The sequence below is a fragment of the Ruegeria lacuscaerulensis genome, from assembly GCF_013031245.1.
Taxonomy (GTDB): domain Bacteria; phylum Pseudomonadota; class Alphaproteobacteria; order Rhodobacterales; family Rhodobacteraceae; genus Ruegeria; species Ruegeria lacuscaerulensis_C.
In genome coordinates, this window is sequence record NZ_WPZL01000028.1 from 1 (window position 1) to 47,577 (window position 47,577).

Sequence of the window (47,577 nt, forward strand, 5' to 3'; positions counted from 1 at the left end):
ATGTCAGGAAAGCACCCACTCTCGCAGGTTTCGAGCGGCCCATTCCTGACATAGACTAACTACTGATTTTACTGCGGAGTTACCCCTCAGACCGGCCGTTCGTTGTGTGTGCGAGATATAACGACTTAAGGTTTGGCCCCCCTTCTGAATTACTCTAGCAAACACATGAAGTTAAGATATGATACTCATCAATGCCGCCCACAAAATGCGTCTGTTTGAAGTGCACAACCCATTTCATGCGTTTGTTGAGTTAGGTATACAAGAGGCGCGTTGACCAACACACTTGAGAGGTGAACCATGTCCTTCCCCGCTCGTTTCCTAATGTCGCGCCGCCAGTTTCTTGCAACAACGGCCACCAGCGCAGCGGCGATCACCCTGCACCCGTTTTCTGCCTCAGCTGCCAACAACCAGGCACATTTGCGGATCATGGAAACCACTGACATCCATGTTCACGTATTTCCCTATGACTACTATGCAGACAAGCCGCGAGACACGGTGGGTCTGTCCCGCACGGCGTCAATTATCAATGAAATCCGCTCCGAGGCGACCAACTCGCTTCTGGTCGATAATGGCGACTTTCTACAGGGTAATCCGATGGGCGACTACATCGCCTATGAACGCGGTATGAAAGAGGGCGACAGCCACCCGGTTATTACCGCTTTTAACACGGTTGGCTTTGATGCCGCCACGCTGGGCAACCATGAGTTCAATTACGGCTTGGATTTCCTCGAAAAATCTCTTGCCGGCGCCGACTTCCCGGTGGTTCTGGCCAATGTCGCCAAGGAAAAAGGCGCCGCTCCGCGAGACGACAAAACGCTGGTTAGCCCCTACGCCATTCTCGATCGCGAAATCGAATTGGGCGACGGAACCAAGCATCCCATTAAAATCGGGGTGATTGGGTTCACCCCACCGCAAATCATGAACTGGGACCGCAAACATCTGGAGGGCAATGTTGAGGCTCGCGACATCATCGAAACGGCACAGGCCTATGTCCCCGAGATGAAAGAGCAAGGCTGCAACCTGATCATCGCCCTGTCGCATTCAGGAATTGGCGAGGCTGATCACGCCGATGGCATGGAAAACGCCTCTGTCGTACTGGCGGGCGTTGACAATATCGACGCTCTGGTCACCGGCCACAATCATCTGGTCTTCCCCTCACCCACTTTTGCCGACCGCCCTGGGATCGATGTGGATAAAGGCACGCTGATGGGCAAACCCGCCGTCATGGGCGGTTTCTGGGGGTCGCATCTTGGCCTGCTGGACCTGCTGCTGGAGCGGGACGGGAACGAATGGCGCGTGGTCACGACCACTTCCGAGGCGCGACCGATATCGCAGCGCAACGAGGACCGCTCTATCACCGCATTGGTGGGCGATGACCAAAAGGTTCTGGGTTCGGTGGCCAAGGACCATGACGAAACATTGACCTATGTCCGTCGCGCAGTCGGTAAGACTTCAGCCCCGTTGCATAGCTATTTCGCGCTGGTCGCGGATGACCCTTCTGTACAGATCGTGTCGATCGCACAGAAATGGTATGTCGAGGAAATGCTGAAAGGCACCGAGCACGAAGGTTTGCCCATCCTGTCAGCGGCTGCTCCGTTCAAGGCCGGCGGGCGTGGGGGCCCTGAGTATTATACTGATGTTCCAGTGGGCGATGTCGCAATCAAGAACGTCGCCGATCTGTACCTCTATCCGAATACGGTCCGTGCGGTCCGTGTGAATGGCGCGCAGGTAAGAGGTTGGCTTGAGCGGTCGGCAGGCATATTCAATCAGATTGAAGCAGGTTCAAAGGACGCTATCCTGCTGAACCCGTCTTTCCCATCCTATAATTTTGATGTGATGGATGGCGTGACCTATCAAATCGACCTGTCACAACCGTCGCGCTATGGACCAAAGGGCGAAGAGGAAAACCCCGATGCGGCCCGGATTGTTAATCTTGCATTCAACGGCGCACCGGTTACGGACGATATGGAATTCATCATCGCCACCAACAACTACCGTGCATCCGGCGGCGGCTCGTTCCCCGGTGCGATGGGCGATACCGTTATTTTCGAAGCGCCAGACACAAACCGTGATGTCATCGTACGTTACATTGTCGAACAGGGCACGATCGACCCCAAAGCGGACGCCAACTGGTCATTTGCCCCGTTGGACGACACGACCGTACTATTCGAAACTGGTCCCAAAGCTCGTGACTATATGAATGACGTCAAGGGCGTCTCTATAGAGGGCGCTGGAAATGGCAAGGATGGTTTCGCAGCTTTCCGTATTAAGCTTTGATCCAACGGCCCTGTTGCTTCGACTAACCTTCCCGTTACATAACGAAGTCGGTGGCGGGAGAGCTCTAAGTGCAGTCGGCCCAGAGCCGACATTCGTCGATCAACCACGCGCCGCGCCGCAGCTTCACCAGACCGGCCATTCGTTGCGAGCGCAAATTCGAGAGCCGTTCCAACTCACACTGTGCGAACAAACCCGCCCTCGCTTCCTTTCAATCAAAGCCCGCTTTCAGCGTATTGCTGCTGTTTCGAAGAGCAGCAAGGGCAGCAAGCCGGAACTTCGAAGCGGGTGCATTGCCAATTGGCATACGCTCCACTCGTTGAGGACTGATGTCAGGTATGCTGCTTGCGAGCAGCCATTTTGTGATTAACTGCTCAAGTAATTTCCGCGCAGTCCAAGTTGATCTGATGGGTCGTCGCAAAGCGATCATTGCACTAAGCGTAAGGGGTGGAATGTGGTGTCTCCCGAGGCCGGATAGTCCATTCTTGATAAATTCCCGAAGGGGTGTATCGTTTTGATATCCAACAAGTTGCGCGGAACCTAAATCACGGCGCTTCAAGGGACGCACCGCTGCGGTGCAAGGGAGGAACTATGCAAAAATCAATTCTCGGCGCTCTCGCCGTATCCACAGTGCTGTCGCCAGTTGCGGCCATTGCGCAAACCGAGGTGCAATTCTGGCACGCATTCACTGGCCGCCTGGGTGAACTGGTCGCGGCGCAAGTTGAAGAGTTCAATGCAAGCCAAAGTGACTATGTCGTCGTGCAAAGCCACAAGGGCAATTACTCTGAAACACTCAACTCTGGGATCGCGGCGTTTCGCGCAGGAGAGCAGCCGCACATCCTAATGGTGTTTGAAGTCGGAACCGCGACGATGATGTCCGCTAAGGGTGCGACAAGGCCAGTTTTTGAAGTGATGGCCGGAAGCGGTGCTGCATTTGATCCGAACGCCTATATTGGCGCTGTCAAAGGGTATTACACAACCACCGAGGGCGAAATGCTGTCGCTGCCGTTTAATTCCTCCACACCTGTCTTGTGGGTGAACCGGGACGCATTTGAAGCCGCCGGGGTCGACCCGGACACCGATCTGTCGACATGGCAGAAAGTGGGTGAAACGCTCGATGCCCTCAAGGCTGGCGGATCCCAATGCCCCTTAGTAACAGCGTGGCAAAGCTGGATTCACCTTGAGAACTTCTCGGCCTATCATGACGTGCCATTTGCAAGTCAGGACAACGGCTTTGCCGGGCTTGATACAGAGTTGATGCTAAACGGCGAGGCGCAGGTCGCACATCTGACCGCCATGGGCGAATGGGCGAAGGACGGTAAATTCATCTATACGGGGCGTCGAAATGAAGGTGGCGCAAATTTCCGCTCTGGCGAATGTGCTTTGTTCACCGAAAGCTCGGCTGGCTATGCAGGGATCAAGGCAGAAGCCGAGTTTGATTTCGACGTCCGGCCACTGCCCTATTGGGAGGGCGTCGGAAACGGCCCGCAGAATACCATCATCGGTGGTGCATCGCTTTGGGTAATGGAAGGTCATGAAGATGCCGAATACGCAGGTGTTGGCGAATTCCTGAGTTTCCTGTCTTCCAGTGACGTGCAGGCCAAATGGCATCAGGACACCGGTTACCTGCCCATTACCGCAGAAGCTGGTGAAGCAACTCGAGCTGCCGGTTTTTATGAAGACAACCCCGGTACCGACATAGCTGTTATTCAGATGACCGCGAATGAGCCGACTGCGAACTCCAAGGGTCTGCGTCTGGGTTCTTTCGACCAGATTCGTGGGATTATCGACGAGGAACTGGAGGCGATATGGGCGGGTGACAAAACCGCTCAGGAAGCGATGGACAGCGCAAAAGAGCGCGGCGATGCGCTTTTGCGCCGGTTCGAATCCGCCAACAATTAAGGCAATGAAAAAGGTGGGCCAGACGGCCTGCCTTTTTTGCCCAGAGGTCTGATGGAAAAACGGGTAAAGTTCCGCGGTTGGTTGTTGCCGATTCTGCTGATTGCGCCGCAAGTCGTGATCTCGGCGGTATTCTTTTTCTATCCCGCCGGACAGGCGATTTGGCAATCGCTGTTCATCCCTGACCCCTTTGGTCTGTCGATGCAATATGTGGGCCTTGGAAATTTTGAATTCCTTCTCTCCGACAAATTCTACCGCGCGTCGTTTGCGACCACTGCGGTTTTCTCAATCCTTGTCACGCTGTGCTCAATGATCCCCGCACTGTTTCTTGCCGTAGTCGCGGATCGTTTGATCAAGGGGTCTGGCGTTTACCGCACCTTATTGATCTGGCCCTATGCCGTGGCCCCTGCCGTTGCAGGCGTGCTCTGGCTGTTCATGTTCAACACCCGCGTCGGCGTGGTGTCTTGGTATTTGGGGCAATTGGGGTATGACTGGAACCACGTTTTGAACGGGACAGAGGCTATGGGACTTGTTGTCGTTGCATCCGCCTGGGGGCGGATCAGCTATAACTTCCTTTTTTTCTTCGCTGCCCTGCAGGCGGTTCCAAAATCGGTGATTGAGGCAGCAGCCATTGATGGCGCGCATTTCTGGCGGCGGTTCTGGACAATTGTGTTACCACTCTTGTCACCCACGACCTTTTTCCTGCTTGTAGTCAATATAGTCTATTCATTCTTCGAAACCTTCGGCGTGATCCACACGATCACAGGAGGGGGGCCGCAGCAGGCAACAACAATTCTCGTCTACAAAGTTTACTCGGACGGATTCGTCAGCCAGGATCTCGGGTCTTCTTCCGCGCAATCGGTCATCTTGCTGATTGTGGTAGGGCTGCTGACCATCCTGCAATTCAAGTTCATTGAGAAACGGGTGCATTACTGATGGCACGCGAAACTCACGGCATGGTCGAAAAGCGAGGCACGGGGCTGTGGCTGACCCATGTGTTCATGATTCTTGGCGTGCTGGTGATCTTCTTTCCGATCTGGTTGGCCTTCGTGGCCTCAACTGTGACCCAGTCGGACATCATCCGCCCGCCCATGCCGGTATGGCCAGGTGATCAGCTTTGGATCAACTATAAGAATGCGCTGTTCTCGGGCATCAATGTGCCGGTCGGAACAATGCTATTCAACAGTCTTGTCATGGCGATCGGGATCGCAGTGGGCAAAATCATCATTTCCCTTCTGTCGGCATTTGCCATTGTCTATTTCAAGTTTCCCGGTCGGAGCATCTTTTTCTGGCTGATCTTCCTGACACTGATGCTGCCGGTCGAGGTGCGTATCGTACCCACCTACGAGGTGGTGGCCGGCTTTGGCATGCTGAACTCATACTCCGGCTTAATCTTTCCCTTGATCGCCTCCGCCACGGCGACGTTTTTGTTCCGGCAGTTCTTTCTGACAATCCCGGATGAACTGGCAGAGGCGGCCCGCGTTGACGGCGCCCGCCCTATGCAGTTCTTTTGGGATATCGTTGTCCCGATGAGCCGCACAAACATTGCCGCTCTATTTGTGATCCTCTTTATCTACGGCTGGAACCAATACCTCTGGCCGCTATTGATCACGACGGACCCGGAAATGAACACAATCGTGATGGGTATCAAACAGATGTTCCCAAGTGGGGATGACTTTGCCCACTGGCCAACGATCATGGCGACCTCAATTCTGGCGATGATCCCACCAGTGATCGTTGTGGTGGGCATGCAAAGGCTGTTTATTCGCGGTCTTGTCGATAGTGAGAAGTAACAGATGGCAACGGTTTCCCTGCAAGATATCAAGAAAAGCTTTGGCGACACCGAGGTGATCCACGACGTCTCTACAGACATCGCCGACGGCGAATTTATCGTCATTGTCGGGCCGTCGGGCTGCGGTAAATCCACCTTGTTGCGCATGGTCGCAGGATTGGAAACGGTGACGTCCGGGGACGTCTTAATCGGGGGTGAGCGAGCCAACGACAAGGAGCCGATGGACCGCGACATTGCAATGGTGTTTCAGAATTACGCGCTCTACCCACATATGTCGGTGCGCCAGAACATGGGCTACGGCCTCAAGATCGCCAAACTGCCAAAGGGTGAGATTGACGCCAAGGTGCTTGAGGCGGCCAGATTGCTGCAACTTGAACCATTGTTGGATCGCAAACCCCGAGAACTCTCGGGCGGTCAACGTCAGCGCGTCGCAATGGGGCGCGCCATCGTTCGCAAACCGGCGGTGTTCCTCTTTGATGAACCGTTGTCGAACCTTGATGCCAAGCTGCGCGTTCAGATGCGCCTAGAGATCAAGGAACTTCAGTCAAAATTGGGTATTACGGCGCTCTACGTTACCCATGATCAGGTTGAGGCGATGACCATGGCAGACCGAATGATCGTGATGAACGGCGGTGTTGCAGAGCAGATCGGCACCCCGCTCGAAGTCTACGAGACCCCACGCACCCTTTTTGCTGCGCAGTTCATCGGCAGCCCGGCGATGAATGTTTTAGATGCGGAAGTTAAGGACGGTTGGGTCACCTTAGGTGATCGACGCATTGTCGAGATCGGTGGATCTGACGGCCCTGTCAAATTCGGTATCCGCCCCGAGCATTTGATCGCGGAGGAAACTGGAGCCATCCACGTAAATGCCAAAATGGCCGAGCCGCTTGGCGCGAATACGCTGCTGCATTGTGAACTTATCGATACAAACGAAAGCTTCACGGCCAGCTTGCCCGGTGTTCATATCTTGAGCGGCGAGAACTCCATCATGCGGTTTTCGATCCAGCCGACAAAGTCACATCTATTCGACATTGATACGGGCTTGCGTCGTAGGGGCTAGAAATCTTGTGTTCCCCTTGGGTTTTCCAAATCATCTAACGCGCTAAACTGGAACGGTACGATTGACGTAAAGTTTCAGCGGCTTCTAGTTAGCTATCGCTACAAGTGGTTTTGGACAGTCTACACCTGCTCAAATGACAGCTTTGGCCGTTTTGTTGTCAGTGACACATTACGCAGCATTCGGAACTTTGGGCTCACATTAGACCCCGGTGCCGATGCAGCAAAGCCCCGTGCCTCGCTAACAACTGATTACACGGACGGCCCAATTCCTGCCGTTGGCCATTGGGCCAAGATGCTGCGGTCGCAGCCCGCATTGCCGCCATTCGCCGCGCGTGAAAAATCTGAGGCCGCTCGAACTCACACCACGCGGACTAAGCGGTCATCCGCAAACAAATTCAAAGGCCCGTTTAAGCTCCATTGCAGTCGTTGGGGTTATATCGAAGTCATCACATGAACCGGAATAGTGCTCCAGACCAGCTTAGGTGGATTCCGCCTATCCAAGTCGCTAAGCTATCGCCAGTAGGAGACTGGCCATGGAACGCCGCCTGTCGGCAATTTTATGTTCTGATGTCGTAGGCTATAGCCGCGCGATGGGTGCGGACGAGACCGGAACTTTGGAAAGCCTCAAATCCCATCGACGCGAAATAATCGACCCGAAGATTGCGCAGTATTCCGGCCGTATTATCAAACTGATGGGCGATGGTGCCTTGGTTGAGTTTGCCAGCGTCGTCGATGCTGTTGCCTGCGCGGTCGAAATGCAAGGCGCACTCGCAAAGCACAATGCGGATCTGCCCGAGGAGCGGCGCCTGCTCTATCGCGTGGGCATCAATCTCGGCGACATCATCGTTGAAGGCGATGACATCTATGGCGATGGCGTTAACATCGCCGCCCGCCTGCAGACGTTGGCTGATCCGGGCGGTATCTGTATCTCGCGTGCAGTGCATACCCAGGTGACTGGCAAGCTCGACCTGACCTATGAAAATATGGGGCCACAGGCGTTCAAGAATATCGCGACACCGGTACCGGCCTATCGCGTCATACTCGACGACCGCGCGACGGCGCTGGTGGCGACTTTTTCACACCCGGTCAACCGACCGTCTCGCCGACCAAAGATCGTCGCTGCGTTGGCCGTGGTTCTATTCTTCGTTGCTGGTCTTGTTATCTGGCAGGTCAGAGAACCTAGTAAAGAGCCGTTGGACGCAACAGTCACAACCCGCCAACTGCCGGACAAGCCGTCGATTGCAGTGCTGACCCTTGATGATCTGAGCACTGGCGAGGATCGGGGCTATCTCAGCGACGCAATCGCCGAAGGAATTATCACCAACCTGTCGCACTTCTCCGAGCTGTTTGTGATCGCCCGGAACTCCAGCTTCTTCTTCAAGGATAAGCCGACCGATATGCGCGAGATCGCCAGCGACTTCGGCGTCCACTACATCCTTGAGGGCAGCCAGCAAAAGGCGGGCGACAGATTGCGGATTAGGGTGCAACTGATCGACGCAGAATCCGGCAACCACATCTGGGCCGACACCTATGACCGCGATCTTGCTGACATCTTTGCGGTGCAGGACGAGATCGCCAGTACCGTCGCCTCGACCGTCGGAGCGAAGGTCGTTGTAGCCGCAGGCGATGCTACGAAGAAGGGTAACATAGCTCAGCTCAGGGCCTTCGAATACTGGCTGAAAGGCACGCGGCACTGGTATGAATGGACCGAAGAAGGCAACGAGAAAGCTCGCCTCCTTTACCTCAAGGCGATCGAGACCGACCCGACCCTGCCACGGGGACATTTGGGTCTCGCTTGGGTCCATATCAATGGCTATCGCTGGGGCTGGACCGAATTGGACCGGAACGAGGCTTTGACGCGCGCCCGGCAGCGGGCACAAATTGCCTTAGGCCTGGCACCTGACGACTATTTCCCCCATCACACCATGGCCGTTGTTCTGACCCAGGCCGGCGAACGCGAGCAGGCCATTGTTGAGTTCGAGAAGGCATTGGAGCTCAATCCGAACGCGGCGAATGTGATCATGGATCTGGCCGAGGCGTTAGTCTATGCGGGCCGGACGGAGGAAGCGATCGATTGGATGCACCGGGCGATGCGCCTCGATCCCCACCATGCGGATTGGTTCTATTGGAGCCTTGGCTGGGCGCAATACTCTGCGGGTGACTGTCAAGAAGCGCTGGCGACAATGCGCAAGATTTCCAACCTGCCCGGGTTAGCGCACCGCACGGTTGCCGCCACTCATGTCTGCCTGGGTCAATATGACGAAGCGCGGGCCGCAATCACCGCGCTGCTGGATCACGTCCCGAATTATTCAGTGGCTAAAGTCAAGCTGAGCTTAGAGGGCAAGTATAAAAAACTCACCGATCTCGAGCGCTTCATCGATGACCTGCACAAGGCGGGCCTTTCAGAATGATCAGAATGATCACGGGGGGCCTGAGTACACCTTTCGCGCATTCAACTGGCATCCGGTTTTCTCAGATTGCTGCCATTCGATCACGATGCAGCATGTAGTAGTTCGGGGGCTCTTTGTAGACCTCGTGGCAGCCGCAGTAAAACCCCTGACCCGCTAAGAACTAACCGCGCGGACGGCCCAAAGCGGACCTTGAAACAAGGCAATTGATGCTGCGGTGCGGCCCGTCGAAAGAGACATTCGCTGCAAGCGCGAAATTTATGCCTAGTTGAACCGACGAGGTGCGGACAAAGCCGCCGTTTGTTGGTTACCAAAAGACCTTCAACGAAGCTGCACGTGAATATGGTCGTCATGGCGAGCGGCACGGCACCCCTGAAATCCGATGCGGTCGCTTCCAGCTCCTAAGCTCTCCACCAGATGTGGTTCAACGAATATCCTGCCTACTCGTGGATCGTTAGATAGCATTTCTAGAACAGCACGATTGCGTTCCGGCTCAAGACCGAAATCTCGCCAATGCGATTGGAGTGCATCAAAATCCCACCGAAGCGTTGGCCAAGTTGGCTGACAGTGCGTTGGACCTTGCTCGAATGCGAAATACCCGATTGGAGACCTAACTGCTCCCGGCAGGTACCCTGAGGCATCGGCATAGTAGAAACCTAAATCTGCCTTTTTTCCGTCATCGTGCGATAGGTGGGGAAGTAGCGGGAAACCATCAAAAAACGGAAAGTTTGCGTCTAGAACGAGGGTTGTTGTGCCCGGATAACGTCGTTCCATCTCTTCCGCTGTTTCCATGAGAACATCGGCGAGTTCGGGCGTCACGTAGTTGCGGTTCAACGCACAGTACATCCAGCTCTGCATTGACAGAGGTCCGCTCTCAAAACAGCCAAGAGCAACCCTTCCGAAACTCGGCGCAATCCAGACAGTAACAATTGAAAGGGTAAAATAAATCACACCAACGCTAACAGTGTCCTTCGGAATGCTAGGGCAAGTAGCCAAGCAATGCCGCCCACCTGAGTAAGCAAAGTGAGAATGACGATGAGGGCAAAGTGCAAAAGGTAACGAAACATGGCTGATTGGTGGTCGAATCTGAGATGGAAATCAACTTTGTTCAGTTAACAATTTGGGCTCCTTGTTGTTATTAGCCGCGCGACGCGTGGACGACCGCTTTGTGATGTCGACTAAGCCATTCAGGCGGCTGATAGCTTTAGATAATTTGGCTTACACCGCTGTTTCGCTCACAGTAAACACAGAACGAAAAGCTTCTAGAGAACTCTCTGGATCATTGGCCGCAAATGCCTCCATACCCACCGGACCATTGTATCCCATTTCCAGTAGTGCTCGTGCAATCGAGGCATAGTTGATTTCTCCGGTTCCCGGCTCACAACGTCCTGGATTATCCGCAATTTGCACTTCACCGATCCATGGAAGGCACTTCTGGCACCAACGGGTCAAGTCCCCTTCACCTATCTGGGTGTGATAGAGATCGAGATTGATACGCAACTGCGGTCGGTCAACCGCAGACACCAGCGCGAGTACATCAGACGTTTTGCCAAAAGGGCAGCCCGGATGGTCTAAAAGGTTAAGGTTTTCAAGTGTAAAGATCACACACTCAGCCTCAGCAAGATCGCAAATACGATTCAACGTGTCATGTGCCTTCAGCCACAGAGGCCCCTCCACGACGTCATGTTGCCAAATGGGGATGCCACCATCCCCCAGACCGGTACCATGCAAATTTAGTCGATCCACGCCTAACCTTTTTCCAACTTCGATGCATTCGCGAGCGGACGTGAGCAACATTTCTGCGCCTTCATCATCCGCCAGACGCCCTTCAAGGTAGCCATTCATTATTGTAAAATTCGCACCCGTCGCCTCGAGCTCGTCGATATCCCAGTCGGGCCAATTCCAAAGGCCGACGCCAAATCCCATCTCCTTAAGCCGTAAGGCGCGCCAGGCAATAGGCTTGTCTTGCCACAGCATTTCTGCGCAGGCAGACAGTTGAAAGGGTTGCGGTTTCACGTCAATCACCATCACGCATCTCGCTTCATAATTCACTTTGCTCCCATCACGGCCAAATCTTACCTGAATCAGCCGTCGGGCGTTGGTCGTAAGGGAACTGTACCCCACGACTTCCAATTGCGCGTTGCGACCCGCAGTGCCATTAGGCGAATATGGGAGTAACCTGACATTGCGCAACGCAACGCGCGGGAGGAAGTCGGCTGCTATTCAGCAGAGCTATTCGGGGTCAAAGACTTGAAGAAACTGCCGAGATGCGCGTTTGATGCGTAAATGACACTTCCCATTTCGAGAAACTGTCTTGGCTCATCGCATTCGACTACACCGCCAGCTTCGCGAACCAAGAGGACGCCAGCCATCGCGTCCCACGAGTTTATGTGAGCTTCGTAGTAGCAATCGGAAATTCCCATTGCGACATTCACGAGACCCAGTGCGGCGGACCCGTGGCGCCTGTATTCCGCACCCGAATTAATTAGGGTGCGCAACGCGGAAAGATAGTCTTCAAAGTCCGTTCTCTGGGACCGCCCCACGATGAACAAGGAGTTGGACAATTCAGCTACGTCGGACACGCGCGTTGTCTGCCCGTTCACTCTGGCGCCGCCACCGAGTTCCGCATCAGCAAGGATGTCCAGATCTGGGGCGGCAATAGCTGCGCAAACCGGGTTACCGGCAATGCAGTAGGCAATGGACACTCCCCAATCCGGTAAAAGCCGGATAAAGTTGGTCGTTCCGTCGATCGGGTCGATCACCCAGGCGCGTTCTGCCAGGCTGTCGCCGCCCCTTTCCTCGCCCAGAACCACGTCTTCGGGGAATGCCTTGCCGATTTCGCTTCTGATGAAATCTTCAACGGCCATGTCAGCCTCGGTCACGAAATCCTGTTCACCCTTGTTGCTCACCGAAAGATTGTCTCCGCGCGACGCGCGGATGCGAACGGCCAGGTCACCCGCTTCCTGCGCGAGCTTTATGGCAAAATTTGCGCGGGAATGAATGTCAATCTTACTGTTCATTTCTTATGCTCCGACTTTGGACAAAACGTCTGCCTTCAGGAAACGCTCGATAATAAACATAAAGAGGATCGAAGGAACGAGCAGAATGAGCGAGGAGATCGACGCAATCTGATAGTTGCCTTCCATGCTCGACGTAAACAGCAACATCGGGACTGTTACAACATCAGGTGCGCCGACAAAGAAGGTACCGGTGAATTCGTCCAACGAGATCAGGAAGACGAAAATCGCGCTTGCCAGTACTCCGGGCAATGCCAGTGGAAGCGTGACATCTACGAAGGCCCGCATTTTGGATGCCCCCATGCTGCGAGCGGCAATCTCCAGTTCAGGATCGACCGCAGAGAATGCCGCCGTCGCAATCCAGACCGCGAACACGAGCCCCTGCAACGCATGCACCAGAACAACGCCCGGAATAGTTCCTGTCAGACCAAAGCCATAGAAGATACGGGCGATGTTCATATGTACGGCAACTGCGGGAAAGGCCTGGGGCAGCAAGAATATCAACAACAGCAGATAGCGCCAGGGCAGTCGGCCACGCGCAAGCGAGTACCCCGCCGGAATTGCCACGATGAGGCTGACAATCACAGTCAAAACGGCAATCGCAACACTCGTCATCAAGGACTCGGTTGCATTCCCCTCTTCCCGGAAAACGCGCTCCCAGAAACTGAATCCATACTCCAGCGGTAACTTGTGGGGATAGTACCAAACCTCAGCAACGGCCCAGAGCAGCATGTTCGCAATCGGGCCAAAGATGGCAAAAGCAAGCAGCGCCAGAATTCCATACCGAACAAAGTTTGAAACCCAGGTGGTTACAATATGCGTGTTGCGCAACTTCATTTCATTTGCATTGCCGAACGTCATTTCGGTGCGCCTCCTTCTTTCAACCCTTGTCGCAGATAGAACCACGCAACTATCCCCGTGATCAGGTACGAGATTATGCCCAGTGCATTTGCGACACCGTAGTCACCATAGGAGTTAATTCGCCAAGCCATATCGACCGTTAGCATTGTGGGTGTTTGTGCGTTGATCATCATTGGTACCGACAGCACGGACATGATCGTCACATAGCTGAGGATCAGCCCGACCATCAGTGTGGTGCCGACCTGTGGAACGACGATCTGAATTAGAATTCTGAGTTTGCTTGCGCCAAGGTTTCTTGCAGCCTCGATCGTTGTGCGATCCAGCGCTGCCATGGCACCCGCAACCAGCAGAACAACGAAAGGCGTTTGCTTCCAGACAAAAGTGATAACGATTCCGCGCCAGTCGAGGAAACTCACTGCCTGAAGCGGCTCCATCACGCCCGCTTCGATCAGGATGTTGTTCATCATACCGTTCTTAGCCAGGAAAGTGCGCATAAGCTGTGCTGACACGATGAACGGAATGAACAGAGGCCACCTGTAAAGCCACTTGAGAACTGCGACCGCCAAAACGCTCTCTCCAAGCGTCAGGTAGCCGGCAATGCAAACTGACAGAACTGCAATTATCGCCGTTGCAAGAAATACAATAACAACAGTGAAGACGATATCACGAGAATAGAAATCTATAGCTTTCGCGAAATTCTCAAAACTGAACTGCCCTGTCTCGAAAAAGGCAGACGCTACTGAAAAACCAAGCGGATAAATGAATAGCACACCAATAATCGCCAAACTTGGAAGGATCAGCAAAATTGATGCAAATCTGTTCGGCCCATTGGACAGCTGTGCACTCGACATGGTGTTTCTTTCTTTTGTGTAAGCTCAGATAGGGCGGCGATCGCCTCACCGCCCTGGAACGAACGAGTGTGCCGCTTAGTTCGACACTTGCTGCTCGTAGGCTTCTTTGATGTCCGTGAAATACGGTGCGATCGGGAAGGGTTTTCCGTTTGCAGCCAGCTCATCAGGCGTCACGTCCGAGAACAGCTTTTCCCATACGGCCGGATCCAGAGAATCCTTCACATGCTTTGCATCAATTCCGGGATACCAGTTGAACCGGTTAACAATGCCTTCGGCCTGAACCGCAGGACTCGTGGCCAATTCGATGAACTTTTGAGCCAGATCAGCATCCTGGGCTTTTTCCGGGACAGCATAGTAGTAGGGCTGGCCGGGCATACCGGGCGATAGCAGCTGCAGCTTGAGGCTGGGCGGAATCCGTCCATCAGCTTGCCAAGTATAGAACATGTCGACCCACACGGGGCCCATCACGATTTCTCCCCGGTTTAACATGTCCAACGTACCCGCGTTGCCGGGCGTAAATGTGATGTTCTCGTTGAACGACTTGAGATCACCCAGCGCACCGCTCCAGCTGGAGGCCACGCCCTGGTCATAAGGCCCGCTCTGGAGCACGGCCGGATCACCGCCATAGGCATAGACCCATCCCACGACGAACGCCAAGCCCGACATGCCGTTCTTGATACCGTTATATCCGAACAGGCCGGGGTGCTTTTCGGTCCAGCTCTTCAACTCGTCATAAGAACTCGGTGGGTCCTGAATGAGGTCGGAATTATACGCAAGTGCGGTTTGGCTGTGGAACATCGGCATGACGTAGCCGCTAACGTCCACGCCAAGTGCGCTATCCGCCGTATCTCGGGTGACCATCTTGCCGGTTTCGATGTTGTCACGATAGCTAGCAAGGAGACCGTCCTCGACCATTTCGGCCACTTTCAATTGGTTGCCGACGACGACGTCGATGTCCCATTCCTCATCACCTGCAGCGCGCTGCGCTTCAAGCTTTTCAAGAATTTTTTGGGAACCCGCGTCACCAGGGCCGGTGCCAATCACTTTAACCTTCACTCCCGGGTTCTGTTCTTCAAAAAGTGGCCCAAGATAATCGGTGACATATTCCACCATGTTTTCGGATCCGCCAGAGGCAACATTCAGCACCCTGTCTTCGGCCTGGACCGCGGTCCCAGCGAAAGCTAACGCTGTAAGCGCAGCCACATTTATCGTAAATTTATGCATCATTATCCTCCCTGGATTGGATTGATTGATTAGATCGTAGTTGCCCTATTTCGGGTTATGTTATTCCTCTTCAAATACATGGATGGCGTTGGGTTTCAGGCAGATCGACACTTGGTCGCCCTCCGAAAAGGTCTTCAGCTCATCAACGATCAACATGTCTTCGCCGGTCTGAACCGCGTAGCGGCGGACACCTCCCGGATAGCTCGCCTGCCGAATGGTTCCGTTTATTCGATAAAAGCCGTCCGTCTGCTCATTCTGGGGCACCAGCGTCGCTTCCTCGGATCTGAAGCGGATCGAAACATCGGCGTTGCCGCTGGCATTCCAATGGACCCCACCATCGCCAAGCTCCTTGCTTTTCGGCAATCGGCACTCTTCAGCATCAGATTGCAGTGTGACCGCCTCACCGTTGGCGCCACCCCTGGTACGGAATTGGTTTTCCGCGCCCATGAACGCGGCCACAAATGAGTTCGCCGGACGCTCGTACACTTCTTCCGGCGCACCGACCTGGGCGACGTGACCTTTGTCCAGAATGACAATCCTGTCCGCCATAACCATCGCTTCTTCGCGATCGTGGGTCACATGGATGGCGGTGATTCCCAGCCTTTGCTGAAGCATCCGAATTTCGTGCCTCATTGACAGACGTATGCGCGCGTCGAGGTTGGACAGCGGTTCATCCAGCAAAAGAACCGGTGGGTCGATTGCCAAGGCGCGCCCCAATGCCACGCGCTGTCGCTGACCGCCGGACAATTGCGGCGTTTTTCGATCGACGAACTCAGTCAAGCCCAGCATCGCGGCCAGTTCGTCAACTTTCTGATTGACGTCCTTTGCCGACTTGCCACGCAGCTTCAAACCGTAACCGATATTCTGGCGAACGGTCATGTGAGGCCAAAGAGCATACGACTGGAAAACCATGGCCATGTTTCGCTTTTCGGGCGGTCTGGTCGTGATGTCCGTCCCGTCCAGAAAAATTTTGCCGCCACTGGGCATGAAAAGACCAGATACGCTTCTCAGCAGTGTGGTTTTGCCGCAGCCCGAAGATCCCAACAAGGCGACAAACTCACCGGCCGCAATATCCAAGTTGATACCGTGCAAAACCTGAACACTGCCGTATGAGGCCTGCAGATTCTCGATATTGATTCTTGCTCCCAACACTGGCGCGTTGCTCCCTTCAATTATCAACGCAGATTGGGAAAACCCATCTGCAATCGAGTACATATCACTCTGCAATCGAGTACATATTGTGTGGACACGATTGCAGAAGTGATTTAAAAGTGCAACTAATAATTGCCACAAGCGCCAGAGTCTTGCAGAGGAGCGCGTCTAAACAATGCAAAAAAGACCTACCGCAGCAGATGTGGCCAAACTTGCCGGTGTATCCCGTGCGACTGTTTCTCGTGCGTTTTCTCCTTCTGAATATGTGGCAGAAGAGACACGAGCCAAAATCAAGGAAGCCGCCGAGGCATTGGGCTTCAAAAGGAACGCGCTTGCGCGTGCTCTGATTACTCAGGAAACAGATCTGGTTGCAGTCGTATCCGGCAAAATGACCAGCATGTACGACGCGCATCTGTTCAACGCGCTGACACACAAACTCCAGGAAAACCAAAAGTGGGGTTTGTTGGTGCACGCCGACGAACAGGACGTAGGAGTACTCCTCGGCGAAGCCCTGTCCTACCCAGTTCAGGCCGTCATCCTCAGGAGCGGGAACGTCGAAGGCGGCACGATCGAGCAATGCAAGAGCCTGGGTGTGCCCTTGATTGTCATCGGTATGGCTGATGTTGATATCGCCGCAGATTTCGTCTGCATCGACAACCAACTCGGCGCCAGAATGGCCGTAGAGCGGTTGATGAAAATAGGCAAGCGTCGCATCGCCTATATCGGTGGGGACAAGAGGCTCTACTCGGAAATTGCGAGACAGGAAGGCTTCAGGAAAGCCATGAATGAATTCCAACTGGACATTCTGGACGTGCAGTTCGGCGATTTCACCTTCGAAAGCGGCTTTGAAGTTGGCAGCAAAATGCTCGCGTCACCCAACCGACCGGACGGCGTGTTTTGCGCCAATGACGCAATGGCGGTTGGATTGCTGGCCGCCGCCCAGCAGATAACCGGCCTCTCGATCCCGGATGATCTTGCGATCATAGGGTTCGATGACATCCCAATGGCTTCCTGGCCCTGTTTTCAGGTCACGACAATTCGCAACCCGGTCATGCCAACCGCCGAAGAAGTCGTTCGACTGCTGGCATTGAGGCAATCCACCCCCGAAGCTCCAAGTCAAGTGGTGCAGATAAATCCGGAATTAGTCTTGAGAAATTCGGCATAATTTTAGATTTGGAGAAATTGGATGCATTCAATTTGGCTTATGCCTGATTCAGAAACACGAAAGAAATTGCGGTCGCTGAATGAGAACATTGCTGGCGCTTTGAACAGTCCATTGTTCGAACCGCATATCACACTGATCGGCGACATTCCCGGAGACGTGGAGCAAACACGTGCCGTTTGCTCCGAGTTGTTCGGTGACTTTGATGCTGGCCCTGCCAAGTTTGCGGAGGTAAGTCTGACGGACGCATACTTTATGTTTTTTTTCGCTAATGTCTCAGTATCCGCTGATCTGTGGGCGAAACGCAAAAAACTGGCCAACGCTTTGGGTGTTGAGGTTGCGGCATGGCAACCTCACTTCAGCCTAGCCTACGGCTCGGGCATGCTAGAACAACGAAAAAGCCTGTCGTCAACAGTAGAAGAAACTCTCGGGGGTCAGGGATTCAATATTTCATCCATACAGGTAGTGACAGCGTCGAAACAGGAAGAATTGCGGCACTGGAGATCCCTATCGCAACTTGACCTCAGAAACAAAAGGTTCACGTCGACTTAGGTTCCTCGGTGCAACTACGCAGACCACATGAGACCGTTTCCGCAAAAGACCTTGGTCAGATTTGGCAACATGACGACCTGTGTTTACGAAAAAGGTAGCAGATGCAAATAGTGGGTTTTCTCGTGAACATTCTCGGAGCCATAATGCTGCTCCTGTTCTCGGTTCGCCTGGTGCGTACGGGCATCGAGAGAGCGCACGGGGCCGCATTTCGGCAGCTTTTACATGATCAGGTAAACCTGCTCGGCGCAGCGACTGCCGGATTGTCACTGGCCATCGTGATGCAATCTTCGGCGGCTGTCGCAATATTATCGGCCGGGTTTTTGGTTTCCAATAGCCTGCCCTTCCCGACAGCCCTGGCGATCGTGATCGGCGGTGACCTGGGCTCCGCCCTTGTGGTGCAGATCCTGTCCTTTCCGATCGGTTGGATCGTCTCGCCACTGCTCGCGTTGGGCGGATGGCTGGCGGTAAAATCCAACAGCCAAAAGTCCCGCCAGTACGGCCGGATCATCATGGGCATTGCCCTCATACTTGTGTCTCTGGACTTCCTTAGAAGTGCGGTCGAGCCCGTCCGCGACAGCAGCTTTCTTCCAGCCGTGACATCCTATCTGCAAGAAGACCTGATAACCGCCTTTCTGATTGGTGCCGCGCTGGCTTTCATTCTGCATTCCGGCGTCGCGGCAGTTCTTATGATCGTGGCGCTCGTTCAAATAGATGCGTTACCCTTCGAGGCCGGCGTCGCAATCTTACTGGGTGCCAATCTCGGTAGCGGTCTCATCCCGGTCTGGCTTACCCGCGGCATGGACACGCCAGTACAGAGGCTGGTCATTTCGAATCTCGGTTTACGGGGCGCTTTGGCTATAATATTCCTGCTGATTGTTTCTGCGCTTCCGTTGTCGGAAATGGCCGCCAAATGGAGTTTGATCGGCGCGCAAGGCCTGATCCTTCTACACGTCAGTTTCAATGTAGTGCTCTTAGTGGTCACGCTACCGTTTTGCGGCACCATCGACAAAATTTCATCACGATTGATCTCGAACGATAACCAAATTCCCAATACCGCAGCAGCCTTCAAGCCCGCGTCTAACCTTGACCCAAATACGTTGGGTTCACCAAAACTGGCTCTGACATGCCTCAAACAGGAACTTCTGCGGATGTCGTCTCTGGTTGAAACCATGTTTCGACCCGCGCTGGACATGTATCTTACAGACAATGACCAGCTTGGACAGTCGATCCGAGATCTGGATGCCGAAGTCGACAGATGCCTTGCTGGAATTCGATCTTTTGCCACGTCCATCCCAAAAACTTCTTTCAAGAATCTGGATGGGCTATCGGCGCGTGACATGCTTGAGTATGCAATTCGCCTGGAAGCGGCAGGAGATGTTGTCGCAAAACGCTTCACCGTTCTTGCGAACCAGCTTCATGTCGCGCATAGCAACCTCAGTAAAGAAGGCCAGTGTGAACTGCTGCAAATGCACGAAAACATTTTGACCAACTTCAAGCTTTCCGCAGACGTGCTGATTTCGGCTGACCCGGAAAGTGCTCGGCTGCTTTGCCTTGAAAAGGCTGAAATCAAGCGTGCTGAACGGGACAGCCGAAAGAAACATCTCCAGCGCCTGCAGAACGGTAGGGTTGAAAGCCTTGAAACCTCAAATACGCACCTTGAAACGCTCCGGGCACTACGCGAAGTGAACAGCCACATCTGTGCAATCGCTTATCCACTACTCTACAAGACAGGTCAGTTGCTCGAAACGCGACTTGTCCATGATGCAATCGGGCACCCTTTGCAGCATAAAAAACCGTTGTGAGAGCAGGGTACTTAGGACCGGCGGCGATACCGTCACGACTACCACTTCAAGTGGATGTGTCGCGAACTTTTTTGATCGACCGTTGCTTGCTTTTCTTCGGACATACTTATCCCGCTAACTGAACAAACAGTCGAAATCCGGATGTCGTTGCGCCAGGAGGTTGCTTCTTCCGGAACATATTCGCGACCTCGAAACCGCTCAAGGTCGCCGACGCAGATTTGTATCTGCGACGAGAAACCTCTGCCAAAATAATCGGGGTCGGTTGCTATTCCATGCAGGTACCATGTCCCTTTTGCCTTTGAAAACAGCGCCATCAATGGTCTAAGCATTTCATCCAAACCTGGCATGTCCTTCCCCCCTAAAACTGCGCCATCCTATTTGCGGCGCGGGGGATTTATTAGTTGTGCCTCTTTCTCTTGAGCTTCAGCCAAAATCTTTTTTGCCAGCCTCAAATGCGGACGATCTAGCATCGACCCATTCAACTCAGCAACGCCGTTGCCTGAAGCTTCGAGCAAGGAAAGAACCTGCTCGGCCCATGCTATCTCTGCTTCGCCGGCTTGGAGACCAGAACGTATGATGGGTAGTTGGTCCAGGTGAATGGATAACTTTCCATCAAAGCCAAACTGCTTTGAGAGCTCCACCTCGTGTAGTAACCCAGTCTCGTTTCGAAAATCTGCAAAGACCGCGTCAATCGCCAGAACGCCAGCGTCGCGCGCTGCATACAGCGCCAATTCCCGCGCCATTGCGAAGGGAGGAAGATACTGCCCGGAAAGTGTTCGATTTGATCGGGCACCGAGATCGGCCTGGAGATCTTCACCACCCCAAGCAAGCCCAATGAGCATTGGGTGCGACCAATCCAGGCGCATCAGGTTGCGAACACCCCGAACGGTTTCAGTGCAAATTGCCAGTATACCAGGGCTGAAATTCCCGTGAGAACGGATTATTGCGGCCAGTTTTTCGATGTCTTGAGGGCCTTCGCATTTTGGCAAGACATACCCATCCGGCTCAGCCCCGATTGTCTCCGCCACGTCTCCCTCTGTTCGTCCTGTGCCAAAATCATTGACACGCACGTATCGTGCAGGACCAGAATCTCCGGCCAAAGCCGCATATGTAAGTGACCGCGCAATATCTTTGTTCACTGGAGAAACGGCGTCTTCAAGATCAAAGATGACGACATCAGCATCAGATTGTAGGGCTTTGTTTAGTTTTCGCGCTTTGTCTCCGGGCACAAACAGCCAGGACCGAAAGGCGTGAGATGGTAACGACATGACAGCCCTTATTCTGGCAAAAGCTTTGACAGAGTTTCGATATACGCTGTGGTACTGTCACGATCCGGGTCAAACCACTCCAGAGACCAGTTCAATGCCCCCAGCAACGCATGGCGCAGATGGCGCACCCGCGATCCGTCGGCGGTAGGACCAAGATAGTCTCGAATGGCCTGATCCCAGACTTTGTCATAATCCCTGCGAACCTGTGTGAGCTCGGCGTGCACCGACGGCGGCACAAATGGATAGCAGCGAATATGAGCCGATGAGAAATCACTTTCCGAGAGAAGCGTTTCCAGATGGCAGTTCATAGCCAGCAATAATCGCTCGCGGGCAGTGGCATCGGCATGATCTTCAAGTATTGCTCGAACAGCCTGCGCGACCACTTCGACACCCAACCGCATAACCTCTGTTGCCAACGCGTCTTTGGAAGGGAAGTGGTAGTAAAGGCTTCCGGCTTTCATACCAACTTCGTCCGCCAGATCTCGCAATGATGTTTCAGCGTATCCACGCTCACGCATCATTCGAGCTGCAACTGCCAGAATTTCTTTGCGAGCTTCTGTGGCTTTAGTCTTCTGCCGAGTTTTTTGCAGTGCAACGCTCAAAGATCAGTTCTCCTTCTTGGTAGATAGCGGTATCGGGCTCCCCTCAGCCACTTCATATGCCTCACATACGCTTGGCAACCTCTTCCAGCATGACTTCGGTAGCGCCCCCGCCTATCGACTGGACACGGGCATCACGCGCCATACGCTCAATGGCACTTTCGCGCATAAAGCCCATTCCGCCGTGAAACTGTACGCAGGCATACATCACTTCGTTCACAAGCTCGCCGCAATAGGCCTTTATCATAGAAACTTCGCGGACAAGCTCTTCGCCATTCGCCGCTCGGGCTGCTGTAGAATAGATCATCTGACGGCCAGCCTCTACTTTGGATGCAAACTCTGCGAGTCGGTTGCGAATGACCTGCTTGTCCCACAGCGGTGCGCCGAACGCCTTACGATCCTTTACATATTGCACTGTCATCTCAATAGCCGCCTGAGCCTCACCCATTGCCATCGCACCAAGTACGAGGCGCTCGTTCTGGAAGTTCTTCATGATCTCATAAAAGCCTCGTCCTTCTTGGCCGAGTACGTTTTCCACCGGCACCCGAACGTCAACAAATGAAAGCTCGGCGGTATCCGAGCTGTTCCAGCCGTGTTTCTTGAGTGAACGTGAAACAGAGAAACCGGGCACGCCCTTTTCGACAATGAACATCGTCACGCTTTGGCTTGGAGACCCCGTCGGATCGGTCTTTGCCGCGACGCAAAATACGTCTCCAAGAACCCCATTTGTTATGAAAGTTTTTGCACCATTCAGGATGTAGTGATCCCCTTCCCTTCGGGCGATGGTGCGAATTCCTTTTACATCAGAACCTGCATCCGGCTCGGTGACACCTACGGCAGTTATGATCTCACCGGATATGACGCGCGGGATGTACTTGTCTTTCTGGGTATCATTGCCCGCATTGAAAAGATGGACAGAGGCCATATCCGTATGCACGAGAGCGGAAATAGCGACCCCCGCATATGTGCTGCGGCCCAGCTCCTCTGCGAGCACCACAGTTGCACGCTCATCCATAGCAGAGCCGCCGTATTTCTCTGGGTAACGAATTCCAAAAAATCCCAGTTCCCCCATCTTCCGCAGGATTTCGCGAGGTGTGCTTCCCTCTTTCTCCCATGTGTCAGCATTAGGTTTGATTTCTTCTTCGACAAAGCGCCGCACTTGGGTGCGCAACATATGATGCTCTTCTTCAAAGAAAAAATTGCTGGTCGTTGTGGCATCAAATCCGAGTGCAGTCACGTCCGAGTCCTAACTTCTAAATAGGTTGCAGTTCTTTCCAGAAGCTCACCACATGCATCGTTTCAAAGCTGTATCGAGGTAAGCTTGGCCGTGTTGACAGGCTTTCTAACGGTCGTTAGATAGAATGTCAATTCTTTCGATTACAGAGAGGTCTCGATGCCGGATATCAACGAATTGATTGACGAATTGCGCTGCGCTCATGTTGCTGCCTCGCAGGGTGGTGGAGAGAGGTTTCGCGCCCGACATGCCGAGCGCGGCAAGATGTTCGTCCGTGACAGAATCGAGTTCATTCTGGACCCAGGAACCGCGTTTCTGGAGTTGTCGCCGCTGGCAGCACATGGGCTTTACGGAGGTGAAGTCCCTGGCGCTGGTATCGTTACAGGCATCGGCGTGATCCATGATCACCCATGCATGATCATCGCAAATGACGCGACCACCAAGGGTGGGTCTTTCTTTGCGGAAACTGTGCGCAAACATTCTCGTGCCCAAGAAATCGCAGAGCAACATAAACTGCCATGTATCTATCTGGTGGACTGCGGGGGTGCGTTCTTGCCAGAGCAGGACCGGGTTTTTCCGGACAAGGATCACTTCGGTGGTGGTTTCTGGCGGCAATGCCGAATGTCCGCTGCGGGTATCCCGCAAATCTCAGTTGTCTTTGGTGGCTGTACCGCAGGGGGTGCATATATCCCGGCGCTTAGCGATCAAGTCGTTATGGTCAAGGGAACGGGGCGCATCCATCTGGGCGGCCCACCAATCGTCAAGGCGGCGATCAACGAAATCGTTGATGGCGAAACACTCGGCGGGGCGGAAATGCACACCAATGTGTCTGGCGTGAGTGACCACATCGCTGCGGATGAAGAGACCGCTTTGCAAAAACTTCGCGAGATCGTTGCTAATCTGGGCGACGGTCGCCGCATAGCATCCCCTCAACAAGAAGCATGTGTGCCACTGGCTGCGCATGGCGAAACACAAGATCACGTGCCTGTCGATCTCAAACGCCCGATCAAAATGAGGGCACTCATAAAGACGATGACCGACGGATCCGAATTCTCCGAATTCAAACCGGATTATGGAAAAACCCTCGTAACCGGTTTTGCCCATGTCCACGGTTATCCCGTCGGCATAATAGCGAATGATGGAGCATTATTCTCGGAGAGCTCTGTTAAGGGTGCCCATTTCATTGAGTTGTGCGATCAAAGGCAGATACCGTTGATCTTCCTACAAAACATTACTGGTTTCATGGTTGGATCAGAAGCCGAGCGGGGCGGAATTGCAAAACATTCTGCAAAACTTGTTTATGCGGTCTCCAACGCACGGGTGCCAAAATACACGATCCTTGTTGGAGGATCTTATGGTGCAGGGAACTATGGCATGTGCGGGCGGGGCTTCCGGCCCCGGTTCCTGTTCTCCTGGCCCAACTCACGCATCGCTACAATGAGTCCTGACGTGGCATCGACCGTTGTTACCGATCTGCGCCGCGCGAGCCTCAAGTCAAGTGCAAGCGAAAAGGACATTATTGCGCTGGACGCTAAGACCCGCGCTCAATTTGAGGAACAATCTGATCCCTACTACGCCACCGCCCGCCTCTGGGATGACGGCATCATCGAGCCAAACCAGACGCGTGATGTACTCGGCCTGTGCATAGCACTTGCCGCTGGTGAGGATCAGGACACCGGTCCGCGCCCGGTCTACAGAATGTAAGAGCACCTCTCATGTTTGACAGCCTTCTGATTGCCAACCGCGGCGAGATCGCTTGCCGCATCATCAAAACCGCCCGCAGGATGGGCCTGCGTACCGTCGCGGTGTATTCCGACGCCGACCGCGACGCCCTGCATGTACAGATGGCCGATCAGGCCGTTCGTATCGGCCCGGCACCTGCCGCTGATAGCTATCTTCGTACCGGCCGCATTCTTGACGCCGCCCGCAAAACCGGCGCACAGGCAATTCACCCTGGCTATGGCTTTCTATCGGAACAGCCCGATCTGATTCAGGGATGTTCTGAAACGGGCATAATTTGGGTCGGCCCGCATCTTGATGCGATCACTTCGATGGGCTCGAAGATCGAAGCCAAGCAGATTGCGCAAGAGGCAGGTGTTCCCTGCATTCCAGGCTACTCCGGTTTGGATCAATCGGACGACACATTGATCCATGCCGCTCTGGAAATAGGTCTACCGGTGATGGTCAAAGCCAGCGCTGGCGGAGGCGGCAAGGGAATGCGCGCTGTTTTTGAGAAATCCGAACTGGCGGCCGCGGTTTCGGCTGCGCGGACCGAGGCAAAACGGTCCTTCGGAGATGATCGTCTGCTGATCGAAAAGCTGATTCAGAACCCGCGCCATATCGAAGTCCAACTTCTCGGCGACAAGCATGGCACGATGCTGCACCTGTTCGAGCGAGACTGTTCCGTCCAACGCAACCATCAGAAGTTGCTGGAAGAAGCCCCAGCCCCGAACTTGCGTAATGACACCCGCGAGGCGCTCTACGCGGCGGCGGTCAAACTGGGCCGCAAGATCGGTTACGACAGCACCGGCACAGTTGAGTTCATCATGGATGCGGCTACCGAGAGTTTCTATTTCCTCGAAATGAACACACGGCTACAGGTCGAACACACTGTGACTGAAGAAATCACCGGGCTGGACTTGGTCGAACAACAACTGCGCGTAGCAGTTGGTCAGGCCCTGACGATGGAGCAGGATCAGATCACCTGCACCGGTCACGCCATCGAAGCACGCCTGACAGCCGAGGATGCCAGCGACAATTTCCGCCCCGAAACAGGGACAATTCTTCACTGGAACCCCGGCCCGGAACTGCGTAGCGACAGCGGTATTCAGACCGGATCGGTAGTCGGCTCCAGCTATGACTCGATGATCGCCAAGCTGATCGCATATGGCGATGACCGCGAGATGGCCTGTCAGAAACTGTCGCAAGCGCTGGAACAGCTTGAGATTTGCGGTCTGGCAACTACGCGTTTATTCCTGCGCGACGCCATTCGCCGCGAGAAATTCGCGAATGGCCAAGCGACAACCGATTTTCTGCCGCAGGAATGGCCCGAAGGCTGGCACCCACCGGAAAAAAACAGCTTGTCCTTGGCCGTGCTGGCTTTTCATTGCAAGTCCTCCGCTCCGACTTCTCCGTGGCAGAGCACGGGCAGCTTCCGTCTGTTACAGAATGCAGGCCACCCGGCTCAAAGCACCTATGTCGACATTCGCGAACCCGAAAGCCGCATGACACTTGCATCGTCGTCCGATGGATTGGTCCTGAATGATGGCACACAGGACACGCCAGTGCATGTTGAGTGGACCGGGCCGCGCCGCCTTACAGTGACACGCGACGGTGTGCATGAAACCGTCGGTGCTCTGGTTGACGGCAATGTCGTGCACGTCTGGGGTCCGGAGTTCGACGCGGTGTACGATATTGTCTCGCTTGGCGATTTCGACCCCGCGCAGCTTGAGAAAAACGCCGCCTCTCCGGATCGTATTACCGCGCCCATGCCGGGCCTGATCGTTGAACTGCGCGTCGAGCCCGGCGCTGTTGTAGCCGAGGGCGATACTTTGGCGGTCATGGAGTCCATGAAACTGCTGATGGAACTGAAAGCGGCGGCCAGTGGTACTGTTGTTGCTGTCAAGAGCGCGGTTGGGAACACGGTGGATGCTGGAACCCTGCTGATTCAACTGGACATTTCAACCAAAGGAGAGTGACCAATGGCCGGGCTTTGGTTCGAAGAGTTTTCGAAAGGCATGGTGATCGACCATGCCATCACGCGCACGATAACCGAAGCGGACAACATGTTCTTCTGTTCGCTGACCTACAATTCGCAACCGCTGCACATCGACCGGCACTTTGCCGAGAAGACCGAGTTTGGTAAACCTCTGGTCAATTCGCTGTTCACGCTGGGCGCCATGATCGGCATGTCCGTCAACGAAACGACGCTGGGAACCACAATCGCCAATCTGGGCATGACGGATGTGACGTTTCCGGCACCAGTGTTCCACGGCGACACGCTGCGCATCCGAACCACCGTGGGTGAATGCCGTGAAAGCGGCTCTCGGCCCAATGCTGGTATAGTGAATTTTCTGCACGAGGCGTTAAATCAGGACAGCATTTTGGTGGCGTCATGTAACCGCGCTGCGTTCATGCAAAAGCGGCCCGTGGAATGAGCACGCCAGCCCCACTGGCAGGGCTTAAAGTGCTGGAATTCGACGCCATTGGGCTGGTGCCGTTCTGTGGCATGATGCTGGCAGATCACGACGCCCAGATCACCCGTCCTCACGGGCAACCCAATGGTATTGATGCCGGCGAAGAAGACATGCTGCTGCGCGGCCGGGCTGAACAGATCCCGCTAGACCTGAAATCCAAAGAGGGGCGAGTGAAAATCCTGAACCTGGTTGCAGACTTTGATGTACTTCTGGAAGGGCATCGTCCTGGTGTCATGGAGCGGCTTGGTATCGGCCCTGAAGAATGCCATGCCGTAAACCCCAAACTGGTCTACTGTCGGATCACCGGATATGGTCAAACCGGACCGCTGGCGATAAACCCTGGCCACGATATCAACTATATCGCGCATACCGGTGCGCTTCACGCCATCGGAGCGGCTGATCAGCCACCGCCGCCTCCCCTATCGCTGATCGGCGATTTCGGTGGCCGCGGGTTGCTGGGTGCGTTCGGTGTGCTGGCAGCTGTGATTTCGGCCCACACTACTGGTAAGGGATCAGTAGTCGACGCCGCGATGGTGATGGAGCCGCTTTGCAAATGGCTCTAACATATGGATGGGTGAATGCGGGTATCTGGACATCGGAAAGAGGCAATAACCTTCTGGATGGAACAGCCCCCTTTTATCGCTGTTATCGAGTTTCAGATATGCGCTATGTGGCCGTCGGGGCGATAGAACCAAAGTTTTATGCGGCCATGTGCAAATCACTGAACTAGATCGACCCTGCATTCAATGACCAATACAACCAAGAAAACTGGCCGGAAATGTCAAACAAGCTGGCGGAAATATTCCGCAGCATGACACCTGTAGACGTGCAAAATGTTGTTGATACACCGGACACTTGTATCTCTTGGGTCACCCCATTAGACGAAGTATCTCAAAATCCACACCTGGTTAGTCGCGGAGCGATTTTAGTTAGCGAGGCAGGCATTTCCCTGAACGTGGCTCCCAAAATTCAAGCATCCAACCCCTAACGGAAACATACAAAGCACTTGTGTTCCCTCTTGAGTTACAATCCTCGCTGATTGCCAATTCTAGTTGAGTTAGCCGTCGAACCACCCGTTGCTGTCGTGTTGCGCCTTAACCCAATCTTCGATCTGTTCTGCCGCGTTATCGGATAATCCATCCAACTGTTCGAGCTTCGAGCGTGACAGGCCCGAGCCCAACAAGGCAGACTCAGTTGTAGTGTCTTCAAAAACTGTAAAACGTTTGGATTTCCGGTTGAGTTTTTGACCCTTTGCATCGTCCCAAACATCGACGTCGATAATGAGCGTGGATTTTGGAGTTGCAATTATCGGGATACCTGGCGGGGCGAGCATATAAGCTCCGACATGCACTGCGATGTGATAGAACGCCTCGCCTTCATATGCACCAAACTGTTCGTCTATTGCCTGAACCAGGCTATCCTGTAGCTCCTGCTCCGATACCTTTCGTGACACGATAAGGCTCTGAGCTTCATCTGCGACAACAATGTTGTGCCCGAGTTTGAAACTACCAAGATCTGGTCGGCCTTCTTCAGTAGTGTTTGTCGCGCATGCGGATAAAAGCAGCAGAGCTGCAATTGTAGAAAACTGGGACTTCATTTGGGTTCCTGACGATGCGTCCGACAGACGCTGTTCGAAAAATGTCAGTCGAAGTGGCTGCGGACAGCGCACTTCGACTGATCGCCTTCGTGAGTGGTGGTTCGCGGCGGATGTTTTTGCCTAAGGGGTCTACTGACTTTTTTCGGCAATATTAGTCCTGAACCAAGAGGTTTTGCTTGATCGCTTCGACGTCCTCATCGCTGATACCCAGAACATCGCGTCGATAATTCTCGAAGGAACCATATTTATCCTTAATGATCTGAAGTGAAGCCTCAATTTGTTCAGGATGTGCCCCAAACGCTGGTCGCAGTGACTTAGGTCCCTTCCCAACCATCTGCTCCAACTCTCCATAGGTGTAGACGTTCGTCGTCAGATAATCCCGCATGACATCTTCTTCGGAATAGCCAAGTGTGAGAAGCGTAACCGCGGCCATAAAACCAGTTCGGTCTTTGCCACCTGCGCAATGGAATAGCAGCGGGAAATTGTTGTCGTCCGTGAGCAAGTGCAGAAATCGCGAAACCTGAGGATCGAATTTGGTCGCGAAATCCTGGTAACGGTCAATGCGGATTTGGCGCAGATTCACATCGTGCTCTTCCAGCAGTTCATCAATCTCGTGAAATTTGCCTTCAAACCACATGGGACGGATTTGCGAGGCAATCTCAATCGGCATAATCTTGGCAATATCGGCCGGATCCGATCCAATCGGCAGGTTCACATCAAAATCCACCGAGTCGATTCTTGAGTTTGGATGCGTCTCCAACTCGTCATGAGATCGCAGGTCGACAATAGTCTCGATGCCGATCTCATTCAGTTCTGCAATAGCCGCATCGGGTAGCTCATCCAGCTGATCCGATCTGAACAAGATGCCGGGCTTGATACCACCATCAGGGGTCGTCAACTGCCGGAAGTTTTCCAACCCTTCAATAGGATGGGAGACCTCAAGCTCATCACACTGAGCAGGAAGATTAACATCGAGCTGCGTGTTGCAAGCATTGGATTGCGCTGTAGCATCATCAGCAGCAAGTGGCCCCAGGGCCAGAGCAAGCGCGAGTGAGGAGATGGCTCTCATAAAGTAGTGCTCCGGGAAGGATAGATTCGAGATTCTCCGCCCTTTAACCATGGAAATGGATGATGTAAAAAGTCAGACACTATCTAAAATAGCGATGATGTTTGATGTCTGAGGTTGAGCAACTGAGAACGTTTGTAACCGCCGTAGATTGCGGTTCATTTTCTGCCGCTGCACGAAAAATGGGTAAAGCGCAATCAGCTGTCAGTGCGACCATCTCTAACTTGGAAGTCGACCTGAACCTAACCCTTTTTGATCGGGACAAGTACCGTCCCATTCTTACAGAAGAGGGAAAATCCCTTCTTAGATACGCAAGAGCTGCCCTAGAAGGTGTGACCACGTTTCGGGCGCATGCGGAAGCACTCAACGCACCGATGGAGCCGAACTTTTCGCTGTTTGTTGAAGACGGGTTGCTGGCAAGAAGGGTAAGAGACCTTTTGGTAGAACTCTCGAACACCTTCCCCGGACTTGAGCTGACTGTAGAGCAAACTACAAAGCGCAATACGCTAGATGCAATAAAGGCCGAAGAAGCGGACGCAGCCTTTGTCGTACAAGCGGAACCATCTGAACAATTTTATCAATGCCGAGGTATCGGTTTTCAAAGGGTTGTACCCGTTTGCCAAGCAGATCACCCGCTCGCGAAAATCACTAGGTTAAGCCGATCTCAACTGGCCGATCATCGCCAAATCGTTGACCATGCAATACAACAACCAAATTTGAGCGACCGGCAATTTAGCCCCAATATTTGGGTATCCAGCAATTCGACCGCGAAAAAAGCTATGGTACTAAGTGGATTGGGATGGGCTGAACTACCTGTGGTAACCGTTGAGGAAGAAGTTTTAGGCGGTCAATTGGTGGTTCTTGATTATGGGTTCGCCCAGAACTCCATACTTTATACGGTTGATCTTGTTACATGCAATGCATCCGCCAGCAGACCGGTTATGAAATGGTTGATCGAACAGATTGGCGCTTGGGATCAGCGGGCATGGATTGGCAATCATCAGGTCGGAGAGATTTGACGTAATGGACCCAGTGGTAGTTTGAGCAGCTAGCCTCGGTGAATCCAGACGCTCCCATTGGTGCGGACGCAGCAAAATGGTGCTTTGTTCGTGACCAGGAGGTTGCCAGCCTCAACCTCGCTGTTTCCTGTGCGAATGGTCCTTTTTACACCTCGACGCTGAATGGAAATCCAAGATGACGCAGAATATTTCGTGCTGCGAGCAAGCGCAACGAGAAAATCAGATTTACGGGTTAGGCTCACTGCTGACATCGGTGCCGCAGCTGCAAAACAAAAGGCGGGCGAACACACGGATTACGCAACTAAAACTGCCGTTGAAGGCAATCACCTCAAGGTCCGCAATGCACTGAGAACACCTACCCAGAGGTTCGACTAAATCCTGCCTGATGATAAGTCCCAATCATTTCAATGATGGTCCGTATGGCAAGCGGCTTGTGCTTTGTTGGGGGCGTCATCGCATAGATGCCGCCGGAGCGGAGCGACCAATCAGACAGCAAGCGGACCAGTCGGCCCGCGGCGACATCGTCATAGACAAGAAAGTCCGGCAATACCGAGAAGCACGCGCCAGCGGCGATGGCTCTGCTTATGGCTGGCGATGCATTGAGTTTGAAAGACGTAGTGACGGTAATGTCCTGAACCTCGCTACCTTTCGAAAACCGCCATGTGGTCGCATTTTTGAGGGCGGCGTTGGTGACGAAAGAAAGCTCGGTCAGGTGATTTGGCACAGTGGCACTTTGGGCCAATTTGGGTGACGCAACCACCCATTCCTCGAACGTCCCGACTTTGCGCATTTGATTTGATGAGTCACTCGGCCATCCGACACGGAAGCCCAAGTCAAAGTGGTGTTCAATTGGGTCCAGTCGATCATCGCTGAGGTGAAGATCAATCGTGACGCCTGCGTTATCTTGTACAAATTGCGCCAAAAGAGGGGCGAGATGCAGCGTGCCGTAATCCACTGGCGCTGTTATTCGAAAATGCCCCTCGGGGATCGCTTTACCAGACTGGACCTCTGCATAGGCTTCTTCGGCTTGGTTCAGCGCTGCCCTGGCTTGCTCATAAAACCGCAGGCCCGCATCTGTTGGGTGCATGTGGCGCGTGTTGCGATGCAAAAGTGCCGTGCCCAGTTCTTCTTCCAAAGTCAGGATTTGCTTGCTGACAACCGCCTTACTTATGCTCAACGCTTTTGCTGCGCCGGTGATCGTACCTGCATCCACCACGGCGACAAAGTAGCCGATCCTGTTGAAGTTCACGTTTTTCAATTGTCACCTTTTAACTGACAGTCATTCCACAAACTGTCTCTTTAGGTGACATTATGTGGCCACTAGGTTCTCTGCAACAATTGAAGGTTTTAACGCAAGGCGAGCTGACGGTGCTGCTCCACGCTGAAACGGCCGAAATCATCAATCTGTCGGATTTCCACAAAACGCCGACGGACGTCGCTCATCTGGCAGCTTAGGAGGAACCTATGAAAACCCTAATTGCAATATCAGCAACGTTACTTTTGATGAGCGTTCCTGCCATTGCTGGCGAGGAAGAGAACAGGGCGGTTGCCCTGCGGGCTCTGACTGAGATGTTTGATGCTCAGAACGTTGAATTGATCGACGAGCTTTATCACCCGCGCTACATTCAGCATTCTCCATCCATCGCCGATGGGCGTGAAGGTATCCGGGCAAGCGTGATCTGGATGAAAGAAAACGGTATGAAACCGCGGCGTGAAATTGCGCGTGTTCTGGCGCAGGGTGATCTTGTAGGCGTTCAGGCGCGTGTGAGTATTGGCGATGAGACAGCTATCGTTGGAGACATCTTCCGTTTTGAGAACGGCCAGATCATCGAACACTGGGACACGACCCAAACCGAAGTTCCCCAATCCGAAACTGCCAACGGCAATTCGATGATCAACGGTGGCGGAGATGTGGACAAATACGTCTCAAACATGGATCTTGCGCGCAACACGATGAATGCGATTGAGTTCTTTGACCGAGGGATCGCCGGGGACATCGAAACTCTGAAGCGACTCTTCGGCGCAGAGTACATCCAGCATAACCCGAGAGTCCCGAACGGAACCGAACCCATCTTTGGCTTTTTCAAGGATAGTGACGGCACACTTGGCAATGTTACAGTGCATCAGACAATCTCTGACGGTGATCTGACCATGGCGCTGGTGGAGTATGCCGATTGGGGCAATGCGGTGATCGAGATTGTGCGCCACGATGACGAAGGCAAGATCGTGGAGCATTGGGATATTGTGCAAGAAATTCCAGACGCCGAGGACTTCGCCCACGGGAACGGTATGTTCTGATGAGGCAGGTGGCGGCTTACTGATTGCCATCATCCGAGAGGAACCAGATATGAAAGCCAGTAAATCCACGCGTCGCAACCTTTTGACCGGACTGGCCGCTCTTGCCGGAGGGATTTTCTTTTGGCGTCGGGCTGATGCAGCAGGATTGACACCCCGCGCCGCCGAAGGGCCATTCTATCCGACGCCTTCCATGCGGATGCCAGATGTGGACAACGATCTGGTCAAGGTCACAGGGCTCGTGGAAGAAGCCGGCGGCGAAGTGATCACGCTGAGGGGTCGTATCACGGACAGAAATGGCACCCCGCGGTCAGGACATAGGATCGAAATCTGGCAATGCGATCTCAATGGAAAATACCTCCATCCAGGAGACGGCCGCAATGTGGCTTATGATAAAGGCTTTCAGGGATTTGGCCACGACATCACTGACGAGGACGGCCGTTACAGCTTTCGCACGATCAAGCCCGGCAAGTATCCGGGCCGTACACCCCATATCCACGTAAAAGTCCTTGATGGCGATACCGAACTGCTCACAACGCAATTCTATCTGGCCGGTGAGCCCGAAAACAAACGCGATAGCCTCTACCGCCGCCTTTCAGACGAACAAGCTGAAAGCGTTTCTATGGTTTTTGTAAAGACGGACTCAGGAACCGAGACTGAAATCAACGTACAGGTTTGAAATTTCCGAGTTGCATATAGCTGACATTCCGCTCCACGCGGCATTCGGCACATGAGCTCGAAATCGACTTAGTGCGGTGCGGTGGCACCATTGCAAGCCGAAAGGTTGTACATTTCATTTGCGGCCCAATCCGGACTCTCAGCGCACCTTCCGGATGCTGCAATCGCAGCCCGCATTGCCGCCGTTCGCTGCATTCGCGAAATCTGGAAATGATCGAACTTACAGTCTGCGGACAGACCCGACTTTTGCTCAAGCAGCCATTGCTGACGCAACATTCGTTCGCAGGAGCAGCAGGAATAACGCTGCGTTGCAACTGACGTCGACAGAACGGTCATTCTCAGCCGCGGTGAAGCGCAGGTCAAAAACCGCCTCGTTACTGCAACCAAGTTCGAACATTAACCATTGCACGGGCAAGACCGATGGCGTCGACAGAGCCGCCTTGCAAATCTGGCACTAAATGATCTCAGGCGTTAAATCCCATCGTCAAAACGCTAGGGATGAAGTCACGCCATCGGCGCGTTTGGCGATGTTGATTTAGCACAGCCTGAAAGAAAATGTGTCATTGGAACTGAATGCAGTACCGAGGAAACTGTGCAGCCACCAATGTTAGTTCGACACTTCAAGCCTCGGTCAGGTGTTTCCTGACAGTTGGATCGATCTTATTGCTCTGGATTGGGTATATACCACAAGAGGCTATAGCCTCGCGCGCTAATACACGCTCGTGCAAGCGTTTCCAGATTGTTTTGGCTGCGTAGGGATGCGGGTAAGGGCGCCATGCAACGCCCATGGTCATTCCTCGCAGATATTTCAATTGCTGACGGTGCGCGGAGTACAAGATTGTATTGGCGACGCTGCCTTCGCGTGTGAGTTCGTGTTCGGTCACGAATATCCTGTTTCCCCGCATAGTCACCAAACCAGCGTAGCGTGAAATCTGGTGCGTGCTCTTATCCTGTGATGTAGCAATTTCTCGAGAACGGATCGTAAAAAGCCCATCCACTTCCTGAATGCGGATCAATGAACAGAAGATCTTTCCCTCCCATGAAGGCGTGCAGAAGTATGAATGGTAGAAACCGACGTAACGCCTGAGGTTTTTTTGTTGATCCCGAAAGGGATCCAGAAACGCCTCAGTGGGTGTTTTGCCAATTTGTGGCAGGACACCCTTTAGAATGCGTTCAAAACTTGCCGTTTCCGCGAACAACTCAGCTTCGGTCAGGTCGAAATGGCGCGCAATGCGGCGCATGTTGTGCGCCGAAGGCAGGCTGGATCCATTCAGGTAGCGATTGAATTGCTGTCTGTTGACGCCGATATCACGACAGATTTGCGAAATGCTGCCGTGTTCTGCACATAACGACTTTAGGTTTGCGGAAAAATACTCTGACACAGGCAAAACCTTTCGCGTTTTGATGCTACTTTGCGACAAGTAGCATCAGTTCGCACAAGATCGCACAATTTGTTTTCTCAGCAAACTGGTTTCTTCTTCAACATCAGCTCGCAACAGACAAGTCCGCAAATGCCATTTGAAACCATCGAAAACACATGGATCACACTCCCTGATGGGAGGAGGCTTGCTGCGCGTCTTTGGTTGCCTGACACGGGTCCTGCTCCGGCCATTCTGGAATATCTACCTTACCGCAAGCGCGACGGCACTGCGCCACGAGATGAAACAACGCACACGGTATTCGCCGAGGCCGGCTATGCCTGCATTCGGGTCGACATAGCCGGCACCGGTGACAGCGAAGGGCAATTCGACGACGAGTATTCCGAACAGGAGCTGTGTGATGGTGAAGAAGTCATAGCCTGGATCGCCGCGCAGGATTGGTGTGACGGCCAAGTTGGGATGATCGGAATATCGTGGGGTGGGTTTAACGGTTTGCAACTGGCCTTCCGGCAACCACCTGCTTTGAAGGCGGTGGTCAGCGTTGCCTCGACCGTAGATCGGTTTGCGGACGATATCCATTTCATGGGCGGGTGCCTGCTGAGCGACAACATGAACTGGGGCAGTCAAATGTTTGCTTATCTGACCCGTCCTGCTGATCCGGACCATCGAGCGGATTGGCGTGAGGACTGGCTGACCCGGCTGCAAAACGTGCCATTCTCAGCCGCAGATTGGCTGCGCCACCAGACGCGTGATGCATTTTGGCGGCACGGCTCGGTTTGCGAGGATTGGTCCGCGATCCAAACTCCCGTTTTGGCCACCACGGGTTGGGCAGATGCCTACGTCAATGCGCCCCCGGCTTTGGCGGCCAATCTGACGGTGCCAACCAAGGCCATCATCGGGCCATGGGAACACCGTTATCCTCATATCTCGAAACTCGACCCTGCGGACTTTCATTCCGAAGTGATCGGCTGGTTTGACCGCTGGCTGAAGGAGCAGGAAAATGGGGCCGAGGACTTGCCTGCGTACCGAACTTACATGCAGGAACATTTCAATCCGACGGCGCACAACTCCGCCCGTCGGGGTCGTTGGATCGCCGAAACCACCTGGCCGTCGCCGCATGTGTCAGAACAGGTCTGGCATTTAACACCAAGTGGGTTTTCTCGGGAACCGGATACAAACACGGTCACCATCACTTCACCCAGTCATGTCGGTGCGGACGGTGGGTATTTCTGTGCGGGCATGCGAATCGACAATGAACTTGCAGGGGATCAGGCAAGGGATGATGCCCTGTCGGTATGTTTTGACAGCGCGCCGCTACAAGCCCCGCTGGAACTGCTGGGCCGCGCAAAGCTAAAGTTCCAGTTCTCGGTAGATCAGCCCGTTGCCCAGCTTGTCGCAAGGCTCTGCGATGTCTCGCCCGAAGGTGTATCGCAGCGCATAAGCTATCGTCCGTTGAACCTGTGCCACTACCGCAGCCACGAAACGCCCGAAACCTTGCAACCGGGTGAAATCTATGAGGCCGAGATTGCCCTGAACGAATGCGCGCATCATCTGCGCGAGGGGCACGTTTTGCGGCTGGCGCTGTCTACGTCGTACTGGCCGATCGTCTGGCCAGCACCGCATTCGGCCGAGGTTACTTTGCAATTGAGTGATTGCGCCCTGCACCTGCCGGTACGCGAGGTCACGCACGAGATTCAAGCGTCGGAACCCGGTCCCGCGCAGGACTATCCGGTTCTAGCCGCTGAACAATTGCGCCCGCCATCCTCGCAATCCGAACGCACCGTGACCGATGACGGACAGGTCGTGCTAAAGACGTTTGATGACTACGGCAAAACGCGCGACCCCTATCACGATCTGATCGTCGGCAGTGACGTGCGCATGCGCTACGGCATTCACCCCGATGACCCGGCATCTGCGTGTTTTGAGACCGCTTGGAATTTCACATTTGAACGGGTGGATTGGCAGGTCGCAATCTCGACCGAATGCCGGATGAGGTGCGACGCGCAGAATTTCTACCTCAACCAAAAACTACGCGCCACCGAAGGCGCAGATGAAATCGAAGTTCTGACGAGGGAATGGTCCGAAACCGTCCCGCGCGGGCTTCTGTGACTTAATCCAAGGGAGGATACTATGAAAATCGAATGGACAAAGGCCAATGTAGGTCGGCGGGGATTCCTGAAAGGTGCAACCGCGCTTGGAGCCGCCACGACGCTTCCGATGGGGTGGGCGAACCGCGCCTTTGCGGCGGACGACGGAGTGCTGCGGGTGCGGGCCTATGGCGATGCACAAAACATGGACCCGGCACATTCCGTTGGTGTCGTTGAAGAAGAGGTTCATGCCTCGATCTACAACAAGCTGATTCAGTACAAACCGGGCGAGGAATGGGGCTGGCAGTTGGATGCTGCCACGATGATCGAGCAAGTCGATCCGACCCATGTCAAGTTCGCATTGCGTGACGATATCGGGTTTACCAACGGATTTGGCGCCATGACCGCCGAGGACGTCAAGTTCAGTATGGAACGGATCGTGGACGACGCGACCGACAGTCCGAACAAGCCCGACCTGGGGCCGTTCAGCCATGTGGATGTGACCGGTGAGCGTGAAGGCACGATTGTGCTGAACAAACCGTTTGCACCGATCTGGTCGATTGCCCTGCCGTATATCACTGGCAACATTGTCTCGAAAGCGGCGGTCGAAGCCGCCGGTGGCCGGATCGGTGCTGATCCGGTGGCAGAGTCCGGCCCGTATCTGCGGGACAGCTGGTCGCCCAAGGAAAAGACTGTTCTTAAGCGTAACCCCGACTGGAAAGGGGATGCCCCCACCTGGGACACTGTCGAGATCTATCCGATTGACGATGAAAACACCGCTGAGATTGCGTTCGAGGCCGGTGAACTGGACGTAACCCGCGTGTCGCTGGGCTCGGTCGAGCGCTATCGCGCCGGGGTTCCCAATGGTGGATCACTGGTTGAGAAACCCTCGCTCTATTATGTCTGGATGGGAATGAACGTTGAGCATCCAAAGCTGCAAAATCAAAAACTGCGGCAGGCGATTCAACACGCGGTGGATGTACCCAGTATTCTGGAGGCCGCGTATTTTGGTGCTGCTGAACCAGCGACGGGCATCATCGCACCGGGTCTTGCCGGGCATAGACCATCTTCGCTTGTGCCACCCGCAGCGGACTTTGAGAAAGCGGCGCAGCTGCTCGCGGAGTCCGGTGAGACAAACGTCACACTGACTTTGGATACCCTGAACAAGACGACCTTTACGACAACCGCCCAGATCATTCAGGCAACGCTGGCGCAGATCGGGATCACGGTTGAGGTGAACGTTCTGGAGTCCGGTGCGTTCTGGGCGTCTGGTGACAATGAGAACCTGCAGCTTGTTCTGAATCGTTTCTCAATGACCCCTGACCCGTATTACGCAACTTCGTGGTTCACGCCTGAACAGATCGGCAAATGGAACTGGGAACGCTTTAACAGCCCGGAATTCAACGAAATTCATGAAACTGCGGCTGCTGAAACGGATATCGCAAAGCGGGCGGAGATGTATCAGCGCGCGCAGGATCTGATGGAAGAAAGCGGGGCCTATCGCTTCATCACCCATGAGGCGACACCGGTCATTCACAGCGCCCGGGTCATTCCTGCACTGCGCCCAGATGGCCTGTCGTTGCTTCGCTATTTCGGCAAGGCGACCTGACCTCCCCAGGTCGACCAGGTACGGCGGGCGCGTGATGCTCGCCGTGCCAAATTGAACGCCATCAAGCCATAAGGAGCCAGTTGGCCATGCTGAATTTCGCAACCCGTCGCTTCGGGCTGTCGCTGCTCATCCTGTTCGTGGCGGTCACCGTCATGTTCCTGATGATCCGCGCCGTGCCTGGCGATCCGGTCCAGATCATGCTGGGCCCGCGTGCCACGCCCGAACTTCAGGCCCAACTCACGGCGGCGCTGGGGCTTGATCAACCGATCTGGAAACAGCTATTGATCTTCTACGGAAACCTTTTGCAGGGTGACCTTGGAACCGATGTCTTTTCGGGTCGTTCCGTGACGGACATCGTGTTCCAGCAATTGCCATTCACTCTGGAACTGATTTTCGCGTCGATCCTGTGGTCTGCAAGCCTGGGCATCGCACTTGGTGCCTATGCGGCGGCGCATCCCAACACGCTGATCGACCGGATCGCCGCAGCAATTTCCGTTAGCTTCGTGGCTGCCCCGGCCTTTGTTGTCGCGCTTTTGGCGCTGTTGGTTTTTGCCGTACATTTGCAGTGGTTTCCCGCCATTGGCGCGGGAGAGGGGTTCTGGGACCGTCTCGACCATCTGGTTCTGCCCGCCTTTGCCATCGGCCTCAGCTGGGTTGGCTACATTGCCCGGCTGGTACGCGCCTCGATGCTCGAGGTTATGGGCGAAAGCCATGTGCGTACGGCGCGCGCCTTTGGCATCGCCGAACGTCGCGTGGTTATGGTCTACGCGTTGCGCATCGCCATTTTGCCGGTCGTTACCGTGATCGGCGTTGGCATGGGCTTTCTTCTCAGCTCGGCCGTTTTTGCCGAGATTGTCTTTGCCCGACCGGGTCTGGGCAAGCTGGTGATCGATAGCATCACCACCCGCAACTATCCGATTGTCATGGGCTCAGTCCTTATATCGACGGCGCTGTTCGTGGTGTCGACGGCCTTGGCAGACCTGATCAACGCGCTGCTCGACCCACGTGCTCGCACGGCTCATTAAGGAGGGAGAACCATGGAAAAATCCCGTTCCGAATTGGGCCAGATCATCGTCGGCGTCGCCCGCGACCCGCTTGGTCTCATGGGGCTCATTATCGTCGGCATCATCGTGTTCTGCGCCATCTTTGCCGCCTGGATTGTGCCCTATGACCCGATTGCGATGGACATCAAATCCCGAATGCAAGGACCGTCCGCCGCACACCTGTTGGGCACCGACCAACTGGGCCGCGATACGTTTTCGCGGGTTATCGCCGGAGGCCAAGTCGCGCTCAAGGTGGCTTTGCCTGCTGTGTTTGGCGCCATGGCAATTGGCCTGACGCTGGGCATGATTGCCGGGTATGGGCCGAAATGGCTGGATAACCTTCTAATGCTGTTCTTCGATACCATCCGGTCCTTTCCGACGGTGATGTTCGCCTTGGCCGTTGTGGCCCTCGTCGGGCCAAGCCTTCAGACCGTGGTGTTCGTGGTCATGGCGACCTCGATTCCAACCTATGGGCGCGTAGCGCGGACCCAGACGCTCACGCTGCGCAACTCTGAGTTCATTCTGGCTGAACGTTCAATGGGGGCCAGCATGGCACGCATTCTGGGCGTGCATATGCTGCCCAATATCATCGGTGTTCTGGCTGTTCTGGCGGCGATGGATATTCCCACGGTAATCGCGCTTGAGGCTGGCCTGTCCTTTCTGGGTCTGGGTGTGAAACCTCCGACACCCAGCTGGGGCGCGTTGCTGAAAGATGGCTATTCCCTGATCCGTCAAACGCCGTGGCTGGTGGTGGGCGGGGGCCTGCCGATCATCCTGGCGACGCTGGGCTTCACCTTCCTGGGCGAAAGCCTGCGCGACGTGGTTGACCCGAAACTGAGGAAACAGCGATGACCGAGACACTTCTGGAAATCGACCACCTCAGCGTCGATTACGAAACTGGCCGAGGCGACCTTAAGGCGCTGCGGGACATCACCTTCAACGTCAACAAGGCCGAGATTGTCGGCATCGTCGGTGAATCCGGCTGCGGCAAATCCACCCTGATCTCATCCATCCTGCGCCTGACCGCCCCCAATACGCGGTTCCGCGAGGGCGAGATCCGGTTCAAAGGGCAGGATCTGCTGCAGGCGTCCGAGCGGCATATGCGCGACCTGCGCGGGGCGGACATTTCGATTGTCTTTCAAGACCCGATGCAAACGCATAATCCGGTTCTGACCATCGGGCAGCAGATGCTGGACATTCAGCACCGCTCCAAACAGTCAAAGGCGGACAAGCTGGCCCACGCGGCCAAGATGCTGGGTGCTGTTGGCATTCCAGATCCGGAAGCGCGCCTGAAACAATATCCACATGAATTCTCTGGCGGGATGCGCCAGCGGATTGCTATCGCGATGGCGTTGATGTCCGAGCCTGATCTATTGATCGCGGATGAGCCGACAACTGCGCTGGATGCAACGCTTGAGGTGCAGATCATCGAGCGCCTGCAAGAGCTTCAGCGCGAATTTCATTGTGCCATCCTGTTCATCTCGCATCATCTGGGCGTAATTGCTGAACTCTGCGACCGAGTGGTGGTGATGTATGCTGGCGCGGTGGTCGAAAGTGGTGATGTGCGAGAGATTTTTCACAATCCCAAGCATCCCTACACGCGCCGCCTGATCGAATGCGACCCCGGCCACATCAAGGAACGCGCCCGTGTTTTGCCCACCATCCCCGGCGAAGTGCCCGATCTGGCCAACCTGCCAGGGGGGTGCATTTTCCGGGATCGGTGCGATCAGGCGATGGCGCGCTGTGCCAGCGCCGTGCCGCCACTGGATCAACTGAAACAAGGCCACCACGCCGCGTGCTGGCTGAACCATGAGGAGGCCACAACATGAGCTTGCTGAACGTTGTGGACCTGCACACCAGCTACGGGCCGGTCAATGTGCTGGCAGGTGTCAGCTTTACCGTGCAACCCGGCGAGACCTACGCCCTAGTCGGCGAAAGCGGATCCGGCAAAACGACCGTGATACGCGCCATTGCCGGGCTTGCTCCTGCGCAGGACGGTTCGGTCACCTTCGAAGGCCAGGAAATTCGTGGCGCCCCGGAAAGTGTCATGCGCCCGTTGCGCAAAGACATGGCAATGATGTTTCAGGATCCGGTCGGAAGCCTCTCGCCGCGCCTGACGATCCGCAGCCTGATCACCGAACCCTATCGCATTCAGGGCATGAAGGACAGTGATCTGGATGCCGAAGCTAAGCGCCTGTTGGAAATGGTGAACCTGCCGACACATTTTGCTGATCGTTACCCTTATCAGCTATCTGGCGGCCAGGCACGGCGTGTGGGCGTAGCTCGCGCGTTGGCGTTGGAACCCAAGCTGATCCTCGCGGATGAACCAACTGCTGGTCTTGATGTATCGGTACAGGGTGAGTTGCTGAACCTGCTCAACGATCTGCGCGAAAGGCTGGGACTGGCGATGGTCATCATCACTCATAACCTCAGCGTTGTGCGTCACGTGGCTGACAGAATGGGGATCATGTATCTGGGCCGATTGGTCGAAGAAGGTACGACCGAAACAATTTTCAACGACCCGCGCCATCCTTATACCCGTTGCCTTCTCAGCGCCAACCCGGAACCGGATCCGGATGCGCGATTGGAACGGATCGCCCTCAAAGGGGAACCCCCCAGCTTGCTCAAGCGCCCTTCCGGGTGTGAGTTCCGCGAACGCTGTCCTTTTGCCAAGGACATCTGCACCCAGACCCCGGAATGGGAAGTGGACGACAGCCACGGGCTGCGTTGTCTGGCACCACTGTCTTAGTAGGAAATTCAATGCCAAGCACACTCTATTTTAACGGCACAATCCTGACGATGGACGCGCAGAACTCTTCACCAGAGGCTGTTCTGACCGAAGGAAGCAGAATTCAGGCAGTGGGTGCCGAGGCTGATCTGCGCGCACGCATGACCGCGGATTCTCAGGAGTACAATCTTCAGGGTCGTACTCTGATGCCCGCATTTATCGATCCACACGGGCATTTTCCGGATCCTGGGTTTATCCGTCTGTTCCGTGTCAACCTGTCGTCACCTCCGTTAGGAGATTGTAGCCAAATGGCGCAGGCGTTGGACAGGCTGCGAGAGAAGGCCGACGCAACGCCCGAGGGCGAATGGGTCATGGGGGTGTCGTTCGACAATACGTCCATTCTCGAGGGCCGAATGCCGACACGGGCCGAGTTGGACGCTGTTTCACAACGCCATCCGATTTGGGTTATTCATGCGTCCGGACACAATGGTGCAGCAAATTCGCTTGCGCTTGAGAGGCGCGGAGTAAACCGTCAAACCCCCGACCCGGAAGGCGGCCGTTTTGGCCGTGACCCCGAAACCGGAGCCCTGACCGGATTGATCGAAGGGCTATCGGCTATGGGTGAGATGGGCGACACGGACTTCCTGATCGACCGCGAAAGATTTTGGCAGGGCTTTGACGCTTGTCGTGACGAATACCTGTCGCACGGCGTGACCTATGCCCAAAATGCGTGGGCGTCGCAAACCATGTTGGACCACTTTGCCAGCCTGCCGGCAGATCGGGATCCGGGAATTGACATCGAGTTGCTACCCGTTGGAAGCTTGGAGCCAGAGCTAAGTACGCAATGGATCGGCACGCATTGGCCAGGCAATCCGCATTTCACACTGGGCCCGCGCAAACTGTTCACTGATGGTGCCTTTCAGTTGCAAACCGCGTATTTGTCTGCTCCGTATTTCAAGCCGGCCAATCCGGATCACCCTTGTGGGATGGTGTATACCTCGCAAGAAAAGTTGGATGCCGACGTCAGCAAGCTTCATAGCCAAGGTTTCCAGATTCATTGCCACTGCAATGGTGATGCCGGCGCAGAGATGTTCATAGATGCGGTGGAAAAGGCACTAATAGTGCACCCACGCCAAGATCATCGTCACACTATTATCCACGGCCAGGCCCTGCGGGACGACCAACTAGAGCGTATGGCTCAGCTTGGACTTACTGTCAGCTTCTTTCCCGCTCATGTATTTTTTTGGGGGGATCGCCACTACGACACCTTCTTGGGGCCTGAGCGGTCTGAGCGGATATCACCGGCGGCGTCAGCCGAACGGTATGGCGTGCGATATACGATCCACAACGATGCCTCGGTCACTCCGACACGTCCGATACACTTGGCCCATTGTGCGGTAAATCGAAAAACCGTTTCAGACCGCGTGCTAGGTGAGGGTCAAAAAATCAACGTTCTGTCGGCTCTGCGTGCACAGACCATCAACGCCGCTTGGCAGGTATTCAAGGAGGACCAACGCGGATCAATCGAACCGTGTAAAGTTGCGGACTTTGCTGTTCTTTCGCGCAATCCACTGCACGAACCGGACCGCCTGACAGATACACGGGTGCTCGAAACAATTCGCAACGGCCAAAGTGTATTTGCCGCCGCAGATACCGAACAAGAAACCGAGCACACGAAATGACAAACAAGCGAATTGTGATCGCAGGGTTTCAGCATGAAACCAACTGTTTTGGTGTGACAAAAGCCGGTCTGCACGAGTTTGAAATGGCGGATTCCTGGCCCGGTATGTTGCACGATGGACAGGTTATCTCGGGAACCGAGGGCATGAACCTTCCTATCGCTGGTTTTGCCGCAGCAGCAAAGGTGGTGGGGTTTGAGGTCTTTCCGGTACTGTGGTGCTCTGCCGAGCCATCCGCCCATGTAACGGATCATGCGTTCGAAACGATTTGTGCGATGATGTTGAGCGGAATTCAGGACGCAGGGCACATTGATGGCGTCTACCTAGATCTCCATGGGGCGATGGTCACCGAAAGCCTTGCTGACGGTGAAGGAGAAATTCTGCGTCGTGTACGTGAAGCCGTAGGTCCCGAAGTTCCAGTGATCGCAAGTTTGGATCTGCATGCCAATGTTTCCGCCAAGATGGTCGAACAGGCGGACTACATGTCTATTTTTAGAACCTATCCTCATTTGGATATGGCTGACACGGGCGCACGATGCGTTCCTGTCCTGCAGCGCTTGTTAGCGGGCGAAAAACTATACAAGGCGTTCCAACCGGTGCCTTATCTTGTCCCCTTGCATGCACAGCATACAGGGTCTGCGCCGTTCAACGAAATTTATCAATTGCCGGCAAGATTTGAACAGCAGGAAGTCCTGGCTGAAATTGCTCTTGGTTTCACAGCGGCGGACTTCCCCGACACCGGCCCGTCTTGCGTTGTCTACGCATCCAAAGCCGAGAAAGCCGCCGCTGTCGCTGAAGAAATCGTCAACGTGTTTATGTCCCGGGAAGTCGATCTCGATTGCTCGATGTTGTCTCTGGAGGAAGCTGTTTCGACATGTCGTCAAAGGCGGGAAAAACCCGTTGTCCTCGCAGATGTCCAAGACAACGCTGGTGCCGGTGGAACCTCAGATACTACAGGGTTGCTGGCGGCACTGATTGAGGGCGGGACGAAAAATGCATTGATGGGTTTGTTCCACGATCCGGAAAGTGCAAAACAAGCTCATGAAGCCGGTGAAGGTGCATTGGTCAAACTGGCCATCGGCGCAAAGTCCGACTTGGCGGGAAATGTTCCGGTCAAAGCCGAGTTTGAAGTTCTGGCTTTGGGGGACGGCACTTGCCGCTATATCGGCGAAATGTATGGCGGTGGAGTAGCAACACTGGGCAAGACGGCAGCGCTGCGTCTGGTTGGACACGAGGCCGAGATTGACCTCATCGTCACAAGCATACGTAACCAATGTCTGGATCGCGCACATTTCACGCACATCGGGCTGAATCCGACGAGCTATTCGGTGATTTGTGTCAAGAGCACCACACACTTTCGAGCAGACTTCGAACCGATTGCAGGAGATATATTCCCGGTCTCTTCGCCAGGTGCTTTTCTCTGCGACCTGGAAAAAGTCCCTTACGACTGTGTAACTAGAAGGTTGCCCTACACTGGCGGCGCTTCATTTAGCCAACACAAAGGTATAGGCCCATTGAATTCTGAACATCCCATTCTGAAAGCGTTGCTTCCTTAGATTTCGAACACAACCGCTTGGCGCTAAATGTTTGAGTACCAAATTCGTTCCCCTTTTTCGCTAGGGTCAGGATTCATAACCAGTAGATGACGGTTGCTGCGAGTGCGACGGCTGATAGGAAGACCTTGGGGCAGCGGTCATAGCGGGTCGCCACACGCCTCCAATCCTTGAGCCTGCCAAACATGATCTCGATGCGGTTTCGCCGCTTGTATCTGCGCTTGTCGTATTTGACCGGCGTCTTGCGTTGCTTTCTGCCGGGGATGCAGGCGCGTATCCCTTTGTCTTTCAACGCCCCTTGGAACCAGTCGGCGTCATAGCCACGATCACCGAGCAGCCAGTCCACATTTGGTATGCTGCTGAGCAGAGCCCGAGCACCGATGTAGTCGCTGACTTGCCCGGCGGTAACGAACAGGTTGAGCGGGCGACCTTTGCTATCACAAATGGCATGCAGCTTGGTATTCATGCCGCCCTTGGTTCTACCGATCAGGCGGCCACGCCCCCCTTTTTCGCGGCCATACTGGTCGCGGTGCGGTGGGCTTTGAGATAGGTCGCGTCAATCATGACAGTCCCCTTTTCGCCGTGCTCGGCGGCCAGGTCGGCCATCATCCGGGATGTGTCGCAAACTTTTGGAATGGCCAGAGTAGCGACTTACCGGACACACTTATCCTGCGATCTCTTCAAATAACCGAAAGCCCGTCGTGGTAGTGCTGGGGAATTGCTGCTTTCGGATCATGTTGGCGACTTCAATGCCGTCCAGAGTTGCTGATGCGGATCTGAACGATTTGAACCCGCACATGTGCCGTACGCGACGCTTGATAAACCGATGATCCTGTTCGATCAGGTTGTTTAAATACTTGGACCTGACTGTTTCGATTTTCGTTGGGCAACCAAACCGGTTAAGGATTTTGTTCACTTCTCGAATGCCCGCCGCGTTGGCTCCGCTTTTGTCGATGACGATCTTGCTCGGGATTCCATTTGACGACAGAGCTTTGGCAAAGAATCTGGCGGCCGCTGGACGGTTCCTACGCTCAGACAGCATGAAATCAAGGGTATTTCCTGCCTTGTCGACGGCCCGATAGAGGTACATCCATTTGCCGCGAACACAACTATAGGTCTCGTCCATTCGCCATGAACTCAGCGTTGGGCGTTTCTTCGATTGCGCTCTTGCTGCGATCATCGGTGAATACTTCACAACCCACCTGTTGAGAGTGGCATGGTCCACCTGTACGCCGCGTTGAGCCATGATCTCTTCCAAATCACGATAGGACACCGTGTACCGCAGATAGAAGTACACAGCGTACAAAACTGCATCCTTGGGGAAATGACAGCCCTTCAATGAGATCATGCTCAAACAACCTGTTCGAAAACTATTCGACGAGAACAAACCTAAGATCACGCATGCGCGTCAACTTGACCCCAGAGTTTGCGACACATCCATACGATCGAGATCATCGGATGTTCCATTCGAAACGCATCGAGCATTCCGCTCAA

The 47,577-nt window shown here is 54.4% G+C and carries 40 protein-coding genes and 1 pseudogene; 24 read left to right on the forward strand and 17 right to left on the reverse strand.

What is annotated here, in order from left to right; genetic code table 11:
• Positions 1-297 precede the first annotated feature (297 nt).
• From GOX66_RS20835 to GOX66_RS20860, 6 genes are all read left to right on the forward strand, one after another.
• A complete protein-coding gene (locus GOX66_RS20835; protein ID WP_170765131.1) occupies positions 298-2,277 on the forward strand; it encodes a bifunctional 2',3'-cyclic-nucleotide 2'-phosphodiesterase/3'-nucleotidase in 1,980 nt (659 codons plus the stop codon).
• A gap of 588 nt (positions 2,278-2,865) precedes the next feature.
• Positions 2,866-4,176 carry a sn-glycerol-3-phosphate ABC transporter substrate-binding protein UgpB gene (ugpB, locus tag GOX66_RS20840; RefSeq protein WP_170765133.1) on the forward strand — a complete coding sequence of 437 codons (1,311 nt, stop codon included), beginning with the start codon at positions 2,866-2,868 and terminating at the stop codon, positions 4,174-4,176.
• Positions 4,177-4,227: 51 nt separating this feature from the next.
• Positions 4,228-5,109, forward strand: coding sequence for a sn-glycerol-3-phosphate ABC transporter permease UgpA (gene ugpA, locus GOX66_RS20845; protein ID WP_170765135.1), 882 nt, complete (start codon positions 4,228-4,230; stop codon positions 5,107-5,109).
• Between the two features lie 20 nt (positions 5,110-5,129).
• Complete coding sequence (gene ugpE / locus GOX66_RS20850) at positions 5,130-5,966, forward strand: sn-glycerol-3-phosphate ABC transporter permease UgpE (RefSeq protein WP_170765198.1); 837 nt, start codon at positions 5,130-5,132, stop codon at positions 5,964-5,966.
• A gap of 3 nt (positions 5,967-5,969) precedes the next feature.
• Positions 5,970-7,025: an ABC transporter ATP-binding protein gene (locus GOX66_RS20855; protein WP_170765137.1), complete on the forward strand. Its 1,056-nt coding sequence runs from the start codon at positions 5,970-5,972 to the stop codon at positions 7,023-7,025.
• Positions 7,026-7,557: 532 nt separating this feature from the next.
• Positions 7,558-9,435, forward strand: coding sequence for an adenylate/guanylate cyclase domain-containing protein (locus GOX66_RS20860; RefSeq protein WP_170765139.1), 1,878 nt, complete (start codon positions 7,558-7,560; stop codon positions 9,433-9,435).
• Between the two features lie 318 nt (positions 9,436-9,753).
• Here GOX66_RS20860 and GOX66_RS20865 read toward each other — a convergent pair whose 3' ends face one another.
• From GOX66_RS20865 to GOX66_RS20895, 7 genes are all read right to left on the reverse strand, one after another.
• On the reverse strand, positions 9,754-10,290 hold the full coding sequence (locus GOX66_RS20865) for a penicillin-insensitive murein endopeptidase (RefSeq protein WP_237212706.1): 537 nt from the start codon (positions 10,288-10,290) through the stop codon (positions 9,754-9,756).
• A gap of 360 nt (positions 10,291-10,650) precedes the next feature.
• The gene (locus GOX66_RS20870; protein ID WP_170765141.1) at positions 10,651-11,460 is read right to left on the reverse strand and encodes a TIM barrel protein; all 810 of its coding nucleotides are present in this window, start codon (positions 11,458-11,460) and stop codon (positions 10,651-10,653) included.
• Positions 11,461-11,651: 191 nt separating this feature from the next.
• Positions 11,652-12,452: an inositol monophosphatase family protein gene (locus GOX66_RS20875; RefSeq protein ID WP_170765143.1), complete on the reverse strand. Its 801-nt coding sequence runs from the start codon at positions 12,450-12,452 to the stop codon at positions 11,652-11,654.
• 3 nt (positions 12,453-12,455) lie between these two features.
• The gene (locus GOX66_RS20880; RefSeq protein ID WP_237212707.1) at positions 12,456-13,310 is read right to left on the reverse strand and encodes an ABC transporter permease; all 855 of its coding nucleotides are present in this window, start codon (positions 13,308-13,310) and stop codon (positions 12,456-12,458) included.
• Positions 13,307-14,161, reverse strand: coding sequence for an ABC transporter permease (locus GOX66_RS20885; RefSeq protein ID WP_170765145.1), 855 nt, complete (start codon positions 14,159-14,161; stop codon positions 13,307-13,309). The genes GOX66_RS20880 and GOX66_RS20885 overlap by 4 nt, the downstream gene beginning before the upstream one ends.
• A gap of 75 nt (positions 14,162-14,236) precedes the next feature.
• A complete protein-coding gene (locus GOX66_RS20890) occupies positions 14,237-15,385 on the reverse strand; it encodes an ABC transporter substrate-binding protein (RefSeq protein WP_214652720.1) in 1,149 nt (382 codons plus the stop codon).
• A gap of 60 nt (positions 15,386-15,445) precedes the next feature.
• Entirely contained in the window at positions 15,446-16,537 is a 1,092-nt protein-coding gene (locus GOX66_RS20895; protein WP_214652723.1) for an ABC transporter ATP-binding protein, read from the reverse strand.
• 175 nt (positions 16,538-16,712) lie between these two features.
• On the opposite strand from GOX66_RS20895, the gene GOX66_RS20900 reads away from it, so the two are divergent.
• The 3 genes from GOX66_RS20900 (at position 16,713) to GOX66_RS20910 (ending at position 20,053) form a co-directional block, all read left to right on the forward strand.
• On the forward strand, positions 16,713-17,702 hold the full coding sequence (locus tag GOX66_RS20900; RefSeq protein WP_170765151.1) for a LacI family DNA-binding transcriptional regulator: 990 nt from the start codon (positions 16,713-16,715) through the stop codon (positions 17,700-17,702).
• Between the two features lie 21 nt (positions 17,703-17,723).
• Positions 17,724-18,251: a hypothetical protein gene (locus tag GOX66_RS20905; RefSeq protein ID WP_170765153.1), complete on the forward strand. Its 528-nt coding sequence runs from the start codon at positions 17,724-17,726 to the stop codon at positions 18,249-18,251.
• Between the two features lie 143 nt (positions 18,252-18,394).
• On the forward strand, positions 18,395-20,053 hold the full coding sequence (locus GOX66_RS20910) for a Na/Pi cotransporter family protein (RefSeq protein ID WP_336509511.1): 1,659 nt from the start codon (positions 18,395-18,397) through the stop codon (positions 20,051-20,053).
• Positions 20,054-20,091: 38 nt separating this feature from the next.
• On the opposite strand, the gene GOX66_RS20915 is transcribed toward GOX66_RS20910, so the two are convergent.
• From GOX66_RS20915 to GOX66_RS20930, 4 genes are all read right to left on the reverse strand, one after another.
• Complete coding sequence (locus GOX66_RS20915) at positions 20,092-20,400, reverse strand: hypothetical protein (protein ID WP_170765157.1); 309 nt, start codon at positions 20,398-20,400, stop codon at positions 20,092-20,094.
• A 27-nt stretch (positions 20,401-20,427) separates the two neighbouring features.
• Positions 20,428-21,321 (reverse strand): HpcH/HpaI aldolase/citrate lyase family protein, encoded by an 894-nt coding sequence (locus GOX66_RS20920; RefSeq protein WP_170765159.1) that lies wholly within the window; start codon positions 21,319-21,321, stop codon positions 20,428-20,430.
• Between the two features lie 8 nt (positions 21,322-21,329).
• Complete coding sequence (locus GOX66_RS20925; RefSeq protein ID WP_170765161.1) at positions 21,330-21,923, reverse strand: TetR/AcrR family transcriptional regulator; 594 nt, start codon at positions 21,921-21,923, stop codon at positions 21,330-21,332.
• 61 nt (positions 21,924-21,984) lie between these two features.
• Positions 21,985-23,157 carry an acyl-CoA dehydrogenase family protein gene (locus GOX66_RS20930; RefSeq protein ID WP_336509512.1) on the reverse strand — a complete coding sequence of 391 codons (1,173 nt, stop codon included), beginning with the start codon at positions 23,155-23,157 and terminating at the stop codon, positions 21,985-21,987.
• Positions 23,158-23,313: 156 nt separating this feature from the next.
• On the opposite strand from GOX66_RS20930, the gene GOX66_RS20935 reads away from it, so the two are divergent.
• The 4 genes from GOX66_RS20935 to GOX66_RS20950 are packed head-to-tail and all read left to right on the forward strand — an operon-like array spanning position 23,314 to position 27,913.
• Positions 23,314-24,858, forward strand: a complete 1,545-nt coding sequence (locus GOX66_RS20935) for an acyl-CoA carboxylase subunit beta (protein WP_170765163.1) — start codon at positions 23,314-23,316, stop codon at positions 24,856-24,858.
• A gap of 11 nt (positions 24,859-24,869) precedes the next feature.
• On the forward strand, positions 24,870-26,852 hold the full coding sequence (locus tag GOX66_RS20940; RefSeq protein ID WP_170765165.1) for an acetyl/propionyl/methylcrotonyl-CoA carboxylase subunit alpha: 1,983 nt from the start codon (positions 24,870-24,872) through the stop codon (positions 26,850-26,852).
• Positions 26,853-26,855: 3 nt separating this feature from the next.
• Entirely contained in the window at positions 26,856-27,311 is a 456-nt protein-coding gene (locus tag GOX66_RS20945) for a MaoC family dehydratase (RefSeq protein WP_170765167.1), read from the forward strand.
• Positions 27,308-27,913 carry a CoA transferase gene (locus GOX66_RS20950; protein WP_170765169.1) on the forward strand — a complete coding sequence of 202 codons (606 nt, stop codon included), beginning with the start codon at positions 27,308-27,310 and terminating at the stop codon, positions 27,911-27,913. Before GOX66_RS20945 ends, GOX66_RS20950 begins: the two co-directional genes overlap by 4 nt.
• Positions 27,914-28,407: 494 nt before the next feature.
• Here GOX66_RS20950 and GOX66_RS20955 read toward each other — a convergent pair whose 3' ends face one another.
• Together GOX66_RS20955 and GOX66_RS20960 are read right to left on the reverse strand one after the other, a co-directional pair.
• Positions 28,408-28,947 carry a hypothetical protein gene (locus tag GOX66_RS20955; protein WP_170765171.1) on the reverse strand — a complete coding sequence of 180 codons (540 nt, stop codon included), beginning with the start codon at positions 28,945-28,947 and terminating at the stop codon, positions 28,408-28,410.
• Positions 28,948-29,098: 151 nt separating this feature from the next.
• Positions 29,099-30,067, reverse strand: a complete 969-nt coding sequence (locus GOX66_RS20960) for a tyrosine-protein phosphatase (RefSeq protein WP_214652731.1) — start codon at positions 30,065-30,067, stop codon at positions 29,099-29,101.
• 53 nt (positions 30,068-30,120) lie between these two features.
• Between GOX66_RS20960 and GOX66_RS20965 the strand changes: the two genes are divergently transcribed.
• Positions 30,121-31,032, forward strand: coding sequence for a LysR family transcriptional regulator (locus tag GOX66_RS20965; protein WP_170765173.1), 912 nt, complete (start codon positions 30,121-30,123; stop codon positions 31,030-31,032).
• Positions 31,033-31,387: 355 nt separating this feature from the next.
• Here the strand turns inward: GOX66_RS20965 and GOX66_RS20970 are convergent, their stop codons facing one another.
• Positions 31,388-32,281 (reverse strand): LysR family transcriptional regulator, encoded by an 894-nt coding sequence (locus GOX66_RS20970; RefSeq protein ID WP_336509513.1) that lies wholly within the window; start codon positions 32,279-32,281, stop codon positions 31,388-31,390.
• Positions 32,282-32,496: 215 nt separating this feature from the next.
• Here GOX66_RS20970 and GOX66_RS20975 point away from each other — a divergent pair, with 215 nt between their 5' ends.
• Positions 32,497-33,330, forward strand: coding sequence for a nuclear transport factor 2 family protein (locus GOX66_RS20975; protein ID WP_170765177.1), 834 nt, complete (start codon positions 32,497-32,499; stop codon positions 33,328-33,330).
• A 49-nt stretch (positions 33,331-33,379) separates the two neighbouring features.
• The gene (locus tag GOX66_RS20980) at positions 33,380-34,006 is read left to right on the forward strand and encodes a dioxygenase family protein (RefSeq protein ID WP_170765179.1); all 627 of its coding nucleotides are present in this window, start codon (positions 33,380-33,382) and stop codon (positions 34,004-34,006) included.
• Positions 34,007-34,625: 619 nt separating this feature from the next.
• Here GOX66_RS20980 and GOX66_RS20985 read toward each other — a convergent pair.
• Positions 34,626-35,387 carry a helix-turn-helix transcriptional regulator gene (locus GOX66_RS20985; RefSeq protein WP_170765181.1) on the reverse strand — a complete coding sequence of 254 codons (762 nt, stop codon included), beginning with the start codon at positions 35,385-35,387 and terminating at the stop codon, positions 34,626-34,628.
• Positions 35,388-35,516: 129 nt separating this feature from the next.
• On the opposite strand from GOX66_RS20985, the gene GOX66_RS20990 reads away from it, so the two are divergent.
• The 8 genes from GOX66_RS20990 to GOX66_RS21025 all read left to right on the forward strand — a co-directional run bounded on the left by GOX66_RS20990 (position 35,517) and on the right by GOX66_RS21025 (position 46,086).
• Positions 35,517-37,493: a CocE/NonD family hydrolase gene (locus tag GOX66_RS20990; protein WP_170765183.1), complete on the forward strand. Its 1,977-nt coding sequence runs from the start codon at positions 35,517-35,519 to the stop codon at positions 37,491-37,493.
• Between the two features lie 21 nt (positions 37,494-37,514).
• Positions 37,515-39,080 (forward strand): ABC transporter substrate-binding protein, encoded by a 1,566-nt coding sequence (locus tag GOX66_RS20995; protein ID WP_170765185.1) that lies wholly within the window; start codon positions 37,515-37,517, stop codon positions 39,078-39,080.
• A gap of 86 nt (positions 39,081-39,166) precedes the next feature.
• The gene (locus tag GOX66_RS21000) at positions 39,167-40,105 is read left to right on the forward strand and encodes an ABC transporter permease (protein ID WP_170765187.1); all 939 of its coding nucleotides are present in this window, start codon (positions 39,167-39,169) and stop codon (positions 40,103-40,105) included.
• A 12-nt stretch (positions 40,106-40,117) separates the two neighbouring features.
• Positions 40,118-40,975 carry an ABC transporter permease gene (locus GOX66_RS21005; RefSeq protein ID WP_170362625.1) on the forward strand — a complete coding sequence of 286 codons (858 nt, stop codon included), beginning with the start codon at positions 40,118-40,120 and terminating at the stop codon, positions 40,973-40,975.
• Entirely contained in the window at positions 40,972-41,952 is a 981-nt protein-coding gene (locus GOX66_RS21010; RefSeq protein ID WP_170765189.1) for an ABC transporter ATP-binding protein, read from the forward strand. Before GOX66_RS21005 ends, GOX66_RS21010 begins: the two co-directional genes overlap by 4 nt.
• Positions 41,949-42,872 (forward strand): oligopeptide/dipeptide ABC transporter ATP-binding protein, encoded by a 924-nt coding sequence (locus GOX66_RS21015; RefSeq protein ID WP_170765191.1) that lies wholly within the window; start codon positions 41,949-41,951, stop codon positions 42,870-42,872. The genes GOX66_RS21010 and GOX66_RS21015 overlap by 4 nt, the downstream gene beginning before the upstream one ends.
• Before the next feature lie 11 nt (positions 42,873-42,883).
• A complete protein-coding gene (locus GOX66_RS21020) occupies positions 42,884-44,533 on the forward strand; it encodes an amidohydrolase (protein ID WP_170765193.1) in 1,650 nt (549 codons plus the stop codon).
• The gene (locus tag GOX66_RS21025) at positions 44,530-46,086 is read left to right on the forward strand and encodes a M81 family metallopeptidase (protein WP_170765195.1); all 1,557 of its coding nucleotides are present in this window, start codon (positions 44,530-44,532) and stop codon (positions 46,084-46,086) included. Before GOX66_RS21020 ends, GOX66_RS21025 begins: the two co-directional genes overlap by 4 nt.
• A 73-nt stretch (positions 46,087-46,159) precedes the next feature.
• On the opposite strand, the pseudogene GOX66_RS21030 reads toward GOX66_RS21025, so the two are convergent.
• Together GOX66_RS21030 and GOX66_RS21035 are read right to left on the reverse strand one after the other, a co-directional pair.
• Positions 46,160-46,698 (reverse strand): annotated as a pseudogene (locus tag GOX66_RS21030) (IS5 family transposase); the annotation flags it as partial.
• 49 nt (positions 46,699-46,747) lie between these two features.
• Positions 46,748-47,431: an IS6 family transposase gene (locus GOX66_RS21035; protein WP_170765197.1), complete on the reverse strand. Its 684-nt coding sequence runs from the start codon at positions 47,429-47,431 to the stop codon at positions 46,748-46,750.
• Positions 47,432-47,577: the final 146 nt, after the last annotated feature.

Coding starts and splice junctions, on each gene's coding strand:
- GOX66_RS20835 (WP_170765131.1), top strand. CDS start 298: ATGTCCTTCCCCGCTCGTTTCCTAATGTCGCGCCGCCAGTTTCTTGCA.
- ugpB (WP_170765133.1), top strand. CDS start 2,866: ATGCAAAAATCAATTCTCGGCGCTCTCGCCGTATCCACAGTGCTGTCG.
- ugpA (WP_170765135.1), top strand. CDS start 4,228: ATGGAAAAACGGGTAAAGTTCCGCGGTTGGTTGTTGCCGATTCTGCTG.
- ugpE (WP_170765198.1), top strand. CDS start 5,130: ATGGTCGAAAAGCGAGGCACGGGGCTGTGGCTGACCCATGTGTTCATG.
- GOX66_RS20855 (WP_170765137.1), top strand. CDS start 5,970: ATGGCAACGGTTTCCCTGCAAGATATCAAGAAAAGCTTTGGCGACACC.
- GOX66_RS20860 (WP_170765139.1), top strand. CDS start 7,558: ATGGAACGCCGCCTGTCGGCAATTTTATGTTCTGATGTCGTAGGCTAT.
- GOX66_RS20865 (WP_237212706.1), bottom strand. CDS start 10,290: ATGCAGAGCTGGATGTACTGTGCGTTGAACCGCAACTACGTGACGCCC.
- GOX66_RS20870 (WP_170765141.1), bottom strand. CDS start 11,460: ATGGTGATTGACGTGAAACCGCAACCCTTTCAACTGTCTGCCTGCGCA.
- GOX66_RS20875 (WP_170765143.1), bottom strand. CDS start 12,452: ATGAACAGTAAGATTGACATTCATTCCCGCGCAAATTTTGCCATAAAG.
- GOX66_RS20880 (WP_237212707.1), bottom strand. CDS start 13,310: ATGACGTTCGGCAATGCAAATGAAATGAAGTTGCGCAACACGCATATT.
- GOX66_RS20885 (WP_170765145.1), bottom strand. CDS start 14,161: ATGTCGAGTGCACAGCTGTCCAATGGGCCGAACAGATTTGCATCAATT.
- GOX66_RS20890 (WP_214652720.1), bottom strand. CDS start 15,385: ATGCATAAATTTACGATAAATGTGGCTGCGCTTACAGCGTTAGCTTTC.
- GOX66_RS20900 (WP_170765151.1), top strand. CDS start 16,713: ATGCAAAAAAGACCTACCGCAGCAGATGTGGCCAAACTTGCCGGTGTA.
- GOX66_RS20905 (WP_170765153.1), top strand. CDS start 17,724: ATGCATTCAATTTGGCTTATGCCTGATTCAGAAACACGAAAGAAATTG.
- GOX66_RS20910 (WP_336509511.1), top strand. CDS start 18,395: ATGCTGCTCCTGTTCTCGGTTCGCCTGGTGCGTACGGGCATCGAGAGA.
- GOX66_RS20915 (WP_170765157.1), bottom strand. CDS start 20,400: ATGCCAGGTTTGGATGAAATGCTTAGACCATTGATGGCGCTGTTTTCA.
- GOX66_RS20920 (WP_170765159.1), bottom strand. CDS start 21,321: ATGTCGTTACCATCTCACGCCTTTCGGTCCTGGCTGTTTGTGCCCGGA.
- GOX66_RS20935 (WP_170765163.1), top strand. CDS start 23,314: ATGCCGGATATCAACGAATTGATTGACGAATTGCGCTGCGCTCATGTT.
- GOX66_RS20940 (WP_170765165.1), top strand. CDS start 24,870: ATGTTTGACAGCCTTCTGATTGCCAACCGCGGCGAGATCGCTTGCCGC.
- GOX66_RS20945 (WP_170765167.1), top strand. CDS start 26,856: ATGGCCGGGCTTTGGTTCGAAGAGTTTTCGAAAGGCATGGTGATCGAC.
- GOX66_RS20950 (WP_170765169.1), top strand. CDS start 27,308: ATGAGCACGCCAGCCCCACTGGCAGGGCTTAAAGTGCTGGAATTCGAC.
- GOX66_RS20955 (WP_170765171.1), bottom strand. CDS start 28,947: ATGAAGTCCCAGTTTTCTACAATTGCAGCTCTGCTGCTTTTATCCGCA.
- GOX66_RS20960 (WP_214652731.1), bottom strand. CDS start 30,067: ATGGTTAAAGGGCGGAGAATCTCGAATCTATCCTTCCCGGAGCACTAC.
- GOX66_RS20965 (WP_170765173.1), top strand. CDS start 30,121: ATGTCTGAGGTTGAGCAACTGAGAACGTTTGTAACCGCCGTAGATTGC.
- GOX66_RS20975 (WP_170765177.1), top strand. CDS start 32,497: ATGAAAACCCTAATTGCAATATCAGCAACGTTACTTTTGATGAGCGTT.
- GOX66_RS20980 (WP_170765179.1), top strand. CDS start 33,380: ATGAAAGCCAGTAAATCCACGCGTCGCAACCTTTTGACCGGACTGGCC.
- GOX66_RS20990 (WP_170765183.1), top strand. CDS start 35,517: ATGCCATTTGAAACCATCGAAAACACATGGATCACACTCCCTGATGGG.
- GOX66_RS20995 (WP_170765185.1), top strand. CDS start 37,515: ATGAAAATCGAATGGACAAAGGCCAATGTAGGTCGGCGGGGATTCCTG.
- GOX66_RS21000 (WP_170765187.1), top strand. CDS start 39,167: ATGCTGAATTTCGCAACCCGTCGCTTCGGGCTGTCGCTGCTCATCCTG.
- GOX66_RS21005 (WP_170362625.1), top strand. CDS start 40,118: ATGGAAAAATCCCGTTCCGAATTGGGCCAGATCATCGTCGGCGTCGCC.
- GOX66_RS21010 (WP_170765189.1), top strand. CDS start 40,972: ATGACCGAGACACTTCTGGAAATCGACCACCTCAGCGTCGATTACGAA.
- GOX66_RS21015 (WP_170765191.1), top strand. CDS start 41,949: ATGAGCTTGCTGAACGTTGTGGACCTGCACACCAGCTACGGGCCGGTC.
- GOX66_RS21020 (WP_170765193.1), top strand. CDS start 42,884: ATGCCAAGCACACTCTATTTTAACGGCACAATCCTGACGATGGACGCG.
- GOX66_RS21025 (WP_170765195.1), top strand. CDS start 44,530: ATGACAAACAAGCGAATTGTGATCGCAGGGTTTCAGCATGAAACCAAC.
- GOX66_RS21035 (WP_170765197.1), bottom strand. CDS start 47,431: ATGATCTCATTGAAGGGCTGTCATTTCCCCAAGGATGCAGTTTTGTAC.